Raw genomic sequence first — 51,362 nt, forward strand, 5'->3', positions numbered from 1 at the left:
GACGAACTGATTTCGTCTGGCGAATGCGGCGCGTCAGCGCGGCATGGCGACGACGCGCGTGCGCGCGATCCGGTCGTGCGGAAACTGGCGGCCGGCGTGCAGCCGGGCGGCGCCGGCCCACGCGACGATCCACGCGGCGGTGAGCGCCAGCGTGACGGGCACCGACAGGCCGAGGAGCGGATGCAGCGCGAGCGGCGGCAGGAACCACAGCCAGCCGAGCGCATAGCGCACGAGCGCATGGCCGGCGCTCAGCGGCCGGCCGCTCGACGATTCGAGCCGCAGCCGCCAGGTCTTCATCGGCAGCGTCTGGCCGCCGTGGGTCCAGAACCAGACGAAATACGCGCCGACGACGAGCGCGATCCACGCGGCGAGCAGGTTGTGATGGACGAGGCCGTTGCGCTGCTGCGTCGCGAGACTGAACGCGAGCCCCGCGAAGAACACGACGCCGAACAGCAGCACGCCTTCGTAGAGCAGCGCGGCGAGGCGCCGCCGCACCGACGGCGCGGCGGCCGGAGTCTCGGGTGCGCGGGCGTTCGCCACGGCCGCTCAGGAGCCCCTGAACAGCGAAGGCGCGTCGGCGGGCGACACCGGTGCCACCGCAGCGGGCACCGACGCGGCGCCGGCCGTCGACGACGCGGGCACCGGCGGCACGGAGGCGCTGGCCGAGGCGGGCGCCGGTGCGGGGGCTGCACCGCTTGCCGGGTGCTCGTGCGAATTGACGAGGCGGCGAACGTCACGGTCGGCGACGGTCGGCGGCGCGCTGACGACGCTCGGCCGGCGGCGGCGCTCGGCGGCCGCGAGACGTTCCTTCTGTTCCTCGGGGAGTTGCTGGTAGGCCTTCCACGCGCGCTCGCGCGCCTGCGCGGAAAGCTCCTTCGCGCTCTGGTAGTTCTCGCGCGCGACGCGGCGCTGCTCGGGCGTCATCCGCGCCCATTCGGACATCCGGTCCTGCAGGCGCTTTTGATCATCGGGCGTCAATTTCGCGAAACGTGACGCGATCTTCAGCCATTTGCGCTTGCGGGCGTCGCTGAAGCCGTCCCACTGGTCGGCGAACGGCGCGAGTGCCGCGTGCTGCGCCGGCGTGAGGCGCGCCCACGACAGCGGACCGGTGGCGGCCGGCAGCGGCAGTGGCAGCGGCGGGAGGTCGGCGGTCAGCCCGGTCGCGGCCGATGCGGGCGCGGCAGGGCTGGTGGCCGCGACGGTAGTCGTCGCGGGGAGCGGGTGGAATCGCGAATACGTGGCGACGTAGGAAACGGCGATCGCGATCACGCATCCGAAAAATACGGCCAGGCCGCGCTTCTGACTCACCCGTGCGATCCCCTCGTTTATTGTCTGTTAGCGAGCGTGCGAAAGATACGCGTTGAACCCGTGATCGAGATACGCGTTGAGCGGCAGGTCGTCGCTGAGCATCGCCGCGTCGATGTCGGCGAGTTCGGCGGTGCGCTGCATGTCTTCCCAGTAGGCGATGCCGATGAGCCCCGCGAGCAGCAGTGCGAGCGGCCACGCGCGCAGCAGGCGGCGCGCGAACGACGCGTACGGGCGGCCTGCCTGCGGGAGGTTCGTGGGCGCCGGGCCGTAGGCGCCGGCCGCGCCGGCGAAGGCCGGCACGAACACCGGCGCGGTCGCGGGCTCGGGCTTCTTGCGCGCGAGCGCAGCCCGGCGGGCGACGGCCAGCCGATCGGTGGTCGCGGCAGGCAGTGCGGCCGCGCGCTCGTCCAGCGCGCGGCGCACCTTCAGCGCGAATTCGTGTTCTCGGTTTGCGGGAGCGGAGCTCATAGCGTGATTCCTTTGGCCTTGAGCGCTTGCGCCAGGGTGTGGGTGGCTCGTGAGCAGTGCGTCTTGACGCTGCCTTCGGAGCACCCCATTGCGGCGGCAGTCTCGGCGACATCCATATCTTCCCAATAACGCATCAGGAACGCTTCCCGTTGACGCGCCGGAAGTTTCTGGATTTCTTCGTCGATCAGGGCCAGAACCTGCTCTCTTTCGAGGCGGTGCTCGCTGCTCTCGACGCCCGCGTTGTCGTTCGCGGATTCGAGCGTTTCGAGCGGGTCGAAGTCTTCGTCGTCGGTGTTGTTCAGCGACGAGAAGAGCGTGACCCAGGTGTTGCGGACCTTCTGCCGACGGAACCAGTCGTGGATCGCGTTCTGCAGGATCCGCTGAAAAAGCAGCGGCAGCTCCGCCGCCGGCCGGTCGCCGTATTTTTCGGCCAGCTTGATCATCGCGTCCTGCACGATGTCGAGCGACGCATCGTCGTCACGCACCGCGTACGCAGCCTGCTTGAACGCGCGCCTTTCGACGCCCGCCAGAAAGTCGGCGAGTTCCTTGTCTGATGCCATTCCGTGAAGGTATGCGCTGCGGACCGCTGCGTGGTGTAAAAGGTCGAAAAATTTCGTAAAACCCGCGGATGCTAACAAATTTTCGCTCTGGTTGGCACCGGGTTGGGCGCCGCGCGTTGCGCGCGAGCCGCGACGGTGGGGTGCCGGGCGGCGCGCATGATGCGGTGCGGGATATTTTGCTTGACGACCTAATCACGACCCGCTATCGTCAGCGATTCGCAACATGAAGTGATGGTCTCATTTGAGGCTGGCCCAAGAAGCCCGCCCTTCAAACTGGACGCGCCGCTTGAACCCGAGCCACAAGCCCGGCAGAGAGCACCCGATCAATTTTTTGCCGAAAATTCGAAAGGTCGAAATGAACATGCCCAGCGCGGAATTCTCCACGTCGGAACCCCTTTCCCCTCCCGATAGCGACTCCATCGGCGCCACCGTGCTCATGAAGGCACTGGCCGACGAGAACGTCGAATTCATCTGGGGCTACCCCGGCGGCTCGGTTCTCTATATCTACGACGAGCTTTACAAGCAGGACAAGATTCAGCACGTGCTGGTGCGCCATGAACAGGCGGCCGTGCACGCAGCCGATGCGTATGCGCGTTCTACCGGCAATGTCGGCGTCTGCCTCGTGACGTCGGGCCCGGGCGTCACCAACGCGGTGACCGGCATCGCGACGGCGTACATGGATTCGATCCCGATGGTCGTGATCAGCGGCCAGGTGCCGACTGCCGCGATCGGCCAGGATGCATTCCAGGAGTGCGACACGGTCGGCATCACGCGTCCGTGCGTGAAGCACAACTTCCTCGTGAAGGACGTGCGCGAGCTCGCGGAAACCGTCAAGAAGGCGTTCTATATCGCCCGCACCGGCCGTCCGGGCCCGGTGCTGATCGACATCCCGAAGGACATCTCGAAGACGCCGTGCCAGTACGAGCCGGTCAAGAGCGTGTCGCTGCGTTCGTACAACCCCGTCACGAAAGGCCATTCGGGCCAGATCCGCAAGGCCGTGTCGCTGCTGCTGACGGCGAAGCGTCCCTATATCTACACGGGCGGCGGCATCATCCTCGCCGACGCGTCGCGCGAACTGAACCAGTTCGCGGACCTGCTCGGCTACCCGGTCACGAACACGCTGATGGGCCTGGGCGGCTATCGCGCGTCGGACAAGAAATTCCTCGGCATGCTCGGCATGCACGGCACCTACGAAGCGAACATGGCGATGCAGCACTGCGACGTGCTGATCGCGATCGGTGCCCGCTTCGACGACCGCGTGATCGGCGACCCGGCGCACTTCGCGTCGCGTCCGCGCAAGATCATCCACATCGACATCGACCCGTCGTCGATCTCGAAGCGCGTGAAGGTCGACATCCCGATCGTCGGCGACGTGAAGGAAGTGCTGAAGGAGCTGATCGAGCAACTGCAGACGGCCGAGCATGGCCCCGACACCGAGGCGCTCGCGCAATGGTGGAAGGACATCGAGGGCTGGCGCGCGAAGGACTGCCTGAAGTTCGACCGCGAAAGCGAGATCATCAAGCCGCAGTACGTGGTCGAGAAGGCGTGGGAGCTGACGGACGGCAATGCGTTCGTGTGCTCGGACGTCGGCCAGCACCAGATGTGGGCCGCGCAGTTCTACCGCTTCAACAAGCCGCGTCGCTGGATCAACTCCGGCGGCCTCGGCACGATGGGCTTCGGCCTGCCGGCAGCGATGGGCGTCAAGATGGCGCACCCGGACGACGACGTGTTGTGCATCACGGGCGAAGGCTCGATCCAGATGTGCATCCAGGAACTGTCGACCTGCCTGCAGTACGACACGCCCGTGAAGATCATTTCGCTGAACAACCGCTACCTCGGCATGGTTCGCCAGTGGCAGCAGATCGAATACAGCAAGCGCTATTCGCATTCGTACATGGATGCGCTGCCCGATTTCGTGAAGCTCGCCGAAGCGTACGGCCATGTCGGCATGCGGATCGAAAAGACCTCGGATGTGGAGCCGGCGCTGAAGGAAGCGCTGCGCCTGAAGGATCGCACCGTGTTTCTCGACTTCCAGACCGATCCGACCGAAAACGTCTGGCCGATGGTACAGGCCGGCAAGGGCATCACCGAGATGCTGCTCGGATCGGAAGATCTGTAACGGCGCGACGCGCGCTTGAGCCCGATGCGGCCGCCTTCACGAAGGGCGGTGCGGCACGCGGCGGCGCGCGGCGCGAGTGAATCGACACGGCACATTCTGGAAGAAGCGAACATGAGACACATCATTTCCGTCCTGCTGGAGAACGAACCGGGCGCGCTGTCGCGCGTGGTCGGTCTGTTTTCCGCACGCGGCTACAACATCGAAACCTTGACGGTGGCGCCGACCGAAGACCAATCGCTGTCGCGGCTCACCATCGTTTCCATTGGCTCCGACGACGTGATCGAACAGATCACGAAGCATCTGAACCGCCTGATCGAGGTGGTGAAAGTGGTGGACCTGACCGACGGTGCACACATCGAACGCGAGCTGATGCTGATCAAGGTACGTGCAGTGGGCAAGGAGCGCGAAGAAATGAAGCGGATGTCGGACATTTTCCGCGGCCGCATCATCGACGTGACCGAAAAGACCTACACGATCGAATTGACGGGCGCGAGCGACAAGCTCGACGCATTCATCCAGGGGCTGGACGCGAGCGCGATCCTCGAGACCGTGCGCACCGGCAGCTCCGGCATCGGACGCGGCGAGCGCATCCTGAAGGTTTGATGCCGAAAATGCCGAAGAGGCACGCCGGGTGCGCCGTCATGTCCCGGCCCGCAGTACTCCATCCGAACGAATTGTTGAATTTTTGAATTAGCGAAGGAACCCATCATGAACGTTTTCTACGACAAAGACGCCGACCTCTCCCTCATCAAGGGCAAGCAAGTCACGATCATCGGCTACGGCTCGCAAGGCCATGCACACGCGCTGAACCTGAAGGAAAGCGGCGTGAACGTGACGGTCGGCCTGCGCAAGGGCGGCGCGTCGTGGAGCAAGGCCGAGAACGCCGGCCTGTCGGTCAAGGAAGTCGCGGAAGCGGTGAAGGGCGCGGACGTCGTCATGATGCTGCTGCCGGACGAGCAGATCGCCGACGTGTACGCGAAGGAAGTGCACGCGAACATCAAGCAGGGCGCGGCGCTCGCGTTCGCACACGGCTTCAACGTCCACTACGGCCAGGTGATCCCGCGCGCCGACCTCGACGTGATCATGATCGCGCCGAAGGCACCGGGCCACACCGTGCGCGGCACGTACTCGCAAGGTGGCGGCGTGCCGCACCTGATCGCGGTTGCGCAGAACAAGTCGGGCGCGGCACGCGACATCGCGCTGTCGTACGCGGCAGCGAACGGCGGCGGCCGTGCAGGCATCATCGAGACGAACTTCCGTGAAGAGACCGAAACCGATCTGTTCGGCGAGCAGGCCGTGCTGTGCGGCGGTACCGTCGAACTGATCAAGGCAGGCTTCGAGACGCTGGTCGAAGCAGGCTACGCGCCGGAAATGGCGTACTTCGAGTGCCTGCACGAACTGAAGCTGATCGTCGACCTGATCTACGAAGGCGGCATCGCGAACATGAACTACTCGATCTCGAACAACGCCGAGTACGGCGAGTACGTGACGGGCCCGCGCGTCGTCACGGAAGAGACGAAGAAGGCGATGAAGCAGTGCCTGACCGACATCCAGACGGGCGAGTACGCGAAGAGCTTCATTCTCGAGAACAAGGCAGGCGCTCCGACGCTGCAATCGCGCCGCCGCCTGACGGCCGAGCACCAGATCGAGCAGGTCGGCGCGAAGCTGCGCGCGATGATGCCGTGGATCGCGAAGAACAAGCTCGTCGACCAGACGAAGAACTAAGCACCGCGTGCTGTTCCGGCCCTTCGAGTGGAGGGTCGGCATCAAAAAGCCGTCCGAAGGCAGCAGTGCCCCGGGCGGCTTTTGTTATGCTACGGGCTTTGCAATTCACCGAACACAGAACGAATCCATGAACTATCCTCATCCGATCATCGCGCGCGAAGGCTGGCCGTTCATCGCGATTGCTGCCGTCATCGCGCTGTTGATCCACGCCGTCGGGGGCTTCGGCTTCGCGTGGCCGTTCTGGCTGCTGCTCGCCTTCGTCGTCCAGTTCTTCCGCGATCCGCAGCGTCCGATCCCGGCGCAGCCGAACGCGGTGCTGTGCCCGGCGGACGGCCGCATCGTCGCGGTCGAGACCTCGCAGGATCCGTACGCGAACCGCGAAGCGCTGAAGATCAGCGTGTTCATGAATGTCTTCAACGTCCATTCGCAGCGTTCGCCGGTCGATGGCGCGATCACGAAGGTCGAGTATTTCCCGGGTGCGTTCCTGAACGCGGCGATCGACAAGGCGTCGACCGAGAACGAGCGTAACGCGGTCGTGATCCAGACGGCGAGCGGCAAGACCGTCACCGCCGTGCAGATCGCGGGTCTCGTCGCCCGCCGGATTCTCTGCTACGTGCGCGCCGGCGAACCGCTGTCGCGCGGCCAGCGCTACGGTTTCATCCGCTTCGGTTCGCGCGTCGACGTGTACCTGCCGATCGGCAGCCGCGCGAAGGTGTCGATCGGCGAGAAGGTCTACGCGTCGTCGACGATCCTCGCCGAGCTCGAACAGTAAGCGGCGGGGCGCACGATGGCCGCATTCAAACCGCGCCGGCCGCGCAACGGCACCAGCCAGACGCCACGCCCGTTCCGCCGCAACAAGGGGATGGCGCCCGATCCGGTGCCCATCGAGAGCCGCCGCGCTTCGCGCCAGCGGTTCCTGAAGACGCGCGGCATCTACCTGCTGCCGAATGCGTTCACGACCGCCGCGCTGTTCTGCGGTTTCTTCGCGGTCGTGCAGGCGATGAACGTGCGTTTCGAGATCGCCGCGATCGCGATTTTCGTCGCGATGGTGCTCGACGGGATGGACGGGCGCGTCGCGCGCATGACGCATACGCAGAGCGCGTTCGGCGAGCAGTTCGACAGCCTGTCGGACATGGTGTCGTTCGGCGTCGCGCCCGCGCTCGTGATGTACGAGTGGGTGCTGAAGGATCTCGGTCGTTGGGGCTGGCTCGCCGCGTTCGTCTACTGTTCGGGCGCCGCGTTGCGCCTCGCCCGCTTCAATACGAACATCGGCGTCGTCGACAAACGCTTCTTCCAGGGGCTGCCGAGCCCGGCCGCCGCCGCGCTGATCGCGGGCTTCGTATGGCTCGCGACCGACAACCGCGTGCCGATGAAGCTCGGCTGGCTGCCGTGGGTCGCGTTCGTGCTGACGATCTATGCGGGCGTGACGATGGTGTCGAACGCGCCGTTCTACAGCGGCAAGGCGCTTGACGTGCGGCACCGCGTGCCGTTCGCGGCGATCCTGCTCGTCGTCGTCGCGTTCGTGCTCGTGTCGTCCGACCCGCCGCTGATGCTGTTCTGCCTGTTCGTGCTGTACGGGTTGTCCGGCTACGTGTTCTGGGCCTACATGGCGATCCGCGGGCGCGCGAATCCGGCGCGCTCGTCGCAGCGCGATCATTGACCCGACGCGCGATCTGCCCGGAAACGGCGGCCTCGGGGCCGCCGTTTTCATTTGCCCCTTTTTCGAGCGGGGCCGCCGGACTGCCGGGGTGCCGTCCGATTGCGCGCCCAACGGAATGTCGCTATAGTCTTCGGCATGACTGTATTTACCCGCCTCTCCCTCCTTCTAGCCGGCGCGCCGCTACGCGCGCTAGCGTTGGCGCGCCTGCCGCGCTGACCGTTCTCGCCCTCCGTCAAGCCTCGTCTGTTGTTGAGCGTCGCCAGCGGTGGCGCGATCTCATTACGTTTGACTTCCGTATAAAAAGCCCTGGAGCCCCCCATGACAGACAAGCTGATCATTTTCGATACGACGTTGCGTGACGGCGAGCAATCGCCCGGCGCGTCGATGACGAAGGAAGAGAAAATCCGCATCGCGAAGCATCTCGAGCGGATGAAGGTCGACGTGATCGAGGCCGGCTTCGCGGCCAGCTCGAACGGCGATTTCGACGCGATCCACACGATCGCCGGTCTCGTGAAGGACAGCACGATCTGCTCGTTGGCGCGGGCCAACGACAAGGACATCCAGCGCGCGGCCGACGCGCTGAAGCCGGCCAACAGCTTCCGGATCCACACGTTCATCGCGACGTCGCCGCTGCACATGGAAAAGAAGCTGCGGATGACGCCCGACCAGGTGTTCGAGCAGGCACGCCTCGCGGTGCGTTTCGCACGCAAGTTCACCGACAACGTCGAATTCTCGCCGGAAGACGGCAGCCGCTCCGACCTGGACTTCCTGTGCCGCGTGCTGGAAGCCGTGATCGCCGAGGGCGCGACGACGATCAACATCGCCGACACGGTCGGCTACGGCGTGCCGGAGCTCTACGGCAACCTCGTGAAGACGCTGCGCGAGCGCATTCCGAACTCGGACAAGGCGATCTTCTCGGTGCACTGCCATAACGACCTCGGGATGGCCGTCGCGAACTCGCTCGCGGGCGTGAAGATCGGCGGCGCGCGTCAGGTCGAGTGCACGATCAACGGTCTCGGCGAGCGCGCGGGCAACACGTCGCTCGAAGAGATCGTGATGGCCGTGAAGACGCGCAAGGATTACTTCGGCCTCGACGTCGGCATCGACACCACGCAGATCGTGCCGACGTCGAAGCTCGTGTCGCAGATCACCGGTTTCGTCGTGCAGCCGAACAAGGCGGTGGTCGGCGCGAACGCGTTCGCACACGCGTCGGGCATCCACCAGGACGGCGTGCTGAAGGCGCGCGACACCTACGAGATCATGCGCGCGGAAGACGTGGGCTGGTCCGCGAACAAGATCGTGCTCGGCAAGCTGTCGGGGCGCAACGCGTTCAAGCAGCGCCTGCAGGAGCTCGGCGTGTCGCTCGACAGCGAAGCGGAACTGAACGCCGCGTTCATGCGCTTCAAGGATCTGGCCGACCGCAAGGCCGAGATCTTCGACGAGGACATCATCGCGATCGTGTCCGAGGAATCGGCATTCGCGCACGAGCAGGAACACTTCAAGTTCGTGTCGCTGTCGCAGCGTTCGGAAACGGGCGAGCAGCCGCAGGCGAAGATCGTGTTCGCGGTCGAAGGCAAGGAAGTGACCGGCGAGGCGCGCGGCAACGGTCCGGTCGATGCGACGTTCAACGCGATCGAGGGCGAAGTCGGCAGCGGTTCCGAGCTGCTGCTTTACTCGGTGAACGCAATCACGACCGGCACGCAGGCGCAGGGCGAAGTGACCGTCCGGCTGTCGAAGAGCGGGCGGATCGTCAACGGCGTCGGCACCGATCCAGACATCGTTGCCGCGTCCGCCAAGGCGTACATCTCCGCGCTGAACAAGCTGCATTCGAAGGACGACAAGCTCAACCCGCAGCGCTCGTAAGCGGTCGCGCACAACGCATCGCCGAAACGCCCCGTGCGGCCCTGCGCCGCCGGGGCGTTTTTTCATCTGCCGCTTATTCGGCGGCCGGTGCGCGGAACAGCCAGCGGCGCGCGGCCGGGCGGGGCGCCGGGCTGCGTCGGCGGAACTCGACCGCGATTCCGCGCCGCGGCGCATCGGCGACGAACGCGTCGAGCAGTTCGAGCACGTCGTGATCGATGTAGTCGGCGCGCGTCGCGTCGATGATGATCGCCGCCCGGTCCGGAATGTGCCGCAGGTGGTGCTTGACCTGCACCTTGCCGAGAAACGACACGTCCTTGCGGAACGACAGCAGGAAGTGATCGTCGTGTTGCGCGAGCGTGACGGGGCTCTTCAGGTTCGCGGCGGCGACCGCCAGCACGCTGCATGCGAGGCCGAGCGCGATGCCGAACAGCAGGTCGACCGCGAGCACGCCGGCGATCGTCGCGGCGAACGGCACGAACGCGGCCGGCCCCTGCTTCATCACCGAGCGGAACAACGCCGGTTTCGCGAGCTTGAAGCCCGTGTGGATCAGGATCGCGGCGAGGCTCGCGAGCGGGATCAAGTTGATCAGGCCGGTGAGCGCGAACACGCTTGCGAGCAGCAGCATCCCGTGGACGATTGCCGACATCCGGCTTTGCGCGCCTGCATTGACGTTGACCGAACTGCGCACGATCACCGACGTGATCGGCAGGCCGCCGAACGCGCCCGCGACGAGATTGCCGACGCCCTGGGCCTTCAGTTCGCGGTCGGGCTGGGTCGGCCGGCGCTTCGGGTCGATCTGCTCGACCGCTTCGAGGCTCAGCAGCGTCTCGAGGCTCGCGACGACCGCGAGCGTGATCGCGACGCGCCACACGTCGGGATTGACGAGCTGCGTGAAGTTCGGGCCAAGCTCCGCGTGCTTGAGCGATGCCGCGAAAGCCGCGAACGATCCGAGTTCGGGCAGCGTCACGCGATGGGCGGCGCCCGGCGCGACCGACGGCGCGACGAGGCCCAGCACGAGCGTCGCGCCGATGCCCAGCACGACGACCGCGAGCGGTGCGGGCACCGAACGCACCAGCGCGAAGCGGCGCAGCGCGGGCGTGTCCCACGCGGCCATCAGTGCGAGCGAGGCGAGCGCGATGGCCGTGGCGGCCCACGCGACCGGCAGGCTCGGCCAGTTCGCAAACGATTGCGCGCCCGAGCCGCCGATGCCGAACGCGAACGGAATCTGCTTCACGATCAGCAGCAGGCCGATTGCGGCGAGCATGCCCTTGATGACGGGCGACGGCACGTAGGCGGCGAAGCGGCCGGCGCGCAGCATGCCGAATCCGAACTGCAGCACGCCGGACAGCAGCACCGCGAGCAGGAATGCGGAGAAGCTGCCGAGTTGCGCGATCCCTTCGACGACGATCACGACGAGGCCGGCGGCCGGCCCGCTGACGGACAACGACGAACCGCTCAGCAGCGCGACGACGATGCCGCCGACGATGCCGGATACGAGCCCGGCGAACGGCTCGACGCCGGATGCATTGGCGATGCCGAGACAGAGCGGCAGTGCGACGAGGAAAACGACGATGCCGGCGACGACGTCGCGCGGCAGGGTGGACAGGCGCTCGTTCAGTTTCATGATTGGGGCGATTTCGTTGGCATAGGAGACGGGGGAATCAGCCGAGCGCGGCGGCCGTAGCGGCCAGCGCGGGCTCGACATTGGCGGGCGGCGTCGCGTAGCCGGAATCGAGTTCCTGCAGGCGGCCGTCGGCGAGCGAAAAGATCCAGCCGTGCACGAGCGGCGACCGTTCCCGGCCGCGCACGATCGGCGATGCGCGCAGCAGCCGTACCTGTTCGAGCACGTTCAGCTCGGCGAGGCGGTCGGCGGCGGCTGTGTCGTCGAGCCCGTCGAGCGTGTCGCGATGGCGCCGCGCGAGCGCGCAGAGCGGTGCGATGCGGCGCGCGACGTGCGGCAGCTCGGACGGCGGTGGCAGCAGAGACGCGCGCACGCCGCCGCACCCGTAGTGCCCGCACACGATCACATGGTCGACCTGCAGCACGCGCACCGCATACTCGAGCACGCTGGCGGAATTGTCGTCGTCGGGATGGAACAGGTTCGCGATGTTGCGATGGACGAACAGTTCGCCGGGTGCGCAGTGCGTGATGGTTTCGGCGGGCACGCGGCTGTCCGAGCAGCCGATCCACAGCACGCGCGGATTCTGGCCGCGCGCGAGCGCGTCGAAAAAGCCGGGCGTGTGTTCGTGCGTCTCGCGGGCCCAGGCAATGTTGGCAACCAGCATGCTCTTGGGGCGGTTCATGAGGACTCCTTTATGACAAAGGCAAATAAATATCGGCCGAAATAGCGCAATAAGTTTCTTTCTGAACTGAAAGGTTCAATTTCGACTGATATTAGGGGTATGCCCTAGCACTTCGGGTGTGTTGAAACAAATTGTTTCAAATTGGGTTGGTGTAGTGCATTGCGTGCACCAACCCAACGCATGACATGCGTTGCGCATGCCTGTTTCCGCGTGAAGGCCCGCATGACGGGGATTTCAGCGTGTTGCCATCGGAATGCCATCGATCGGAAAAGATTTCCGTCGTATTTCCTGAATTAATCGGACGGCGGAAAAAAGGAGTGGCCATTCGCGCAATAATTCGTGAATGGCCATTGTGAAAATTGCGCGTAAATGCGCAATCGGTCAGAACAGGTTGCGGCGATCGGGATCGTGCAGCGGGTCCGGCGTTTTCTGCGTGATGCGCAGGATGCCCTGCGGATCGAAGTAGAAGCTGTACATCATGTACCAGACGTTGTCCTCGAGATACCGGTACGTCCACACCTCGCGCTTCATCAGCGGGAAGTAGGACGTCTCGACGGGGCGTCCGAAATTGACGAGGACATCGGTCTTCGTCCACTTGCCGATCTCCGCACGATAGAACTCGCTCGGCTGCAGCACCTGGCGCACGTTGACGATCTTGTGGGACGCGTCGACGTCGGCCGCGATCGTGACCTCGCCCATCGGCTGGGTCGGCCACATCAGGCGCTTGCCGCCGCCGGGCAGGTCGTAGATCTCGCGCGGCGGACCCATGCGCGCGACGATCGCCGACTCGTCCTGGCCCGCCTGGTATTGCTGCCACGGTTGCGCACAACCGGCCAGCAGCGCGGCGGCACAGGCGAGCAGCACCGGCAGGCGCGCGGGAATGCGTATGCGCATGGGGATTCTCCAGAATACGGAAACAGGTTCCGTTTTATCACGGACGGCGCGCGACGGCACATCGCGTCGAAAAAATCGGTACGGATCGCCGGCGCTGTCGCGCTTGCGGCCGGCAGGGGCGCCGGCCTATGATCCGCGCTTCTCGGGCAGATCGAAGGGCAGGTAGCCGATGCAGGGGTGGAAGCGGTGCGCGCTCGCGTTGAGCGCGGGGTGGATGCTGGTGTCGTCCGCGTTTGCCGGCGGCGAGCCGGTGCGGATCGCGCTGATCGAAGGGATGTCGGGCCCGTTCGCGAACGCCGGCGCGGCGGTCGAGCGCAACCTGCGCTTCGGCGTCGAGCAGGTCAACGCGTCGGGCGGCGTGAAGCTGCGCGACGGCGCGCATCCGCTCGAGCTCGTCGTGCTCGACAGCAAGGGCAGCCCGGAGGAGGCGCTCGTGCAGTTGCGCGCGGCCGCGGACCGGCATATCGGTTTCGTCGCGCAGGGCAACAGTTCGGCCGTCGCGGCCGCACTCGTCGCGGCGCTCGACAAGCTGAACGCACGCGACCCGGACAAGCGGATGCTGTTCCTCAACTATTCGGCCGACGATCCGGCGCTGACCGACGCGCGCTGCAGTTTCTGGCATTTCCGCTTCGACGCGCACGCGGGGATGCGGATGGCCGCGCTCGCGGACGTGATGGCGCGCGACCGCGCGCTGCGCAAGGTCTATCTGCTGAACCAGGACTACAGTTTCGGCCGCGACGTCAGCGCGCTCGCGCGGCAGACGCTGGCCGCGCGGCGCCCGGACGTGACGATCGCCGGCGATGAATTCCACCCGATCGGCCGGATCAAGGATTTCTCGCCGTATATCGCGAAGATCCGCGCGAGCGGCGCGGACGCCGTCGTGACCGGTAACTGGGGCAACGACCTCACGTTGCTCGTGAAGGCGGCGCGCGAGCAGGGGCTGAATGCGAAGTTCTATACGTTCTACGGCAACAGCCTCGGCGCGCCGGCCGCGCTCGGCGATGCGGGCGTCGGGCGGGTCGTCGCCGTGGCGGACTGGCACCCGAACGCGGGCGGCGCGAAATCCGACGCGTTCTACCGCGCGTTCCGGGCTCGTTTCCCGGCCGCGCAGGATGACTATCCGGTACGGCGAATGAGCGTGATGATCGAGATGCTGGCCGCCGCGATGAACCGCGCGGGGTCGGCCGACCCCGTCGCGGCCGCGCGTGCGCTCGAGGGCTTGTCGTTCGACGACGGCTTCCACGCGTCGCGGATGCGCGCGCAGGATCACCAGTTGATCCAGCCCCTTTACGTGATGGAGATGGACAAGGCCGGCACGCCGGGCGTGCGCTTCGACAACGAGGGTTCGGGCTACGGTTTCCGGACGGTGCTGGCGGTACCGGCGCAGCGCACGGAAATGCCGTCTGCCTGTTCGATGACGCGCCCGTGACAGGGGCGGTGGGAACGGTGTGGAGTTGTGTTACAATGCCCGCCGGTTGTAAGTCACGGCACGGCCATTCTTCCGTGTCCGCCTGTTCAGTTAGAAAGGAAATCACATGTCTGTTGCAGATATCAAGAAGTCGGAAGTCGTTGCTCAGTTCGCCCGCGGTACCAACGACACGGGGTCGCCCGAAGTCCAGGTCGCACTGCTGACCGCACGTATCGTCGAACTGACGGGTCACTTCAAGACCCACGCGAAGGATCACCACAGCCGCCGCGGCCTGCTGCGCATGGTTAGCCGCCGCCGCAAGCTGCTCGACTACCTCAAGGGCAAGGATGCCGACCGTTACCGCGCACTGATCGAGAAGCTGGGTCTGCGTAAGTAATCGAGGCGATTGCCGCCAGCAAGATGCCTGTGTCAGTCCGCTGATACAGGCATTTTGTTTTTGCGCGGTGCGAGCGTCACACGCACCGCAGGCTGCCAGGCACGTTCGTGCCGGGCTGCCGCAACGGCTGATGCCGGGGTCGGGATTTGTGTCATTCCAGCGCGTCGCTGCCCGAGCGCCGCGCTGGAATGGCATAAAAAACACACCTTGCTCCGGGTGATTCGGTCGGGACGCCGCCGCGCGGGATGGCCGGCGCGGCGAATGAAATGCATGAATTCAAAGGAGCAACCATGTCCATGTTCAACAAGGTCGTGAAGGAATTCCAGTGGGGCCAGCACAAGGTGCGCCTCGAAACCGGTGAAGTCGCTCGCCAGGCAAGCGGCGCCGTGATCGTCGACGTCGAAGACACCGTCGTGCTGGCAACCGTCGTCGGCGCGAAGTCGGCGAAGCCGGGTCAGGATTTCTTCCCGCTGACCGTCGACTACCTCGAAAAGACCTACTCGGCCGGCAAGATCCCGGGCGGCTTCTTCCGCCGCGAAGGCCGTCCGTCGGAGCACGAGACGCTGACGTCGCGCCTGATCGACCGTCCGCTGCGCCCGCTGTTCCCGGAAGGCTTCTACAACGAAGTCCAGGTCGTGATCCACGTGCTGTCCGTGAACCCGGAAATCCCGGCGGACATCCCCGCGCTGATCGGCGCATCGGCTGCGCTCGCCGTGTCGGGCCTGCCGTTCAACGGCCCGGTCGGTGCCGCGCGCGTCGCGTACATCGACAACGCCTACGTGCTGAACCCGACGCGCGACCAGCTCAAGGCGTCGAGCCTCGACCTCGTCGTCGCGGGTACGGAACGCGCGGTGCTGATGGTCGAATCGGAAGCCGACCAGCTGTCGGAAGACGTGATGCTGGGCGCCGTGGTGTTCGGTCACGAGCAGATGCAAGTGGCGATCGACGCGATCCACGAACTGGTGCGCGAAGGCGGCAAGCCCGAGTGGGACTGGCAGCCGGCGCCGAAGAACGAGGCGCTGATCGCGCGCGTGACCGAGCTGGCGCAGAACGACCTGCTCGCCGCTTACCAGCTCCGCGACAAGCAGGCTCGCTCGACGAAGCTGAAGGAAGTCTATTCGGCGACTTCGGCGAAGCTCGAGGAAGACGCGCTGGCGGCCGGCACGGTTGCTGCCGACAAGGCCACCGTCGGCAACGTCCTGTTCGACATCGAGGCAAAGATCGTCCGTTCGCAGATCCTGAACGGCGAGCCGCGCATCGACGGCCGCGACACGCGCACCGTGCGCCCGATCGAGATCCGCACCGGCGTGCTGCCGCGCACCCACGGCTCGGCGCTGTTCACGCGTGGCGAAACGCAGGCGCTGGTCGTCGCGACGCTCGGCACGAAGGGTGACGAGCAGATCATCGACGCGCTCGAAGGCGAGTACCGCGAGCGCTTCATGCTCCACTACAACATGCCCCCGTTCGCGACCGGCGAAACGGGCCGCGTCGGCTCGCCGAAGCGCCGCGAAATCGGCCACGGCCGCCTCGCGAAGCGTGCGCTGGTCAAGTGCCTGCCGAGCGCCGACGAATTCGGCTACTCGATCCGCGTCGTGTCGGAAATCACCGAGTCGAACGGTTCGTCGTCGATGGCATCGGTGTGCGGCGGCTGCCTCGCGCTGATGGACGCCGGCGTGCCGATGAAGGCGCACGTCGCGGGCATCGCGATGGGCCTGATCCTCGAAGGCAACAAGTTCGCGGTGCTGACCGACATCCTCGGCGACGAAGATCACCTCGGCGACATGGACTTCAAGGTGGCCGGCACGGAGCAAGGCGTGACGGCGCTGCAGATGGACATCAAGATCCAGGGCATCACGAAGGAAATCATGCAGGTCGCGCTCGCGCAGGCGAAGGAAGGCCGCATGCACATCCTCGGCAAGATGACGTCGGCGGTCTCGGGCGCGAACACGCAACTGTCGGAATTCGCGCCGCGCATGATCACGATCAAGATCAACCCGGAAAAGATCCGCGACGTGATCGGCAAGGGCGGTTCGGTGATCCGCGCGCTGACGGAAGAAACGGGCACGACCATCGACATCTCGGACGACGGCGTCGTGACGATCGCGAGCACGAACAGCGACGGCATGGCCGAAGCGAAGAAGCGCATCGAGAACATCACGGCAGAGATCGAAGTCGGCCAGGTGTACGAAGGCACGGTGCTGAAGCTGCTCGATTTCGGCGCGATCGTGAACCTGCTGCCGGGCAAGGACGGCCTGCTGCACATCTCGGAAATCGTCAACGAGCGTGTGAAGGACATCAACGACTACCTGAAGGAAGGCCAGCCGGTCAAGGTCAAGGTGATCCAGACGGACGAGAAGGGTCGCGTGCGTCTGTCGGCAAAGGCGCTGCTGAATGAAGCAGCGGCAGCGTCGCAGTCGGACACGCCGCCGCAGCAGTAAGCGGGCAGGCGGACCAACGGCCGGCAGTGCGAAAGCGCGCCGGCCGTTTTTTCTGTAGCATCGTTGTGCGGCGCAACAGCGCCGGCGACGCGCCCGTGCCGCGCGCACGGGCGCGCCATCCGATTCCGATCCTGGAGCCACCGTCACCATGAAAGCCATCGAAATCACCGAATTCGGCGCCCCCGACGTGCTGAAGCTCGCGGAGCGTCCGCGCCCCGAACCGAAGCGCGGCGAGGTGCTGATCAAGGTGGCGGCTTCCGGCGTGAACCGGCCCGACGTATTCCAGCGCAAGGGCGCCTATGCGCCGCCGCCGGGCGCGTCGGATCTGCCGGGCCTCGAGGTCGCGGGCGAGATCGTCGGCGGCGACCTGTCCGATGCCGCGCTGAACCCGTTCGGCCTGAAGCTCGGCGATCGCGTGTGTGCGCTGCTCGCGGGTGGCGGTTATGCCGAGTATGCGGTCGCACCGCTGCCGCAATGCCTGCCGGTGCCCGACGGGCTCACCGATATCGAGGCCGCGTCGCTGCCTGAAACGTTCTTCACCGTATGGAGCAACGTGTTCGACCGTGCGCAGCTCGGCGCAGGCGAGGGCGGCGAGCAGGAAACGCTGCTCGTGCAGGGCGGCTCGAGCGGCATCGGCGTGACGGCGATCCAGATCGCGCATGCGCTCGGTTTTCGCGTGTTCGCGACGGCCGGCACCGCCGACAAGTGCCGTGCGTGCGAGGCGCTCGGCGCCGAGCGCGCAATCAACTACAAGACCGAAGACTTCGTCGAGGTCGTGAAGTCGCTGACGCACGATCGCGGCGTCGACGTGATCCTCGACATGGTGGCGGGCTCGTACGTGCCGCGCGAGCTGTCCGCGCTCGCGGACGGCGGCCGTCTCGTGCTGATCGCGCTGCTCGGCGGCGCGAAGGCCGACGTCAACCTGAGCGAGATCCTGCGGCGTCGGCTGACGGTCACGGGTTCCACGCTGCGGCCGCGCCCGGTCGAGTTCAAGGCGCGCATCGCCGCGCAACTGAAGGCGCGCGTGTGGCCGCTGATCGCAGACGGCCGCATCAAGCCGGTGATCTATCGTGTGCTGCCGGCCGCGGAAGCCGCGCAGGCGCACGCGCTGATGGAAAGCAGCGAGCACACCGGCAAGATCGTGCTCGATTGGGGTACGAACGCCTGACGGCCCGTGCGGCCGGGCTTGACATGCGCGGTTTGACCGGTTCAAGCCGTGCGCAGTAAAATCGCAGGTTTGCTTCGCCAGATCAAACCTGACGGCCGGTTCCCGGCGCGTTAATGACACAAGCGGTGACGAGACATACACGATGTCGAAACAGAGAACTAAGCGGGTGATCGGCAACTGGAAGATGCACGGCCGGCTGGCCGGCAACCAGGCGTTGCTGAACGAAGTGGTGCAGGGCGCGGGCGCGGTGGCGGCCGAAACGTCGGTCGGCGTGTGCGTGCCGTTCCCCTATCTCGCGCAGGTTCAGGCGCAGCTCGACGGCGGCCGTGTCGCCTGGGGCGCGCAGGACGTGTCCGCGCACGAGCAGGGCGCGTTCACCGGCGAAGTGGCGGCCGCGATGGTTGCGGAATTCGGCGCACGCTATGCGATCGTCGGCCATTCGGAGCGTCGCGCGTATCACGGCGAGCGCAACGAGACGGTCGCGGCGAAGACGCAGCGCGCGCTCGCGGCCGGTCTCACGCCGGTCGTGTGCGTCGGCGAGACGCTCGACGAGCGCGAGTCGGGCGCGACCGAGCAGGTCGTCGGTGCGCAGCTCGACGCGGTGCTGGCCGTGCTGACGGCCGACGAGGCTGCGCGCATCGTCGTCGCGTACGAGCCGGTCTGGGCGATCGGCACGGGCAAGAGCGCGACGTCGGCGCAGGCACAGGACGTGCACGCGTTCCTGCGTGCGCGTCTCGCGGCAAAGGGGGCGGCGGACGTGTCCGTGCTGTACGGCGGCAGCGTGAAGCCGGACAACGCGGAAGAGCTGTTCGCGCAGCCGGACATCGACGGCGGCCTGATCGGCGGCGCGTCGCTGAAGGCGGAAGATTTCCTGGCGATCTGCCGGGCCGCGCGTTGAGCGGTCTGCGATCGAATTGAACCATGACGGCGGCCGGTCGATCCGGTCGCCCGATCCAATCGGGTGGGTGTGATGCTGTTATTCAAAACGCTGATTATTGTGGTGCAGGTGCTGTCTGCACTCGGTGTGATTGGTCTCGTGCTGCTGCAGCACGGCAAGGGTGCCGACATGGGCGCTGCATTCGGCAGCGGCGCGTCGGGCAGCCTGTTCGGTGCGACGGGCTCGGCGAACTTCCTGTCGCGCACGACGGGCATTCTCGCGACGATCTTTTTTATCGCGACGCTCGCGCTGACGTACCTTGGTTCGTACAAGTCGACGCCGTCGGCAGGCGTGCTCGGCGCGGCTGCGACCGCACCGGCGTCGGCGCCTGCAGCGTCGGCGCCGGCTGTTGCGGCATCCGCTGCCGCGGGTTCGGCTGCAAGCGCGCCGGGTCAGGATGTTCCGAAATAAAAAGTTAAAATTTTTGCGTCTGTGCGTTGAACAATTCTAGAAGTCAGGTTAGAATTTAAGTCTTGAAGCGATTCGCGGGAAACAAGCAGGACGACCCGAGTTGCATGCAGTGCCGACGTGGTGAAATTGGTAGACACGCTATCTTGAGGGGGTAGTGGCGAAAGCTGTGCGAGTTCGAGTCTCGCCGTCGGCACCAAAGTTACTCAATGCCAGCCGCTTCCAGTGGCTGGCATTTTTCATTTCTGGGGTGTGCTTGCGGTTGTCTTGCGATCGCCTGCACTCCGAAATGATTCCTTCCGCCGGATAGTGGTATTCTCCGGACGCTCAGAACCAACCGATAGAGGATTGCCTTGAACCTCGCAGCCTATTACCCCGTCTTGTTGTTCCTCCTCGTGGGCACTGGTTTAGGTATAGCGCTGGTCAGCATCGGCAAGCTCCTTGGTCCCAACAAGCCGGACGTCGAGAAGAACGCACCGTACGAGTGCGGCTTCGAAGCCTTTGAAGACGCCCGGATGAAATTCGACGTCCGGTATTACCTCGTCGCCATCCTGTTCATCATCTTCGATCTCGAAACCGCATTCCTGTTTCCGTGGGGCGTCGCGCTCCGGGACATCGGCTGGCCGGGTTTCATCGCAATGATGATTTTTCTGCTCGAATTCCTGCTGGGCTTTGCCTATATCTGGAAGAAAGGCGGGCTCGACTGGGAGTGATGGGTTAATCGCCGGTTTGCATGGGCGGCCACGCTCGGTCGCTCGTCTGGAGTGGAAAGCAAATGAGTATCGAAGGGGTCTTGAAGGAAGGGTTTGTCACCACGACGGCTGACAAGCTGATCAACTGGACGCGTACCGGCTCGCTGTGGCCGATGACGTTCGGGCTCGCGTGTTGCGCCGTCGAGATGATGCATGCGGGCGCGGCCCGTTACGATCTGGACCGGTTCGGCGTCGTGTTTCGTCCGAGCCCGCGTCAGTCGGACGTGATGATCGTCGCCGGCACGCTCTGCAACAAGATGGCGCCCGCGTTGCGCCGCGTGTATGACCAGATGGCCGAGCCGCGCTGGGTGATCTCGATGGGGTCGTGCGCGAACGGCGGTGGTTATTACCACTACTCGTACTCGGTGGTCCGCGGCTGCGACCGGATCGTGCCGGTCGACGTCTACGTGCCGGGCTGCCCGCCCACGGCCGAGGCGCTGGTCTACGGCGTGATCCAGCTTCAGGCGAAGATCCGCCGCACCAATACCATCGCCCGTCAATAAAGCCCCGAGCGTCCCCTCAATATGGCAAGCAAAATCGAGACCCTCAAGGCAAACCTCGAAGCCGCGCTCGGCGCGCGCATGGTGAGCCTCACCGAAGCGATCGGTGAACTGACGCTCGTCGTGAAGGCGAGCGATTACCTCGAAGTCGCAAAAACGCTGCGCGACGATCCGAAGCTCCGTTTCGAGCAACTGATCGACCTCTGCGGCGTCGACTACCAGACCTTCGGCGACGGCGCCTACGACGGCCCGCGCTTCGCGGCCGTGTCGCACCTGCTGTCGGTCACGAACAACTGGCGCCTGCGCCTGCGCGCGTTCGCGCCGGACGACGACCTGCCGATCGTGGCGTCGCTGGTCGACATCTGGACCTCCGCGAACTGGTACGAGCGCGAAGCGTTCGACCTGTACGGCATCGTGTTCGAAGGCCACCCCGACCTGCGCCGCATCCTCACCGACTACGGCTTCATCGGCCACCCGTTCCGCAAGGACTTCCCGGTGTCGGGCTACGTCGAAATGCGTTACGACCCGGAAGAAAAGCGGGTCGTGTACCAGCCGGTGACGATCGAGCCGCGCGAAATCACGCCGCGCGTGATCCGCGAGGATCGCTATGGCGGTCTGAAACATTAAGGGGGCGTCATGGCAGAAATCAAGAACTACACGCTCAACTTCGGCCCGCAGCACCCGGCAGCGCACGGCGTGCTGCGCCTCGTGCTCGAGCTCGACGGCGAAGTCATCCAGCGTGCCGATCCGCACATCGGCCTGCTGCACCGCGCGACCGAAAAGCTCGCGGAATCCAAGACCTTTATCCAGTCCGTGCCGTACATGGATCGTCTCGACTACGTGTCGATGATGGTCAACGAGCACGGCTACGTGCTCGCGATCGAAAAGCTGCTCGGCATCGACGTGCCGGAGCGCGCGCAGTACATCCGCGTGCTGTTCGACGAGATCACGCGCGTGCTGAACCACCTGATGTGGATCGGCGCGCACGCACTCGACGTCGGCGCGATGGCCGTGTTCCTGTACGCATTCCGCGAACGCGAAGACCTGATGGACGTGTACGAAGCGGTGTCCGGCGCGCGGATGCACGCGGCGTACTATCGTCCGGGCGGCGTCTACCGCGACCTGCCTGACGCAATGCCGCAATACAAGGCGTCGAAGATTCGCAACGAGAAGGCGCTCGCGAAGATGAACGAAGCGCGCAGCGGCTCGGTGCTCGACTTCATCGACGATTTCTTCACGCGCTTCCCGAAGTGCGTCGACGAATACGAAACGCTGCTCACCGACAACCGGATCTGGAAGCAGCGTCTGGTCGGGATCGGCGTGGTCAGTCCCGAACGTGCGCTGCAGATGGGCATGACGGGCCCGATGCTGCGCGGCTCGGGCATCGCGTGGGACCTGCGCAAGAAGCAGCCGTACGAAGTGTACGATCGCATGGATTTCGACGTGCCGGTCGGCGTGAACGGCGATTGCTACGACCGCTATCTGGTGCGCGTCGAAGAAATGCGCCAGTCGATCCGCATCGCGAAACAGTGTATTGAGTGGCTCCGCAAGAATCCGGGCCCGGTGATGACGGACAATCACAAGGTTGCACCGCCGTCGCGCGTCGGCATGAAGACCAACATGGAAGACTTGATTCACCACTTCAAGCTCTTCACCGAAGGTTTCCATGTGCCGGAAGGCGAAGCGTACGCGGCGGTCGAGCATCCGAAGGGCGAGTTCGGCATCTACCTCGTGTCGGACGGTGCCAACAAGCCGTATCGCCTCAAGATTCGCGCACCGGGTTTCGCGCACCTGGCGTCGCTCGACGAAATGGCGCGCGGTCACATGATCGCCGACGCCGTCACGATCATCGGTACACAGGACATCGTGTTCGGCGAGATCGATCGCTAATGGTTGCGCCGCCCGTTTGCTCCGGGCGGCGAGCGGTAAGTCACACGCGATGCGCGCTGAACCGGCGCGACTTCGCAAGCTGTCAACAGAGTGAGCGCCAGGTCTGCCGTCCATGCACCCCAAGTGTGCGGCAGGTTCTTCGTTCGGTAGGAATTGAAAGAGTCGTGTCTGAAAATGATCTCAGCTGAAGGCCTGAAGGAAATCGATCGAGCGTTGACGAAGTATCCCGCCGATCAGAAACAGTCCGCCGTGATGTCGGCGTTGGCCGTTGCTCAGGAAGAGCACGGCTGGCTGTCGCCCGAACTGATGCAGTTCGTTGCGGACTATCTCGGCATGCCGGCCGTCGCCGTGCAGGAAGTCGCGACGTTCTACACGATGTACGAGCTCAACCCGGTCGGCAAGCACAAGATCACGCTCTGCACGAACCTGCCGTGCCAGCTTGGCCCGCACGGCGGTGCGGAAGCGACTGCCGACTACCTGAAACAGAAGCTGGGCATCGGCTTCGGCGAGACCACGCCCGACGGCAAGTTCACGCTGAAGGAAGGCGAATGCATGGGCTCGTGCGGCGATGCGCCGGTGCTGCTGGTGAACAATCACAGAATGTGCAGCTTCATGAGCCGCGAGAAGATCGACCAGCTGCTTGAGGAGCTCTCGAAATGACGTCCCTCCACGACCGTCACATCAAACCGCTGATCCTCGCTGGTCTGAACGGCGAGAACTGGCATCTCGAAGACTACGTCGCGCGCGGCGGCTACAAGCAGCTGCGCCGCATTCTCGAAGAAAAGATTCCGCCCGAGCAGGTGATCGCCGACGTCAAGGCGTCGGGCCTGCGCGGCCGTGGCGGTGCGGGCTTCCCGACCGGCCTGAAGTGGAGCTTCATGCCGCGCCAGTTCCCGGGGCAGAAGTACCTCGTCTGCAACTCGGACGAAGGCGAGCCGGGCACGTTCAAGGATCGCGACATCCTGCGCTGGAACCCGCACGCGCTGATCGAAGGCATGGCCATCGGTGCATACGCGATGGGCATCACCGTCGGCTACAACTACATCCACGGCGAAATCTTCGAAGTGTATCGACGCTTCGAGGCCGCGCTCGATGAAGCGCGCGCCGCAGGCTTCCTCGGCGACCACATCATGGGCTCCGAATTCTCGTTCCAGCTGCACGCGCACCACGGTTACGGCGCGTACATCTGCGGCGAGGAAACGGCGCTGCTCGAGTCGCTCGAAGGCAAGAAGGGCCAGCCGCGCTTCAAGCCGCCGTTCCCGGCGAGCTTCGGCGTGTACGGCAAGCCGACCACGATCAACAACACCGAGACGTTCGCCGCGGTGCCGTTCCTGCTGTCCATCGGGCCGCAGAATTATCTCGAGATCGGCAAGCCGAACAACGGCGGCACGAAGATTTTCTCGGTGTCGGGCGACGTCGAGCGTCCGGGCAACTACGAAGTGCCGCTCGGCACGCCGTTCGCGACGCTGATGGAGCTCGCCGGCGGGATGCGCGGCGGCAAGAAGATCAAGGCCGTGATTCCGGGCGGTTCGTCGGCGCCGGTGATCCCGGGCGACATCATGATGCAGACCGATCTCGACTACGATTCGATCGCGAAGGCGGGCTCGATGCTCGGCTCCGGCGCGGTGATCGTGATGGACGAGACGCGTTGCATGGTGCGCTCGCTGCTGCGCCTGTCGTACTTCTACTACGAGGAATCGTGCGGCCAGTGCACGCCGTGCCGTGAAGGCACCGGCTGGCTGTATCGCGTCGTGAACCGTATCGAGCACGGCGAAGGCCGCCAGGAAGATCTGGACCTGCTGAACTCGGTTGCCGAGAACATCATGGGCCGCACGATCTGTGCGCTCGGCGATGCGGCGGCGATGCCGGTACGCGGGATGCTCAAGCACTACTGGGACGAATTCGCGTACCACGTCGAGCACAAGCACTGCATGGTCGGCGGCCACGCGCACGCGGCTGCGGCCTGAAGCGAACCCGGTTGCGGAATTTGAGCGCACGGTCGGGCGAAGGCGCGAACGGGCGGAAATAGGTTAAGGACCATTCACCATCATGGTTGAACTTGAAATAGACGGCAAGAAGGTCGAGGTGCCCGAAGGCAGCATGGTGATCCAGGCTGCGCACAAGGCGGATACGTACATTCCTCACTTCTGCTATCACAAGAAGCTGTCGGTTGCGGCCAACTGCCGGATGTGTCTCGTCGAAGTCGAGAAGATGCCGAAGGCCGTGCCTGCCTGCGCGACTCCCGTGTCGGCCGGCATGATCGTCCACACGCAGTCCGACAAGGCCGTGAAGGCGCAGCAGTCGGTGATGGAATTCCTCCTCATCAATCACCCGCTCGATTGCCCGATCTGCGATCAGGGCGGCGAATGCCAGCTGCAGGATCTGGCGGTCGGCTACGGCAAGTCGTCGTCGCGCTACTCGGAAGAAAAGCGCGTGGTGTTCCACAAGAACGTGGGCCCGCTGATCTCGATGGAAGAAATGTCGCGCTGCATCCACTGCACGCGCTGCGTCCGCTTCGGCCAGGAAATCGCCGGCGTGATGGAGTTCGGCATGCTGGGCCGCGGCGAGCACTCGGAAATCACGACGTTCGTCGGCAAGACGGTCGACTCCGAGCTGTCGGGCAACATGATCGACCTGTGCCCGGTCGGCGCGCTGACCAGCAAGCCGTTCCGCTACAGCGCCCGGACGTGGGAACTGTCGCGCCGCAAGTCGGTGAGCCCGCACGATTCCGTCGGCGCGAACCTCGTCGTGCAGGTGAAGAACAACCGCGTGATGCGCGTGCTGCCGTTCGAGAACGAAGCGATCAACGAATGCTGGATCTCGGACAAGGACCGCTTCTCGTACGAAGGCCTCAACAGCGAAGAGCGCCTGACGAAGCCGATGCTGAAGCAGGGCGGCCAGTGGATCGAAACCGACTGGCAGACCGCGCTCGAATATGTCGCGAAGGGCCTGAAGGGCATCGCCGCGGATCACGGCGCGAACGCGCTGGCGATGCTCGCGAGCGCGCACAGCACCGCTGAAGAGCTGTTCCTCGTGAAGCAGCTCGCACACGAACTGAAGACGCCGAACGTCGATTTCCGTCTGCGTCAGCAGGATTTCTCGGCGCCGGTCCAGGGCGCGCCGTGGCTCGGCATGCCGATCGCCGACCTGTCGAACGTGGACGCCGCGTTCGTCGTCGGTTCGTTCCTGCGCCGCGACCACCCGCTGTTCGCCGCGCGCCTGCGCCAGGCCGCGAAGAACGGCGCGAAGCTGCACTTCCTGCACGCAACCGGTGACGACGCACTGATCCCGACCGCGCAGCGCATCGTCGCCGCGCCGTCGGCATGGCTCGACGAGCTGGCCGGCATCGCCGCGGCCGTCGCGCAACTGCGCGGCGTCGCGCTGCCTGATACGCTCGCCGGCGTCACCGCATCGCCGGCCGCTCAGGCGGTCGCGCAGTCGCTCGCGAACGGCGAGCGCCGCGCGGTGCTGCTCGGCAACGTCGCGGTCCGCCATCCGGAATTCGCGAAGCTGCACGCGGTCGCCCAGTGGATCGCCGACAACACCGGCGCGACGTTCGGCTTCCTGACGGAAGCGGCGAACACGGTCGGCGCACACGTCGTCGGCGCGCTGCCGGGCGAAGGCGGCCTGAATGCACGCGAAGCGTTCGCGCAGCCCCGCAAGGGCTACGTGTTGCTGAACGTCGAACCGGAATTCGACACCGCCGATCCGGCGCAGGCGCTTGCCGCGCTGAACCAGGCGGAGATGGTCGTCGTGATGTCGCCGTTCAAGCACGGCCTCGACTACGCCGACGTACTGCTGCCGGTTGCGCCGTTCACGGAAACGTCCGGCACGTTCGTCAACGCGGAAGGCACCGTGCAGAGCTTCAACGGCGTCGTGCGCCCGCTCGGCGACACGCGTCCGGCCTGGAAGGTGCTGCGCGTGCTCGGCAGCCTGCTCAGCCTGCCGAACTTCGAATACGAGACGGCGGAAGAAGTGCGCCTCGCGGCGCTCGGCGATGAAGGCGTCGCGGGCCGTCTGTCGAACCAGACGTCGGTCGCGCCGACGCGCGTCGCGGCGAATGCCGCGAACGGCGGCTTCGAGCGCCTGGCCGATGTGCCGATCTATCACGCCGACGCGCTCGTGCGCCGCGCAGGTGCACTGCACCTGACGGCCGCCGCGAAGGCGGCGAATGCCGCAGCCCTGCCGGCCGCGCTGTTCGACAAGCTGGGCTTGAAGGAAGGCGACGCCGTGCGCGTGCGCCAGGGCGAGCGTGCGGTGCAGTTGCCGGCCGTGCGCGACGCGAATCTTGCGGAGACGGTCGTTCGCGTGTCGGCGGCGACGCCTGCCGGCGCAGCGCTCGGCAGCCTGTCCGGTGAACTGGTGGTGGAGAAGGCGTAAATGAGCTTGTTCGATACGATCAACGCGGGCGGAGCCCAGCTTCTCGGCTTCGCGTGGCCGACGGTGTGGGCAATCGTGCGCATCCTCGTCGTCTCCGTCGTCATCCTGCTGTGCGTCGCGTACCTGATTCTGTGGGAACGCAAGCTGATCGGCTGGATGCACGTGCGTCTCGGCCCGAACCGCGTCGGCCCCGGCGGCCTGCTGCAGCCGATCGCCGACGTGCTGAAGCTGCTGCTGAAGGAAGTCATTCAGCCGAGCGCCGCCAGCCGCTGGCTGTACCTGATCGCGCCGGTCATGACCGTCGTGCCGGCATTCGCCGTGTGGGCCGTGATCCCGTTCCAGGCTCAGGCCGTGCTCGCGAACATCAATGCGGGCCTGCTGTACGCGATGGCGATCTCGTCGATCGGCGTGTACGCGGTGATTCTCGCGGGCTGGGCGTCGAACTCCAAGTACGCGTTCCTCGGCGCGATGCGCGCCGCGGCGCAGATGGTCTCGTACGAAATCTCGATGGGCTTCGCGCTGGTGCTCGTGCTGATGACGGCCGGCAGCCTGAACATGTCGGAAATCGTCGGTTCGCAACAGCACGGCTTCTTCGCGGGCCACGGCGTGAACTTCCTGTCGTGGAACTGGCTGCCGCTCCTGCCGGCGTTCGTCGTCTACTTCATCTCGGGCATCGCCGAAACGAACCGTCACCCGTTCGACGTGGTGGAAGGGGAGTCGGAAATCGTTGCCGGTCACATGATCGATTACTCGGGCATGGCGTTCGCGCTGTTCTTCCTCGCCGAGTACATCAACATGATCGTGATCTCGGCGCTGGCTGCGACGCTGTTCCTCGGCGGCTGGGATGCACCGTTCGAGTTCCTGTCGTTCATTCCGGGCATCTTCTGGCTGGTGCTGAAGGTCTTCGCACTGCTGTCGGTGTTCATCTGGGTTCGCGCGACGTTCCCGCGCTACCGTTACGACCAGATCATGCGTCTGGGCTGGAAGGTGTTCCTGCCCGTCACGGTGATCTGGGTGGTCGTGGTCGGCTTCTGGATGATGTCGCCGCTCAACATCTGGGTGAAGTAATCGGACGAAATCATGACGGCAATCCAACACTTCTTTAAGACCTTCTTCCTGACCGAGCTGCTGAAGGGGCTCGCGCTGACCGGTCGTTACACGTTCAAGCGCAAGTTCACCGTGCAGTTCCCGGAAGAGAAGACCCCGATCTCGCCGCGTTTTCGCGGGCTGCATGCACTGCGCCGCTACGAGAACGGCGAAGAGCGCTGCATCGCGTGCAAGCTGTGCGAGGCCGTGTGCCCCGCCTTGGCGATCACGATCGAATCGGAAACGCGCGCGGACAACACGCGCCGCACGACGCGCTACGACATCGACCTGACGAAGTGCATCTTCTGCGGTTTCTGCGAAGAGAGCTGCCCGGTCGATTCGATCGTCGAGACGCAGATTCTCGAGTACCACGGCGAGAAGCGCGGCGACCTGTATTTCACGAAGGAAATGCTGCTCGCGGTGGGCGATCGCTACGAGAAGGACATCGCCGCGGCGAAGGCTGCCGACGCGCCGTATCGTTGATTGTGTTTGCAGTGCCGGCCCGCAGCACGGGCCGAGCCGCCGCGACGGGTGCGGGCGTCCCGCAAGCCGCGCCTGACTATGGCCTAACGATGAACCGGTAATCATGGAATTCACGACCGTACTGTTCTACATCTTCGCGCTGCTCCTGGTGGTATCAGGGCTGAAGGTGATCACTTCGCGCAACCCGGTGGCGTCTGCGCTTTTCCTTGTGCTGGCGTTCTTCAACGCCGCCGCGATCTGGATGCTGCTGGAAGCGGAGTTCCTCGCGATCCTGCTGGTGCTGGTGTACGTGGGCGCCGTGATGGTGCTGTTCCTGTTCGTCGTGATGATGCTGGACATCAACATCGACTACCTGCGCCGCGACTTCAAGCGCTTCGTACCGATGGCGACCGTGGTCGGCGCGATCATCGTGATCGAGACCGCGCTGATCCTGTGGCGCGGCTACGGCGACACGCATACGGTACACGCGATGGCGACGGGCGAGATGGCCAACTGGTCGAACACGCGACTGATCGGCAAGGTGATCTACACCGACTACATCTTCGCGTTTGAAATCGCCGGCCTCGTGCTGCTGGTCGCGATCATTGCCGCGATCGGGCTGACCGAGCGCAAGGGCAAGGACAGCAAGCGCCAGCGCGTGTCGGATCAGGTCAAGGTGCGTCGCAACGACCGCGTGCGCCTCGTGAAGATGGAAGCGGACAAGCCGGAGCCGGAAACGGCGCAGAGCGAAGCCGGTACGAGCACCAACGGCTAAGCGGAGGAAAGAAAACCATGTTGACTCTTGCTCACTACCTCGTGCTCGGCGCGATCCTGTTTGCGATCGCGATCGTCGGGATCTTCCTGAACCGCCGCAACATCATCATCATCCTGATGGCGATCGAACTGATGCTGCTGGCGGTGAATACCAACTTCGTCGCGTTCTCGCACTACCTCGGCGATGTGCACGGCCAGATCTTCGTGTTCTTCGTGCTGACGGTCGCCGCAGCGGAAGCCGCGATCGGCCTCGCGATTCTGGTGACCCTGTTCCGTAAGCTCGACACGATCAATGTCGAGGATCTCGATCAGCTCAAAGGTTAATTTCAGGCAACGCTGTTATGTCAACGACACTCAATGAAAACCTGCTGCTGGCGATTCCGCTCGCTCCGCTGGCCGGCTCGCTGATTGCGGGGCTGTTCGGGAACGCAGTCGGGCGCAAGGGCGCACACCGGATCACGATCCTCGGCGTGATGATCGCGTTCCTCCTGTCGGCGAAAGTCTTCGTCGACGTGATGGGCGGCGCGAGCTTCAACGCGACCATCTACGAATGGATGCGGGTCGGCTCGCTGAAGCTCGAGGTCGGCTTCCTGGTCGATTCGATGACCGCGATGATGATGGTCGTCGTGACCTTCGTGTCGCTGATGGTGCACATCTACACGATCGGCTACATGTCGGAAGAAGACGGCTACCAGCGCTTCTTCTCGTACATCTCGCTGTTCACGTTCTCGATGCTGATGCTCGTGATGAGCAACAACTTCCTGCAGCTGTTCTTCGGCTGGGAAGCGGTGGGTCTGGTGTCGTACCTGCTGATCGGCTTCTACTTCACGCGTGAGAGCGCGATCTACGCGAACATGAAGGCGTTCCTCGTGAACCGCGTGGGCGACTTCGGCTTCCTGCTCGGCATCGGCCTGCTGCTCGCGTTCGCCGGCTCGATGAACTACGGCGAAGTGTTCGCGAAGCGCGCGGAACTCGCGAGCCTGCACTTCCCGGGCACCGACTGGGGCCTGCTGACCGTCGCCTGTATCTGCCTGTTCATCGGCGCGATGGGTAAATCGGCGCAGTTCCCGCTGCACGTGTGGCTGCCGGACTCGATGGAAGGCCCGACCCCGATCTCGGCGCTGATTCACGCGGCGACGATGGTGACGGCCGGCATCTTCATGGTGTCGCGCATGTCGCCGCTGTTCGAGCTGTCGGACACCGCGCTGTCGTTCGTGACGGTGATCGGCGCGATCACGGCGCTGTTCATGGGCTTCCTCGGCATCATCCAGAACGACATCAAGCGCGTGGTCGCGTATTCGACGCTGTCGCAGCTCGGCTACATGACGGTCGCGCTCGGCGTGTCCGCGTACCCGGTCGCGTTGTTCCACCTGATGACGCACGCGTTCTTCAAGGCGCTGCTGTTCCTCGGCGCGGGCTCGGTGATCATCGGCATGCATCACGACCAGGACATCCGCAACATGGGCGGCCTGCGCAAGTACATGCCGATCACGTGGATCACGTCGCTGATCGGCTCGCTCGCACTGATCGGCACGCCGTTCTTCTCGGGCTTCTACTCGAAGGATTCGATCATCGAGGCCGTGAAGGAATCGCATCTCGCGGGTTCGGGCTTCGCGTACTTCGCAGTGGTCGCAAGCGTATTCGTGACGGCGCTGTACTCGTTCCGCATGTACTTCCTCGTGTTCCACGGCGAAGAGCGCTTCCGCAACCCGAAGCATCCTGAATCGCCGATGGGCATGGCGGCCGCGCACGGTCACGACGATCACGGCCACGGCCATGGTCATGGTCATGACGACCACGCGCACGAACCGCACGAGACCCCGTGGGTCGTGTGGCTGCCGCTCGTGCTGCTCGCGATTCCGTCGGTGATCGTCGGTGCGATCGCGATCGGCCCGATGCTGTACGGCAGCTTCTTCGAACATGGCGTGGCATTCGACAAGGTGATCTTCATCGGCGAAAACCACCCGGGCCTCGAAGAGCTGGGCAAGGAATTCCACGGCTGGGCCGCGATGGGCCTGCACTCGCTGACGACGCTGCCGTTGTGGCTCGCGATCGCCGGCGTCGTGGTCGCATGGTTCCTGTACCTGAAGCGTCCTGAGCTGCCTGCCGTGATCCGCCGCGCGTTCGGCCCGATCTACACGCTGCTCGACAACAAGTACTACATGGACAAGATCAACGAGGTGGTGTTTGCCAAGGGCTCGGTCGCGATCGGCCGCGGCCTGTGGAAAGAGGGCGATGTCGTGGTGATCGACGGCCTCGTCAACGGCAGCGCCCGGTTCATCGGCTGGTTCGCCGGCGTGATCCGCTTCCTCCAATCCGGTTACATCTATCACTACGCGTTCGCCATGATCATCGGCATGCTGGGGCTCCTGACCCTGTTTGTAACGCTCGGCGGCAAATAAGGCGAGGGGACAAGAACAATGCACGCTTTTCCGATTCTCAGTACCGCGATCTGGCTGCCGATCGTTTTCGGCCTCCTCGTGCTCGCGGTGGGTAACGACAAAAATCCGGGGCTGGCGCGCTGGCTCGCGCTGATCGGCTCGCTGCTCGGCCTTGCGGTCACGATTCCGCTGATCACGGGCTTCGACGCGAGCACGGCCGCGCTGCAGTTCGTCGAGCAGTCGACGTGGATCGAGCGCTTCAACATCTCGTATCACCTCGGCGTCGACGGCATCTCGATGTGGTTCGTCGTGCTGACCGCGCTCATCACCGTGATCGTCGTGATCGCGGGCTGGGAAGTGATCACCGAGCACGTGTCGCAGTACCTCGCGGCCTTCCTGATCCTGTCCGGGATCATGATCGGCGTATTCTCGGCGGCCGACGGCCTGCTGTTCTACGTGTTCTTCGAGGCGACCCTGATCCCGATGTACATCATCATCGGCGTGTGGGGCGGCCCGAACCGCGTGTATGCGGCGTTCAAGTTCTTCCTGTACACGCTGGCCGGCTCGCTGCTGATGCTGGTCGCGCTGATCTACCTGTACACGGAAACGCATTCGTTCGACCTCGCGACGTGGCAGAACGCGAAGATCGCGATGACGCCACAGATCCTGCTGTTCATCGCGTTCTTCCTTGCGTTCGCGGTGAAGGTGCCGATGTGGCCGGTGCACACCTGGCTGCCGGACGCGCACGTGGAAGCGCCGACGGGCGGTTCGGTCGTGCTGGCGGCGATCATGCTGAAGCTCGGCGCATACGGTTTCCTGCGCTTCTCGCTGCCGATCACGCCTGACGCGAGCCACTTCCTGGCACCCGTCGTGATCACGCTGTCGCTGATCGCGGTGATCTACATCGGCCTCGTCGCGATGGTGCAGGCCGACATGAAGAAGCTGGTCGCGTATTCGTCGATCGCACACATGGGCTTCGTCACGCTCGGCTTCTTCATCTTCAACCAGCTCGGCGTCGAAGGTGCGATCATCCAGATGATCTCGCACGGCTTCGTGTCGGGCGCGATGTTCCTCTGCATCGGCGTGCTGTACGACCGCGTGCACTCGCGCGAGATCGCCGATTACGGCGGCGTCGTCAACGTGATGCCGAAGTTCGCGGCATTCGCGATGCTGTTCTCGATGGCCAACTGCGGCCTGCCGGGTACGTCGGGTTTCGTCGGCGAGTTCATGGTGATTCTCGCGGCCGTCCAGTACAACTTCTGGATCGCATTCGGCGCGGCGTTCACGCTGATCCTCGGCGCTGCATACACGCTGTGGATGTACAAGCGCGTGTACTTCGGCGCGGTGGCGAACGATCACGTCGCCAAGCTGAAGGACATCGGCCGTCGCGAATTCCTGATGCTGGCCGTACTCGCCGCGTTCACGATGCTGATGGGCCTGTATCCGAAGCCCTTTACCGACGTGATGCACGTTTCCGTCGAAAACCTCCTCTCCCACGTCGCGCAGTCCAAGCTGCCGCTGGCCCAGTAATCGCGAGCGGAGGAAATCAAGATCATGCAAAACGCTCCTATGAATGTCCTGTTGCCTGACGCGCTGGTGATGGCCGCCATCGTCGTCGCATGGCTGAACGACACCTTTACCGGTGCTTCCGGCCGCCGGCTGACCTATCTGATCGCAGTCGTATCGTCGGTCGTCGCCGGCGTGTGGTTTGCGGTGCAGGCGCTCGACCCGCAGCAGTACTACTTCTTCTCGAAGATGGTCGTCGTCGACTCGTTCGCGAGCATGATGAAGGCCGTCGTGTCGTTCGGTTTCGCGGTCTCGCTCGTCTATGCGCGCAAGTACCTCGAAGATCGCGACATGTTCCGCGGCGACGTGTTCCTGCTCGGCATGTTCTCGCTGCTCGGCCAGCTGGTCATGGTGTCGGGCAACAACTTCCTGACGCTGTACCTCGGTCTCGAACTGATGTCGCTGTCGCTGTACGCGGTCATCGCGCTGCGCCGCGATGCCCCGCAGTCGAGCGAAGCCGCGATGAAGTACTACGTGCTGGGCGCGCTTGCGTCGGGCTTCGTGCTGTACGGCATCTCGATGCTCTACGGTGCGACCGGCTCGCTCGAGCTGGGCGAGGTGTACAAGGCGGTCGGCGGCAACACCGACGCAGCCGTGCTGATGTTCGGCGTGGTCTTCATCGTCGCCGGTATCGCGTTCAAGCTCGGCGCCGTGCCGTTCCACATGTGGGTGCCGGACGTCTACCAGGGCGCACCGACCGCGATGACGCTGTTCGTCGGCGGCGGCCCGAAGGTTGCCGCGTTCGCGTGGGGCCTGCGGTTCCTGGTGATGGGCCTGCTGCCGCTCGCGCAGAACTGGCAGACCGCGCTCGTGATCCTCGCCGCGCTGTCGCTGATCGTCGGCAACATCACGGGTATCGTCCAGCGCAACATCAAGCGGATGCTCGCCTACTCGGCGATCTCGAACATGGGCTTCGTGCTGCTCGGCCTGCTCGCGGGCATCGTGAAGGGTGACGCGGCGGCACCGGCGAATGCATACAGCTCGGCGATGTTCTACGCGATCGTCTATCTGATCACGACGCTCGGCTCGTTCGGTGTGGTGATGCTGCTCGCGCGCCGCGATTTCGAAGCGGAAACGATCGACGACTTCAAGGGCCTCAACAAGCGCAGCCCGGTGTTCGCGTTCGTGATGATGGTCATGATGTTCTCGCTGGCAGGCATCCCGCCGACCGTCGGTTTCTACGCGAAGCTCGCCGTGCTCGAGGCAACCGTCAACGCGGGCCTCACGTGGCTGGCCGTGCTGGCCGTGATCACGTCGCTGTTCGGCGCGTTCTACTACCTGCGCATCGTGAAGCTGATGTACTTCGATGCACCGCAGGATTCGACGCCGATCTCGGGCGATATCTGCAAGCGCACGATCCTCGTGCTGAACGGCCTGGCGGTCGTCGTGCTCGGCCTGATCCCGAGCCCGCTGCTGACGGCGTGCCTGCAGGCGATCCGTCACACGCTGCCGCTGTAATGTCGGCAGCCGGCTGGTTTATCGTGTTGTTGGCGCTCGTGTGCGCCAACCTGCCGTTCCTTAACCAACGCCTCTTCGCCGTCGTGCCGTTCGGCGCGACGAAGAAGAGTGCGTGGGTGCGGATCGGCGAGCTGATCGTGCTGTATTTCGTGGTCGGCGCGCTCGGCTTCTGGCTCGAGTCGCGCGCCGGCAACCGCTTCGAACAGGGCTGGCAGTTTTACGCGATCACGTTCAGTCTTTTCATCGTGTTCGCGTTTCCCGGCTTCACGTTCCAGTATCTCGTCAAACGACGCTGACGGCTCCGGCCGTCCGTCGCGCTCAATCTTGGAGCCGCCGATGGCCGAACTACCCAATCACGACGCCGCACTGACCGAAACCTGCCTCGAAAGCGAGGCGATCTTCGATGGCTCGTTCCTCAAGCTCAAGCGCGATACCGTTCGTTTGCCGGACGGCAAGAAGGCCACGCGCGAATACGTCCAGCACCCGGGCGCGGTGATGGTGATCCCGCTGTTCGACGACGGCCGTGTGCTGATGGAAAGCCAGTATCGCTACCCGATCGGCAAGGTAATGGCCGAATTCCCGGCCGGCAAGCTCGATCCGGACGAAGGCGCGCTTGCGTGCGCGGTGCGCGAACTGCGCGAGGAAACGGGGTATACGGCGCGCGAATACGTGTTCCTGGCCCGCATTCACCCGATCATTTCCTATTCGACCGAATTCATCGACCTGTATCTCGCGCGCGGGCTGACGGCCGGCGAGCGCAAGCTCGACGAAGGCGAATTCCTTGAAACCTTCACCGCCACGCAAGCCGACCTGCAGGAATGGGTGCGCACCGGGCAGATCACCGACGTGAAGACGATCATCGGCACGATGTGGCTCGACAAGGTGCTGTCCGGCACCTGGCCGCTCGGGCCGGTCCTGACGCCCTGAGCGCGGCGTCGGCGGCGAGTGGGGCGCCGCGTTACAATCCGATTACGCGGCGTTTTCGCGTCGCGCGATCGGGATTTAGCACGATCGTTCACAAAACCGCTTTTTACGCTACACTCGTCACACGCCCTGATTCAGCATGAAGGTCCTCGATTTACAGTGCCCGCACGGTCATCGGTTCGAAGGCTGGTTCGCTTCCGCCGATGAATTCGAAGCGCAGTTGTCCCGCAAGCTGGTCGAATGTCCGGTATGCGGGACGACCGAGGTCAATCGTCTGCCGTCGGCGCCGCGCCTGAATCTGTCAGGCGCGACGCAGGCCCAGCCGGCCGATCCGCGTGCGCTGCAGGCGCAGGTGATGCGCGCGCTGCGCGAGGTGCTGGAGAAGACCGAGAACGTGGGCGAACGCTTCGCCGAGGAAGCGCGGCGCATCCATTACAACGAGGCGCCGGCACGCAGCATCCGTGGCGTCACGACGCTGGAAGATGCGCAATCCCTGGCCGAAGAAGGCATCGACGTGATGCCGCTACCGATTCCTGCCGCGCTGAAAGAACCGCTGCAATGACGTACGCAGTGGGTCCTTGCCGGGCCGGACGGGCGCGGCGAGCCTTGCATGGAGCCTGAGTAAGCGCTAAAGCGCTAACTCTGGTCGACAGGAGACACTGCGCATGGATCTGGATTATTCCCCCGCCGACGACGCGTTCCGCGTCTACGTCCGCACCTGGCTCGAGGCCAATCTGCCTCACGCATTGCGCGCCAAAGTACTCGATCACAAACGACTCGACCGCGAGGATTTCGCGAGCTGGCACCGGATTCTCGGTCAGCGCGGCTGGTCCGCGCCTGCGTGGCCGGCCGAATACGGCGGCCCGGGCTGGAACGCGACGCAACGGCACATCTGGGACGAGGAATGCGCGCGGATCGGCGCGCCGATCGTGCTGCCGTTCGGCGTGTCGATGGTTGCGCCGGTGCTGATGAAATACGGCAGCGAAGCGCAGAAACGCCATTATCTGCCGCGCATTCTCGACGGCTCCGACTGGTGGTGCCAGGGCTACTCGGAGCCGGGTTCCGGGTCCGACCTCGCGTCGTTGCGCACGCGCGCCGAGCGTCAGGGCGACCACTACGTCGTCAACGGCCAGAAGACCTGGACGACGCTCGGCCAGTACGCGGACATGATGTTCTGCCTCGTGCGCACCGATCCGGCCGCGAAGAAGCAGGAGGGCATCTCGTTCCTGCTGATCGACATGAAGACGCCCGGCATTACGGTGCGTCCGATCATCACGCTCGACGAAGACCACGAGGTCAACGAGGTGTTCTTCGAGGACGTGAAGGTGCCGGTCGAGAATCTCGTCGGCGACGAAAACCGCGGCTGGACCTACGCGAAATACCTGCTTGGCCATGAGCGCACCAGCATCGCGCGTGTCGGCGCGTCGAAGCGCGAACTCGCGTTCCTGAAGCGCGTGGCGTCGAACCAGCGCAAGAACGGCAAGCCCTTGCTCGCCGACCCCGTGTTCGCCGCGAAGGTCGCGGCGCTCGAAGTCGAGCTGATGGCGCTCGAGGTGACGGTGCTGCGCGTCGTCAGCCGCGAGACGAGCGGCAAGGGGCCGGGCCCCGAGGCGTCGATGCTGAAGATCAAGGGTACCGAAGTGCAGCAGGCGCTCACCGAGCTGATGTTCGACGCGATCGGCCCGCTCGCCGCACCGTTCGACGTGTCGTTCCTCAATGGCGAACGCGAGCACAGCGTCGCGGGCGACGACGATGCGGCGCCGCTCGCCGCGTACTACTTCAATTACCGGAAGACGTCGATCTACGGCGGTTCGAACGAGATCCAGAAAAACATCATCGCGCAGATGATTCTGGGTCTGTGAACAGGGACGGGAGCGGAGACAACCATGGATTTCAGCTTTACCGATGAGCAGCAGCAGTTCGCCGACGCGCTGCGCCGTTATCTCGGCGAGCAATACGGCTTCGATGCGCGCCAGGCGATCGTGCGCAGCGACACGGGCGTGTCGGATACGCAATGGAGCGCGTTCGCCGAACTGGGGCTGACCGCGCTGCCCGTGCCGGACGCGCAGGGCGGTTTCGGCGGCAGCCCGGTCGACATGCTGGTTGCGATGCAGGAGCTCGGCCGCGCGCTCGTGATCGAGCCGTACTGGGCAACGGCGGTCGGCGTCGAGGCATTGCGCATCGCCGGCTCCGGCGTAGGCGACGATGCCGCACTGCTGGAGGCGGTTGCTCAGGGGCAGAAGCGGCTGGCGGTCGCATTCCACGAACCGCATGCGCGTTATGACCTATTCGAGCTCGACACGCACGCACGCGAGCAGGGCGGCACGCATCGGCTGACCGGCGCCAAGTCGGTCGTTCAGCACGGCGCACAGGCGCACGCGTGGATCGTGCCTGCGCGCGTCGACGGCGGCGGCATCGGCCTCTTTGTCGTCGAACGCGATGCGGCGAACGCGACGGTGGTCGACTACCGGACCATCGACGGTCAGCGTGCGGCAACGATCGAGTTCAACGAAACGCCGGGCCGACTGCTGACGGGCGGCGCGCGCGACGCGGCGGCGCTCGAGCAGATTGCCGATTACGCGACGTTCCTGCTGTGCGCGGAAGCGGTCGGCGCGCTTGACGAACTGAATCGCGCGACGGTCGAATACACGAAAACGCGCGAGCAGTTCGGCGTGCCGATTGCGCGTTTCCAGGCGCTGCAGCACCGGATGGTCGACATGCTGATCCATGCCGAGCAGGCGCGTTCGCTGACCTACCTGGCCGCGGTGCGCTATGCGGGCGGCGATGCCGATGCGCGACGCAAGGCCGTGTCGGCCGCGAAGGCGCGCGTCGGCGCGGCCGCGCGCTTCGTTGGCCAGCAGGCCATCCAGTTGCACGGCGGCATGGGCGTGACCAACGAGGTTGCCGCCGCGCACCTGTTCAAGCGGCTGTCGATCATCGAGACGACGCTCGGCGACACCGATCATCATCTTGCCCGCATCGCGGCGCTGCCCGATTTCGCGCAGGCCGACGCGGCATGACGGCGACGCGCGAGCGCGTCAGACAAGGGGGCACACAGTGGGTATCAGTTACGAAGATCTGGTGGTCGGCAGCACCATCGAAGTGGGCAGCTACACGTTCGAGCCCGACGACATCAAGGCGTTCGCGCAGCGCTACGACCCGCAGCCGTTCCACCTCGACGAGGAGGCCGCGAAGGCGTCGCCGTTCGGCGGACTGGTCGCGAGCGGCTGGCACACGTGCTCGGTGTTCATGAGCCTGCTCATCAAGAAGCTCGGGCCGGACTCGACCAGCATGGGCTCGCCCGGCATCGACTCGATCCGCTGGCTCAAGCCGGTGCGCGCCGGCGACACGATCACGATGCACCAGAAGATCCACGACAAGCGCGTCTCGGAGAGCAAGCCCGATCGCGGCATCGTGTCGACGGAGTGGATCGGCATCAACGGTAGCGGCGAGACGGTGATCACCGTGCATAGCAAGGTGATTTTCGGGTTGCGCGATCCGCGAGGCACGAACGCATGACCGACGTGACATTGCCGTTGATCGCGTCGGCGCAGGCGTTACAGGCACGTGTCGGCGTGGAGCCGCTCGCGAGCGGCTGGGTCGCGATCGACCAGCATCGCGTCGACGGTTTCGCCGACGCGACCGGCGATCATCAATGGATTCACGTCGATCCCGAACGCGCGCGGCGCGAGTCGCCGTTCGGCGGGCCGATCGCGCACGGGTTCCTGACGCTGTCGCTGATTCCCGCGTTGATGACCGATGCGATGCGCTTCGAGCAGAAGATGGGCGTGAACTACGGACTGAACCGCGTGCGGTTCCTGAAGCCGGTGCCGGTCGGTGTGCGCGTGCGCGCGCTGTTCGCGGTGAAGGAAACCGCCGAGGTCGCGCGGGGCGGCGTGCAGGTGACATGGTCGGTGTCGATCCAGGCCGAGCGTCCCGACGCTCCGTTGCTTGTTTGCGCGGCGGAATTCATCACGCGGCATTACTTCTGACGCGCGGGGCGGCAGGCACGGATGCCGCTCCGCCCGTCACGCACGGGTCAGTGCTTCGCGTATTGCGTCGCGCCGAACAGCACCTCGCGTGCCTTGTCGTCCTGCAGCGCCTTGCGCATCGACGCGAGTACTTCGACGCCGCGCTGCACGGCCGGTCGCGCGGCGATTGCCTCGTGCCAGCGCTTCACGTTCGGCAACTCGTCGAGCACGATGCCCTGGTTCTGCCACGAGCGCGTCCACGGGAACGCCGCAATGTCCGCGATCGTGTACGCGTCGCCCGCGAGATATTCGGATTCGCCGAGGCGCTTTTCCATCACGTTGTACAGGCGCTTCGCTTCGTTCGTATAGCGGTTGACTGCGTATTCGATCTTTTCCGGCGCGTACAGCCGGAAATGGTGCGCCTGCCCCAGCATCGGGCCGATACCGCCCATCTGGAACATCAGCCACTCGAGCGTCGCATAGCGGGCGGCCGGATCGGTCGGCAGGAACTTGCCGGTCTTCTCCGCGAGGTAGATCAGGATCGCACCCGATTCGAACAGAGAGATCGGCTTGCCGCCGGGGCCGTCAGGATCGACGATCGCCGGAATCTTGTTGTTCGGGCTGATCTTGAGGAACTCGGGCTTGAACTGGTCGCCTGCGCCGATATCGACCGGAAGTGCACGGTAGGCGAGGCCCGTTTCCTCGAGCATGATGTGTACCTTGTGGCCGTTCGGGGTCGCCCAGCTGTAGACGTCGATCATCGTCAACTCCTTGGTTGCATGCGCGAAAACGGCGCCGGCAGCGCGCCGCGACAGGCGGTCATTAGAGCATGGTTCGACGCGGGCTGCTGGCGACGGAAACGTGCCCACCGATGCGTACGCGCAGGCGAACGGGAGATCGTCGCCGACGTGCCGACAGTTCCCGGTCGAGCACGGCGGGCGTGCACGGTTCGTGCGGACGGAAGATCCGGTTGTCGAGCCGGTAGTCGCCGTGCACGATCGTCGTCAGCCGACGCGGATCAGCGCTTGTAGCGGGGCTGGCGTTTCTCGAGAAAGGCGGTGATGCCCTCGAGCCCATCCGCGTGATGCAGCGAGGCGACGAAATGATCCCGCTCGGTACCGAGATGCGGTTCTAGCGGCTGAGTCGTCGCAACATCGAGGAGCGACTTGATGCGCGTGAGTGCGTTCGGCGAGATGCCGGCGAGTGCGTCTGCCCATGCAAGCGCGTCGTTCAGCGCTGCTCCGGGAACGGCGAGCCGGTTGACCACGCCGAGCGCATGCAGGCGTTCGGCCGCGACCGGCTTGCCTTCGAACAGGATCTCGGCCGCGATCGCACGCGGCAGCGCGCGCGCGAGGAACCACGAGCCGCCGCCGTCGGGCGTCAGGCCCACGCGCGCGTACGACATCACGAACTTCGCATCGTGCGCGGCGACGATCAGGTCGCACGCAAGCGCGAGCGAGAAGCCCGCGCCGGCCGCCGCGCCTTCGACCGCCGCGATCACCGGCTTCGTCGACTCTCGAATCGCCGTCACCCATGCCCCGAGCTGATCGATGCTGTCGGCCTGGCAGGACGGATCTTTCGAGCGGTTGTCGAGCAGCCGGTTCAGGTTGCCGCCTGCGCAGAAGAAGCGGTCGGCCCCCGTCAGCACGACCGCGCGAATCCCGGGGTCGCGTTCGGCAGTGGCGAGCGCTTCGACGCCGGCCGCGTACATGTCGGGATGCAGCGCGTTGCGCGCACCGGGGTTGGATAGCGTGAGGACGAGAGTCGAATCGCTCTCGGGCGGACGCGAGGCCAGCAGTTCAGCACTCATGCGAGCGTGTCTCCATCGGATGGCGAGGCTGCGGCGCCGCGCGCGTTGCGTGGACGGGGCGGCGCTGCCGCCGCAGCAGATGTAATGTTGTCGTGACGGACAGTGAAACTGTTTTAGACTAGCACGAACGTGCTTTTCAGCGCGATGAATCCCGATGCGGCCGGCATCGTTGCGGCCGCGCTCCCGCAAGGAAGGAGACTCCGATGCTACAGCTGTGCGGTATTCCGTTGTCCAACTATTACAACAAGGTGAAGTTCGTCCTGCTCGAGCACGACATTCCGTTCGAGGAGTCGGTGTGCGGTTTGCCGATCAGCGATCCGGCCCAGCTCGCCGATTCGCCGCTCGGCAAGATCCCGTTCCTGAAGACCGAAGAGGGCGCGCTGTTCGAGTCGCAGGTGATCATCGAGTACCTGGCGGCGCGCTATCCCGAGAAAGCCATTTTCCCGGCGAGGCCGTTCGCGGCTGCGAAGGTGCGCGAGCTGGTCGAGACGCTCGAGCTGTATCTCGAGTGGATGGCGCGCGAGGTCTATACGGAAGCGTTTTTCGGCGGCAAGGTCAGCGACGGGATGAAGGCGCACGTCGAGAAGCGCCTGCCGCGCGCGATCGATGCGTTCAAGCAGATGACGCAGTTTTCGCCGTATGTGCTCGGCGAGTCGTTCAGTCTCGCGGACATCGCGGCATCGATCCATCTGCCGGTGATCGGGATGGCGACGAAGGCCGTGTTCGGACACGACTTCCTGCTCGATGCGGGCATCGACTGGAAGGCTCACGCGAAGAAGGTCGGTGAGCGTGCCGCCGCGCAGCGCGTGGCAGCCGATCGCAAGGCGTATGTCGACGCGACGAGCGGCGCGCGTTCGTAGGCGCGATTCTCCGGCGGGCGGCGGGCGGCCGCCCGCGTGGGACTACAGTCGGACGAGCCGTTCGAGTGCGGATGCGAGCGTGCTTTCCTGCTTCGCGAAACAGAAACGCACGACACCCGATTCATGCGGCTCGTGATAGAACGCCGACACCGGAATGGCGGCCACGCCGATCTCCGACGTGAGCCACTTCGAGAATTCCGCTTCGGGCAGGTCGCTGATCGCCGAGTAATCGACGCACTGGAAGTACGTGCCCGTGCATGGCAGCAGCTTGAAGCGCGTGCGCTCGAGGCCTGCGCGGAAGAAGTCGCGCTTCTTCTGGTAGAAGCCGGCGAGTGTCAGGTACGGTGCCGGGTCGCGCAGGTAATCGGCGAGCCCGATCTGCATCGGCGTATTCACCGTGAATACGTTGAACTGGTGGACCTTGCGGAATTCCGCGGTCAGCGCGGCAGGCGCCGCGACATAGCCGACCTTCCAGCCCGTCACGTGATAGGTCTTGCCGAAGCTCGACACGATGAAGCTGCGTGCGGCGAGTTCCGGATAGCGCGCGACGCTCTCGTGGCGCGCGCCGTCGTAGACCATGTGCTCGTAGACCTCGTCCGACAGGATCAGCACGTTGGTGCCGCGTACGATCTCCTCGAGCTTGCGCATGTCCGCCTCGCGCCACACGGTACCCGTCGGGTTATGCGGCGTGTTGATCAGGATCATGCGCGTTTTCGGCGTGATCGCGGCCGCGAGACGGTCGAACGGGATCGCGTAGTCGGGCGCTTCCAGCGTGACGAATACCGGCTTGCCTCCTGCGAGTTCGATCGACGGCAGGTAGCTGTCATAGGTCGGTTCGACGACGATCACTTCGTCGCCCGGATGCACCGCGCACAGGATTGCCGTCAGCAGTGCCTGCGTCGCGCCGGCCGTCACCGTGATCTCGGTGGCCGGATCGTAGCGCCGGCCGTAGACGTGCGCGATCTTGTCGGCGATCGCGTCGCGCAGCGGTGCGACGCCGGCCATCGGCGGATACTGGTTGTGCCCGTTGCGCATCGCGGTCGCGACCGCATCGACGATGCGCGGATCGCAATCGAAATCCGGGAAGCCCTGGCCGAGGTTCACGGCGCCTTTTTCGGCTGCAAGCGCGCTCATGACCGTGAAGATCGTCGTGCCGACGTTCGGCAGGCGCGAGGGGAAAACGGGAGTCGTTGGCATGTCTGAAGGAGCGTTCATCGATACGGTCGAAATCGGGTGCCGCCGCGTGCGTCAGGCCGGCGTGGCAGAAGTGATCGGTGCGGCGTCGAGCGCGCAGGCTTCGGCAAACGGCGCGGGTTGCGCGATCCGGAAACCGAAGTCGCGTGCAGTGCGCTTCGCGAGCTTCAGCAGCGCACGGTCTTTCGACACGAGCCACTCGGCCTGCGCGGCGCGGGCGAGTTCGAGAAACTTCTGGTCGTCGCGATCCTTGCACTTCGGCAGCGGCGGCGCGTCGGCGTCGACGGGCGGCGGCTCGACGAGGCTCGCGAGGCGGGCGACGGTCGCGAGCGCGGCGGCCTTGTCGATCGCACGCGCCTGGAACTGCGGATAATCGAGCACGTACTCGAGTTCGGTCAGGCAGCGGCCGTCGATCACGGCGGCAAGCGCGCCGCGTTCCAGTGCGGCCCGGATCGGGCGCGTAGCGGGGTCGTCGAATACGAGGATGTCGATCCAGACGTTCGAGTCGAGCACGACGCGGTGCGCGACGTGCGGGGCGAGGGAGCTGGTCATTCGTTACAATCGGTGGTTTTCGTCTGACCGCAAGGCACGGCGTGCCAGCGAGCCTCTATGATAATCGTTCTCTCTCCCGCCAAATCCCTCGACTACGATACGCCCGCGCACGTCCAGTCTTACACGAAGCCTGCATTCGTCGACGACGCGTCCGAACTGATCGACGGCCTGCGCAAGCTTTCGCCGCAGGACATCGCGACGCTGATGGATATCTCCGATCCGCTCGCGCGCCTGAACTTCCAGCGCTACGCGGACTGGTCGCCGACCTTTACACCGGCCAATGCGAAGCAGGCCGTGCTGGCGTTCAACGGCGACGTCTACGAAGGATTCGATGCGAAATCGCTGTCGTCCGCCGATCTCGACTATGCGCAGCAACACGTGCGCGTGCTGTCGGGCCTGTACGGGCTGCTGCGCCCGCTCGACCTGCTGCAGCCGTACCGGCTCGAAATGGGCACGCGCTTCGCGAACGCGCGCGGCAAGGATCTGTACGCGTTCTGGGGCGACCGCATCACGCGGGCGCTGAACGAGCAGCTCGAGACGCGCAGCGGCTCGGCGCGCGTGCTGGTCAACTGCGCGTCGACCGAATACTTCAAGTCGGTCAAGCCGAAACTGCTGGCCGCGCCTGTCATCACGCCGGTGTTCGAGGACTGGAAGGGCGGCCGCTACAAGATCATCAGCTTCCATGCGAAGCGCGCGCGCGGCCTGATGGCGCGTTTTATCGTCGAGAACCGTATTACCGAGCCGAAGGCGCTGAAGGCGTTCGCGACGGAAGGCTATGCGTTCGACGCGGCTGCGTCGAACGATTCGACTTACGTATATCGCCGGCGAGTCGGCGAGTGACCATGCCGGCCGTTCACGAGATGGCCGGCGCATGCATGAGGCCGGGCAAGCGGTACACCGCCCGTTCCGGACGACCGCTTTGCATGGGACCGGAGCAAGTGCTGAAGCATTAACTCAGGTCGACACTGGAGAAACAGATGACCCTTTCGATCACCAGCAATTTCGACGCAGGCGCAATCGACGTCGTGTCGTGCGACAGCCCCGCTGCGATTCGGCTGCGCGTGCGCGGCGACAGCCGCTCGGAATTCGCGCAATGGTTTTACTACCGTTTGACGGGCGCGCGCGGCGAGCGGTGCGTGATGACGTTCGAGAATGCCGCCGAATGCGCCTATCCGTCCGGCTGGCGCAACTACAGCGCGGTGGCGAGCTACGACCGGGTCGACTGGTTCCGCGTGCCGACGACGTTCGACGGCAAGACGATGACCATCGACCATACGCCGGAGTTCGACAGCATCTACTACGCGTATTTCGAACCGTACTCGGAAGAGCGTCACGCGGCATTTCTCGGCGCCGTCCAGCAGTTGCCGCAGGCGAGCGTCGTCGAACTCGGCCGCACGGTCGAAGGCCGCCCGATGTCGCTGCTGACGCTCGGCACGCCGGAAACCGACGGCGCGCCGAAGAAGAAAGTGTGGATCATCGCGCGTCAGCATCCGGGCGAGACGATGGCCGAGTGGTTCGTCGAAGGCCTCGTCAAGCGGCTGGCCGGATGGGGCGACTGGGCCGGCGATCCGGTCGCGCGCAAGCTCTACGATCGCGCGACGTTCTACGTCGTCCCGAACATGAATCCGGATGGCAGCGTGCATGGCAACCTGCGCACCAATGCGGCAGGTGCGAACCTGAACCGCGAATGGATGATGCCCGATGCCGAGCGCAGCCCCGAGGTGCTGGCCGTGCGCGACGCGATCCACGCGATCGGCTGCGACATGTTCTTCGACATTCACGGCGACGAGGATCTGCCATACGTGTTCGTCGCCGGTTCGGAGATGCTGCCGAGCTTTACCGAGCAGCAGGGCAAGGAGCAGACCGCGTTCATCGACGCGTTCAAGGTCGCGAGCCCCGACTTCCAGACCGAGTATGGTTATGCGGCGAGCAAGTACAAGGAGGACGCGCTCAAGCTCGCGTCGAAGTACATCGGCCATCGGTTCGGCTGCCTGTCGCTGACGCTCGAGATGCCGTTCAAGGACAACGCGAACCTGCCCGACGAGCGTGTCGGCTGGAACGGTGAGCGCAGCGCGGCGCTTGGCGCAGCGATGCTGGCCGCGATCCTGGTGCACGTCGACACGTTCGCGTAAGCGTATCGTCGTCGCAGCAAAAAAGCCGGGGCATCCTGAGATGCCCCGGCTTTTTTGCTGCTGTCGTTGCCGCTCCGTCGTATCAGGACTTCTTCGCGGTTTTCTTCTTCACGGCTTTCTTCTGGCCGCCTGATTTCTTCGTTGCGACGGCCTTCTTGCCGGTGCGGGCCGATGCCTTCGCCTTTGCATTACCCCGGTGCGATTTGCCCTTGAACTTCTTCGTCGAGGACGTGGAGCGCTCGACGCGCGGCTTCAGCGGCGGAACAGGGTCGTTCCAGCTGAACGCGAGCATTTGCTGGCCGACGTAGCCGCAACGGAATTTCAGCGGCGTCGGGTCGCTGCCGTCGCTGTGGACGCCGAGTCCGTCGACCGTGACCATGTTGTCGACCTTCACGCGCTGCTTGCCCTGGTCGAACGAGTCGTTCCACGGCGTGATCGTCGCGTTGCCGCTATCGAATGCGTTCGGCGCGAAGTCGACGCGATCGAAGGCCGACGACGTGCTGGCGATGAAGCTGCCGTGCGCCGCACAATCGGCCGCGAGCGGATCGGCATGCATTTCGTTGACGAATTTGTTGATCAGTTCGGAGCGCTGATCGAGCAGGTCGGCGAATACCGGTGTCGGAAGCGCAAGCGACAGGCCCGCGACACAGGCTGCCAGCTTGCCGAGCGCCCGGAGAATCCGGAGCGAGGCAGGTGAGCTGTCCATCTGGTTATTGGTGAGGAGCGAAGGAGACATCGGGCACGTATAGATGCCCGATGGAGAACAGGAGTTCAATCTTAGCGTAAAAAAGTTGTGCGGCAGTAGACGGCCTATTCTCCCGCGCTGCGGAAAATGCCGCCGGCACGTGCTGACGGTGCCCCGATCCGAAGGAGTTTCAGGCGCGCGGGCCGCCGAGGCGATAGCGCCGGACGTCGAAGGTCGTGACCCACGCAGGGCGATAGACGGCGATGAGCGCAGTCGCCATGCCGGTGAACCACGCTTCGCCGAGCGCGAGCAGTGCAGTGTTCAACAGATAGCCGGCAGGAATCACGACAGGCACGCCGTCCGCGAGGGCGAGCTGAACGCCGGCTGCTGCTGCGGCGACCGCGATGATCGCGATGGCCGGCGACAGGAATCCCTGGCCGGTGATGAACGACGCGAGGTTGTGCGGCAGCCATGCGAGCGCGGCGCGCTGCAGCAACGCCGACACGGCGACAGGCAGCGCGCCGTAGATCAGATAGGTCAGGCCAATGCCCTGCCACGGCGCGTCGAAGATGATCGCGGCCACCGCCGTGACGGCGCCCATTGCAATCAGCGCGAGCGTCCAGTCGAACAGCGTGACGAGCAGCGTTGCGCCCAGCAGATGCATGACGATGCCATCATCGAGCCACGCATTCGAGGCCCAGAGGACCGCGATTGCGGTGACGAGCGCAAGCCACACGTGCTGGAGCGTGGCGTCCTGAAGGCGCACGAAGGGGCGATTCCAGATCGCGAGCGTGAGCAGGGCCACGGCGGCGATCCAGCCACCGATGCCAACCCAGAGCGGAAGCGGTGTGAAAAGAAAACCCATGCGTTCATATTACTCGTTGAGCATCAAAGGTGGGAATCCGCACATGTCGACCGTCGCAATATCGAGACTGTCTGCTAGCGCTCGCGCCGGAACCGTGCCCGCGGCTCGGCGGCGAGCGGCAGGTCCTGCGTGCCGGCATGCGCGGCTGGCAACGGGTACCGATGATCGTTCCGTGGCGTGCGTAGTGGAACGGTGCCGCGTTCGCCGATGGCCGGCTTGCGCGTGCGGTTGCGATTCGCCAGCAGCACTTCGAGGTGCGGCGACAGCCAGCCGTTGTAGATCGCGACCGCGGCGGCGCGGTTGACGGCGCCAAGCTGCTGGAAGATGCTGGCAAGGTGGATTTTCACGGTGCCTTCGCTGATACCGAGCGTGCGGGCAATCATCTTGTTCGTGCTGCCCATGTGGACGAAGCGCATGATCTGCGCTTGCCTGGGCGACAACAGGCCGCTCGGCGGGCGGCGGGGCAGCGATCCGGCGAGCGTCTGGAAATGGGCCTCGTGGCGCGCTCCGGCGGCGGAGGGCAGCAGGCGGAGCGCGATCGGCGGGATGTAGTGTCCGCCCAGCAGCACCATCTCGAGCGCACGCACGATCAGGTGCGGCCGCGTGGAATGCGGGATCACGCCTGCTACGCCATAGTTGAAGAAGCGCTGGATGGCCTCCGGCGAGGCTTCGTCGATCATTACGGCCGCGGGCGTCGGCGAGCAGGCGCTGCAGAGTGCCTGCAGCTCGCTTAGCCGGCCGACGTCCAGCCAGTCGATCGCGACGAGGTCGAAACGCTGGGTGCGCAGCAGCCGGCGCGCCTGGAAGCTGTCGGGTGCATCGTTGATACTGGCGTGGCGGTCGATCTGTCGCAACAGGGCCTTCAGTCCGTCACGCCGTTCGGCGTCTGAGTAAAGCACCAGGAACCGCATATTCAACCTCCGTAAGGGTGGGTCATTGATCTGCTGTCGGGCATGCGTTGGCCCCGATAATGACAAAGACCTTACACGATGTCTGCTTGGCTGAAAGGCTTAGGAAAAGTCTGAAATTTTGAGCGACGGAATATAGGACAAGAAAAAAGCCGCTCCGGCGGGAACCGGGAGCGGCTTCGGGAGGGCAGGCCGTTCGGGCCTGCTGCGAGAGGTTAGTGGAAGTGTGGCTGGGCGGGTGAGGCGTCTTCCGGCATTTCCGCGTGGACGATTTCGCCGAGCGGATCTGCGTAAAGCGGCACGCCGCAGTCGTCGCAGTATTCGGGTTCGAAGCGGCCCGCGTGCCGTCGGACGTCGGTTACACCGCATTCCTTCAACAGGCTCACGATTTCCTCGAGCGGCCCTTCGATCGGCGCCTCGCCTTCGAGCGTCGCGCTGTCGATCGACACGTCGCCGTTTTCACGGCCGTAGAGCGGCCACACGACGCCGTAGATTACGTCGTTGCTCGCACGCCGAGTGAAGCCGACACGATATTCGTCGATACGGCGTTCGCCGAAGCCGGCGACCACCGCGCGCAGCTCCTGCGGTGCCGTACCAAGTGTGTCGAAAAGATAACGAATGGCGGTTCGCACCGTGTGTGGACGAATGCGTTCGTCCGCGTCGCGGCAGGCCGAGTAGTACGCGTCCGGAAGCAGGCACTCGAACTCGCATCCGGGCAGTGCGATCGACAGATTCGGGCCGCCTTGGGCCGTCCATTGTTCGAGGCACTGACCGCGCTCGATCCGGCTACCGCCTTCTTCTTCCTGCCAGCGGAACAGCGGCGCCCCGGCGGGCGCAGCGACGACGGCGAGCAGGAAGCGCGGGTCGGCCAGGATCGGCGAGGTTTCGGGCAGGTCGCCGAAGCTGAGCTTGGGTGTGTGCTGGCCGATCGCCGCATGCGCGAGCTGCTGGGCAAGACGGTAGGTCTCGACGTGATGCCGCGGCAACTGGTCGATGCTGTAGAGGAACGGGGCAAGCCCGACGAGCGTGCCGTTCGCAAGGACATGAGCCTGCAGGTGCGTTCGCAGCGCGTCGGCCACGTCGCCCTTGAGCGGGCCCGACGGAATCATGTAGCGCGTCCATGCGAGAACGGGGACGGCGACCAGCAGCGCATCGTACGGCTGGCCGTCGTGCTCGATCACCATCGACTCGCTGTGGGTCTCGGCCATGTCGGCGAGCGCGCCGTAGGCGTCGGGATGATTCTGCTGCAGATGGTCGAGGGCTGCGTCGAGCGTGGTCTGGTTGCCGTTGCGGACTATCTTGGCGAGCAGCGCGTCGAGCTTCGCTTCCCAGAAGCGATCCTCGATGCGGCTACCCGAGGCGAAGAGCGCAAGCGACAGACCGACCAGTTTGTCGGCATCGGGGGGGAGGCGTTTGGCGATTCGCTGGCGCATATTAAAGACGTATATAGAAAGAGGCGAAGAACCTCATATTCTAGTCCGTTCTTTGCACCATAAGCGGTCTTGTGCCCTGGCATGGCCGGACGGCCGAATTGCGGGTTTTGTAAAAAAGTTGTATCGAACCCCTTGCGCGATCGAAGCGAGCTGCATAGAATCACGCCTCTTTCGCGCTAACGGAAACGCGGCGCGGGAGAGGGGAAGCGAAGTCGGCGGTGTGCAGCGGGTTGGGCGCACGGCTGGCGCAGGAAGATGGACCCCCGCAGTCGCAACGAAGTGGTTAAAAAGTTGTTGACGAGCTGCGAAACACGGTTCATAATCTCGCTTCTCTGCTGCTGAAAACGCAGCGCTGCTGAGAAGCGCGAAGTTTCTCGCAGAAATGCTCTTTAAAAATTAACAGCCGATAAGTGTGGGCGCTTGATGGAAGCGAGCTGATCTTCGGGTCAGATAGCGAAAGTATCAAGAGTCTCACACTAAAGTAAGTCAGGTTTATGAAGTGATTCATATTCCTGTCAGCTTTGAGTGAGCGACCGGTTCGAAAGAACCGAAAACAGTAACAGGTTTAAACTGAAGAGTTTGATCCTGGCTCAGATTGAACGCTGGCGGCATGCCTTACACATGCAAGTCGAACGGCAGCACGGGTGCTTGCACCTGGTGGCGAGTGGCGAACGGGTGAGTAATACATCGGAACATGTCCTGTAGTGGGGGATAGCCCGGCGAAAGCCGGATTAATACCGCATACGATCCATGGATGAAAGCGGGGGACCTTCGGGCCTCGCGCTATAGGGTTGGCCGATGGCTGATTAGCTAGTTGGTGGGGTAAAGGCCTACCAAGGCGACGATCAGTAGCTGGTCTGAGAGGACGACCAGCCACACTGGGACTGAGACACGGCCCAGACTCCTACGGGAGGCAGCAGTGGGGAATTTTGGACAATGGGCGAAAGCCTGATCCAGCAATGCCGCGTGTGTGAAGAAGGCCTTCGGGTTGTAAAGCACTTTTGTCCGGAAAGAAATCCTTGGTTCTAATATAGCCGGGGGATGACGGTACCGGAAGAATAAGCACCGGCTAACTACGTGCCAGCAGCCGCGGTAATACGTAGGGTGCGAGCGTTAATCGGAA

51 protein-coding genes, 1 tRNA gene and 1 rRNA gene are annotated in these 51,362 nt (G+C 64.6%); 38 read left to right on the forward strand and 15 right to left on the reverse strand.

The window, feature by feature from the left end:
- Positions 1-33 precede the first annotated feature (33 nt).
- Genes ACPUER_RS11020 through ACPUER_RS11035 form a run of 4 tightly spaced genes read right to left on the reverse strand, consistent with a single transcriptional unit; the run spans position 34 to position 2,336 of the window.
- Complete coding sequence (locus tag ACPUER_RS11020; RefSeq protein ID WP_204423945.1) at positions 34-540, reverse strand: RDD family protein; 507 nt, start codon at positions 538-540, stop codon at positions 34-36.
- Between the two features lie 6 nt (positions 541-546).
- Positions 547-1,308 (reverse strand): DUF3106 domain-containing protein, encoded by a 762-nt coding sequence (locus ACPUER_RS11025; protein WP_425131084.1) that lies wholly within the window; start codon positions 1,306-1,308, stop codon positions 547-549.
- A gap of 27 nt (positions 1,309-1,335) precedes the next feature.
- Complete coding sequence (locus ACPUER_RS11030) at positions 1,336-1,776, reverse strand: DUF3619 family protein (RefSeq protein WP_425131085.1); 441 nt, start codon at positions 1,774-1,776, stop codon at positions 1,336-1,338.
- The gene (locus ACPUER_RS11035) at positions 1,773-2,336 is read right to left on the reverse strand and encodes an RNA polymerase sigma factor (RefSeq protein WP_175962883.1); all 564 of its coding nucleotides are present in this window, start codon (positions 2,334-2,336) and stop codon (positions 1,773-1,775) included. Before ACPUER_RS11035 ends, ACPUER_RS11030 begins: the two co-directional genes overlap by 4 nt.
- A 355-nt stretch (positions 2,337-2,691) precedes the next feature.
- On the opposite strand from ACPUER_RS11035, the gene ACPUER_RS11040 reads away from it, so the two are divergent.
- The 6 genes from ACPUER_RS11040 (at position 2,692) to ACPUER_RS11065 (ending at position 9,703) form a co-directional block, all read left to right on the forward strand.
- Positions 2,692-4,455, forward strand: coding sequence for an acetolactate synthase 3 catalytic subunit (locus tag ACPUER_RS11040; RefSeq protein ID WP_175962884.1), 1,764 nt, complete (start codon positions 2,692-2,694; stop codon positions 4,453-4,455).
- Positions 4,456-4,566: 111 nt separating this feature from the next.
- Positions 4,567-5,058, forward strand: coding sequence for an acetolactate synthase small subunit (gene ilvN, locus ACPUER_RS11045; RefSeq protein ID WP_006750445.1), 492 nt, complete (start codon positions 4,567-4,569; stop codon positions 5,056-5,058).
- A gap of 105 nt (positions 5,059-5,163) precedes the next feature.
- Positions 5,164-6,180, forward strand: coding sequence for a ketol-acid reductoisomerase (gene ilvC / locus ACPUER_RS11050; RefSeq protein ID WP_047898620.1), 1,017 nt, complete (start codon positions 5,164-5,166; stop codon positions 6,178-6,180).
- Positions 6,181-6,307: 127 nt separating this feature from the next.
- Positions 6,308-6,952 carry a phosphatidylserine decarboxylase gene (locus tag ACPUER_RS11055; protein ID WP_034184876.1) on the forward strand — a complete coding sequence of 215 codons (645 nt, stop codon included), beginning with the start codon at positions 6,308-6,310 and terminating at the stop codon, positions 6,950-6,952.
- Between the two features lie 15 nt (positions 6,953-6,967).
- Positions 6,968-7,840 carry a CDP-diacylglycerol--serine O-phosphatidyltransferase gene (gene pssA / locus ACPUER_RS11060; protein ID WP_072440710.1) on the forward strand — a complete coding sequence of 291 codons (873 nt, stop codon included), beginning with the start codon at positions 6,968-6,970 and terminating at the stop codon, positions 7,838-7,840.
- Between the two features lie 318 nt (positions 7,841-8,158).
- Entirely contained in the window at positions 8,159-9,703 is a 1,545-nt protein-coding gene (locus ACPUER_RS11065) for a 2-isopropylmalate synthase (RefSeq protein WP_047898617.1), read from the forward strand.
- 73 nt (positions 9,704-9,776) lie between these two features.
- Here the strand turns inward: ACPUER_RS11065 and ACPUER_RS11070 are convergent, their stop codons facing one another.
- The 3 genes from ACPUER_RS11070 to ACPUER_RS11080 form a co-directional block, all read right to left on the reverse strand.
- The gene (locus ACPUER_RS11070; protein ID WP_425131086.1) at positions 9,777-11,327 is read right to left on the reverse strand and encodes a SulP family inorganic anion transporter; all 1,551 of its coding nucleotides are present in this window, start codon (positions 11,325-11,327) and stop codon (positions 9,777-9,779) included.
- 37 nt (positions 11,328-11,364) lie between these two features.
- A complete protein-coding gene (locus ACPUER_RS11075) occupies positions 11,365-12,006 on the reverse strand; it encodes a carbonic anhydrase (protein WP_425131087.1) in 642 nt (213 codons plus the stop codon).
- A 381-nt stretch (positions 12,007-12,387) separates the two neighbouring features.
- Positions 12,388-12,900 carry a hypothetical protein gene (locus ACPUER_RS11080; protein WP_175962887.1) on the reverse strand — a complete coding sequence of 171 codons (513 nt, stop codon included), beginning with the start codon at positions 12,898-12,900 and terminating at the stop codon, positions 12,388-12,390.
- 169 nt (positions 12,901-13,069) lie between these two features.
- Between ACPUER_RS11080 and ACPUER_RS11085 the strand changes: the two genes are divergently transcribed.
- The 28 genes from ACPUER_RS11085 (at position 13,070) to ACPUER_RS11220 (ending at position 39,821) form a co-directional block, all read left to right on the forward strand.
- A complete protein-coding gene (locus ACPUER_RS11085; RefSeq protein ID WP_310138585.1) occupies positions 13,070-14,329 on the forward strand; it encodes a branched-chain amino acid ABC transporter substrate-binding protein in 1,260 nt (419 codons plus the stop codon).
- A 106-nt stretch (positions 14,330-14,435) separates the two neighbouring features.
- Positions 14,436-14,705 (forward strand): 30S ribosomal protein S15, encoded by a 270-nt coding sequence (rpsO, locus tag ACPUER_RS11090; RefSeq protein WP_006398792.1) that lies wholly within the window; start codon positions 14,436-14,438, stop codon positions 14,703-14,705.
- A 290-nt stretch (positions 14,706-14,995) separates the two neighbouring features.
- Complete coding sequence (gene pnp, locus ACPUER_RS11095) at positions 14,996-17,143, forward strand: polyribonucleotide nucleotidyltransferase (protein ID WP_175962889.1); 2,148 nt, start codon at positions 14,996-14,998, stop codon at positions 17,141-17,143.
- A gap of 148 nt (positions 17,144-17,291) precedes the next feature.
- A complete protein-coding gene (locus tag ACPUER_RS11100) occupies positions 17,292-18,311 on the forward strand; it encodes an NAD(P)H-quinone oxidoreductase (protein ID WP_047898612.1) in 1,020 nt (339 codons plus the stop codon).
- 142 nt (positions 18,312-18,453) lie between these two features.
- Positions 18,454-19,209 carry a triose-phosphate isomerase gene (gene tpiA / locus ACPUER_RS11105; protein WP_034184885.1) on the forward strand — a complete coding sequence of 252 codons (756 nt, stop codon included), beginning with the start codon at positions 18,454-18,456 and terminating at the stop codon, positions 19,207-19,209.
- A 72-nt stretch (positions 19,210-19,281) separates the two neighbouring features.
- Positions 19,282-19,659 carry a preprotein translocase subunit SecG gene (secG, locus tag ACPUER_RS11110; RefSeq protein ID WP_034184886.1) on the forward strand — a complete coding sequence of 126 codons (378 nt, stop codon included), beginning with the start codon at positions 19,282-19,284 and terminating at the stop codon, positions 19,657-19,659.
- A gap of 111 nt (positions 19,660-19,770) precedes the next feature.
- Positions 19,771-19,855, forward strand: a tRNA-Leu gene (locus ACPUER_RS11115).
- 154 nt (positions 19,856-20,009) lie between these two features.
- Entirely contained in the window at positions 20,010-20,369 is a 360-nt protein-coding gene (locus ACPUER_RS11120) for an NADH-quinone oxidoreductase subunit A (protein ID WP_006398798.1), read from the forward strand.
- Between the two features lie 62 nt (positions 20,370-20,431).
- Positions 20,432-20,911, forward strand: a complete 480-nt coding sequence (locus tag ACPUER_RS11125) for a NuoB/complex I 20 kDa subunit family protein (protein WP_006398799.1) — start codon at positions 20,432-20,434, stop codon at positions 20,909-20,911.
- A gap of 21 nt (positions 20,912-20,932) precedes the next feature.
- Positions 20,933-21,535 carry an NADH-quinone oxidoreductase subunit C gene (locus tag ACPUER_RS11130; RefSeq protein ID WP_425131088.1) on the forward strand — a complete coding sequence of 201 codons (603 nt, stop codon included), beginning with the start codon at positions 20,933-20,935 and terminating at the stop codon, positions 21,533-21,535.
- A gap of 9 nt (positions 21,536-21,544) precedes the next feature.
- Positions 21,545-22,798, forward strand: coding sequence for an NADH-quinone oxidoreductase subunit D (locus ACPUER_RS11135; RefSeq protein ID WP_111016514.1), 1,254 nt, complete (start codon positions 21,545-21,547; stop codon positions 22,796-22,798).
- 174 nt (positions 22,799-22,972) lie between these two features.
- Entirely contained in the window at positions 22,973-23,458 is a 486-nt protein-coding gene (gene nuoE, locus ACPUER_RS11140) for an NADH-quinone oxidoreductase subunit NuoE (RefSeq protein WP_006756903.1), read from the forward strand.
- The gene (nuoF, locus tag ACPUER_RS11145) at positions 23,455-24,765 is read left to right on the forward strand and encodes an NADH-quinone oxidoreductase subunit NuoF (RefSeq protein WP_034184889.1); all 1,311 of its coding nucleotides are present in this window, start codon (positions 23,455-23,457) and stop codon (positions 24,763-24,765) included. The genes nuoE and nuoF overlap by 4 nt, the downstream gene beginning before the upstream one ends.
- 82 nt (positions 24,766-24,847) lie before the next feature.
- Positions 24,848-27,178: an NADH-quinone oxidoreductase subunit NuoG gene (gene nuoG / locus ACPUER_RS11150; RefSeq protein WP_175962893.1), complete on the forward strand. Its 2,331-nt coding sequence runs from the start codon at positions 24,848-24,850 to the stop codon at positions 27,176-27,178.
- Entirely contained in the window at positions 27,179-28,246 is a 1,068-nt protein-coding gene (gene nuoH / locus ACPUER_RS11155) for an NADH-quinone oxidoreductase subunit NuoH (protein WP_072440695.1), read from the forward strand.
- A 12-nt stretch (positions 28,247-28,258) separates the two neighbouring features.
- Positions 28,259-28,747: an NADH-quinone oxidoreductase subunit NuoI gene (gene nuoI, locus ACPUER_RS11160; RefSeq protein ID WP_006478270.1), complete on the forward strand. Its 489-nt coding sequence runs from the start codon at positions 28,259-28,261 to the stop codon at positions 28,745-28,747.
- A 103-nt stretch (positions 28,748-28,850) separates the two neighbouring features.
- The gene (locus ACPUER_RS11165) at positions 28,851-29,501 is read left to right on the forward strand and encodes an NADH-quinone oxidoreductase subunit J (protein WP_034184892.1); all 651 of its coding nucleotides are present in this window, start codon (positions 28,851-28,853) and stop codon (positions 29,499-29,501) included.
- Positions 29,502-29,518: 17 nt separating this feature from the next.
- Positions 29,519-29,824 carry an NADH-quinone oxidoreductase subunit NuoK gene (gene nuoK, locus ACPUER_RS11170; RefSeq protein WP_004185739.1) on the forward strand — a complete coding sequence of 102 codons (306 nt, stop codon included), beginning with the start codon at positions 29,519-29,521 and terminating at the stop codon, positions 29,822-29,824.
- A 17-nt stretch (positions 29,825-29,841) separates the two neighbouring features.
- The gene (gene nuoL / locus ACPUER_RS11175; protein ID WP_175962894.1) at positions 29,842-31,902 is read left to right on the forward strand and encodes an NADH-quinone oxidoreductase subunit L; all 2,061 of its coding nucleotides are present in this window, start codon (positions 29,842-29,844) and stop codon (positions 31,900-31,902) included.
- An 18-nt stretch (positions 31,903-31,920) separates the two neighbouring features.
- On the forward strand, positions 31,921-33,411 hold the full coding sequence (locus tag ACPUER_RS11180) for an NADH-quinone oxidoreductase subunit M (RefSeq protein ID WP_175962895.1): 1,491 nt from the start codon (positions 31,921-31,923) through the stop codon (positions 33,409-33,411).
- A 39-nt stretch (positions 33,412-33,450) separates the two neighbouring features.
- A complete protein-coding gene (nuoN, locus tag ACPUER_RS11185) occupies positions 33,451-34,905 on the forward strand; it encodes an NADH-quinone oxidoreductase subunit NuoN (RefSeq protein WP_175962920.1) in 1,455 nt (484 codons plus the stop codon).
- Positions 34,905-35,201 (forward strand): DUF2818 family protein, encoded by a 297-nt coding sequence (locus tag ACPUER_RS11190; protein WP_175962896.1) that lies wholly within the window; start codon positions 34,905-34,907, stop codon positions 35,199-35,201. The genes nuoN and ACPUER_RS11190 overlap by 1 nt, the downstream gene beginning before the upstream one ends.
- Positions 35,202-35,241: 40 nt before the next feature.
- A complete protein-coding gene (locus tag ACPUER_RS11195) occupies positions 35,242-35,832 on the forward strand; it encodes an NUDIX domain-containing protein (RefSeq protein WP_175749713.1) in 591 nt (196 codons plus the stop codon).
- 136 nt (positions 35,833-35,968) lie between these two features.
- Positions 35,969-36,391 (forward strand): DUF1178 family protein, encoded by a 423-nt coding sequence (locus tag ACPUER_RS11200; protein WP_175962897.1) that lies wholly within the window; start codon positions 35,969-35,971, stop codon positions 36,389-36,391.
- A 103-nt stretch (positions 36,392-36,494) separates the two neighbouring features.
- Complete coding sequence (locus ACPUER_RS11205) at positions 36,495-37,691, forward strand: acyl-CoA dehydrogenase family protein (protein ID WP_425131089.1); 1,197 nt, start codon at positions 36,495-36,497, stop codon at positions 37,689-37,691.
- Between the two features lie 24 nt (positions 37,692-37,715).
- The gene (locus ACPUER_RS11210; protein WP_425131090.1) at positions 37,716-38,849 is read left to right on the forward strand and encodes an acyl-CoA dehydrogenase family protein; all 1,134 of its coding nucleotides are present in this window, start codon (positions 37,716-37,718) and stop codon (positions 38,847-38,849) included.
- Between the two features lie 37 nt (positions 38,850-38,886).
- Positions 38,887-39,348 carry a MaoC family dehydratase gene (locus tag ACPUER_RS11215; RefSeq protein WP_034184920.1) on the forward strand — a complete coding sequence of 154 codons (462 nt, stop codon included), beginning with the start codon at positions 38,887-38,889 and terminating at the stop codon, positions 39,346-39,348.
- Positions 39,345-39,821 (forward strand): MaoC family dehydratase, encoded by a 477-nt coding sequence (locus ACPUER_RS11220; RefSeq protein WP_425131091.1) that lies wholly within the window; start codon positions 39,345-39,347, stop codon positions 39,819-39,821. Before ACPUER_RS11215 ends, ACPUER_RS11220 begins: the two co-directional genes overlap by 4 nt.
- A gap of 47 nt (positions 39,822-39,868) precedes the next feature.
- On the opposite strand, the gene ACPUER_RS11225 is transcribed toward ACPUER_RS11220, so the two are convergent.
- Complete coding sequence (locus tag ACPUER_RS11225; protein ID WP_425131092.1) at positions 39,869-40,561, reverse strand: glutathione binding-like protein; 693 nt, start codon at positions 40,559-40,561, stop codon at positions 39,869-39,871.
- 257 nt (positions 40,562-40,818) lie between these two features.
- On the reverse strand, positions 40,819-41,610 hold the full coding sequence (locus tag ACPUER_RS11230; RefSeq protein WP_072440682.1) for an oxepin-CoA hydrolase, alternative type: 792 nt from the start codon (positions 41,608-41,610) through the stop codon (positions 40,819-40,821).
- A 203-nt stretch (positions 41,611-41,813) separates the two neighbouring features.
- Here ACPUER_RS11230 and ACPUER_RS11235 point away from each other — a divergent pair, with 203 nt between their 5' ends.
- Positions 41,814-42,470, forward strand: a complete 657-nt coding sequence (locus tag ACPUER_RS11235) for a glutathione S-transferase (protein ID WP_425131093.1) — start codon at positions 41,814-41,816, stop codon at positions 42,468-42,470.
- 42 nt (positions 42,471-42,512) lie between these two features.
- Here ACPUER_RS11235 and ACPUER_RS11240 read toward each other — a convergent pair whose 3' ends face one another.
- On the reverse strand, positions 42,513-43,685 hold the full coding sequence (locus ACPUER_RS11240; protein ID WP_347065354.1) for a pyridoxal phosphate-dependent aminotransferase: 1,173 nt from the start codon (positions 43,683-43,685) through the stop codon (positions 42,513-42,515).
- Positions 43,686-43,718: 33 nt separating this feature from the next.
- Positions 43,719-44,216: a putative toxin-antitoxin system toxin component, PIN family gene (locus tag ACPUER_RS11245; RefSeq protein ID WP_175962905.1), complete on the reverse strand. Its 498-nt coding sequence runs from the start codon at positions 44,214-44,216 to the stop codon at positions 43,719-43,721.
- A 57-nt stretch (positions 44,217-44,273) separates the two neighbouring features.
- Here ACPUER_RS11245 and yaaA point away from each other — a divergent pair, with 57 nt between their 5' ends.
- Together yaaA and ACPUER_RS11255 are read left to right on the forward strand one after the other, a co-directional pair.
- Positions 44,274-45,056, forward strand: coding sequence for a peroxide stress protein YaaA (gene yaaA / locus ACPUER_RS11250; RefSeq protein ID WP_105393868.1), 783 nt, complete (start codon positions 44,274-44,276; stop codon positions 45,054-45,056).
- 137 nt (positions 45,057-45,193) lie between these two features.
- Entirely contained in the window at positions 45,194-46,348 is a 1,155-nt protein-coding gene (locus tag ACPUER_RS11255; RefSeq protein WP_425131094.1) for a M14 family metallopeptidase, read from the forward strand.
- An 82-nt stretch (positions 46,349-46,430) separates the two neighbouring features.
- On the opposite strand, the gene ACPUER_RS11260 is transcribed toward ACPUER_RS11255, so the two are convergent.
- The 4 genes from ACPUER_RS11260 to ACPUER_RS11275 all read right to left on the reverse strand — a co-directional run bounded on the left by ACPUER_RS11260 (position 46,431) and on the right by ACPUER_RS11275 (position 50,239).
- Entirely contained in the window at positions 46,431-47,084 is a 654-nt protein-coding gene (locus ACPUER_RS11260) for a BspC domain-containing protein (protein ID WP_425131095.1), read from the reverse strand.
- A gap of 139 nt (positions 47,085-47,223) precedes the next feature.
- A complete protein-coding gene (locus ACPUER_RS11265) occupies positions 47,224-47,898 on the reverse strand; it encodes an energy-coupling factor ABC transporter permease (protein ID WP_310138523.1) in 675 nt (224 codons plus the stop codon).
- Positions 47,899-47,972: 74 nt separating this feature from the next.
- Entirely contained in the window at positions 47,973-48,809 is an 837-nt protein-coding gene (locus tag ACPUER_RS11270) for a response regulator transcription factor (protein WP_175962909.1), read from the reverse strand.
- A gap of 212 nt (positions 48,810-49,021) precedes the next feature.
- On the reverse strand, positions 49,022-50,239 hold the full coding sequence (locus ACPUER_RS11275) for a DUF2863 family protein (protein WP_072440672.1): 1,218 nt from the start codon (positions 50,237-50,239) through the stop codon (positions 49,022-49,024).
- Positions 50,240-50,806: 567 nt separating this feature from the next.
- Between ACPUER_RS11275 and ACPUER_RS11280 the strand changes: the two genes are divergently transcribed.
- Positions 50,807-51,362, forward strand: a 16S ribosomal RNA gene (locus ACPUER_RS11280); the annotation flags it as partial.

Origin of the sequence: Burkholderia sp. DN3021 (genome assembly GCF_049805555.1) — a bacterium.
GTDB classification, from domain to species: domain Bacteria; phylum Pseudomonadota; class Gammaproteobacteria; order Burkholderiales; family Burkholderiaceae; genus Burkholderia; species Burkholderia pyrrocinia_C.

Bases quoted from the DNA above. Each gene is read 5' to 3' on its own strand.
- ACPUER_RS11165 (WP_034184892.1), top strand. From the start codon at position 28,851: ATGGAATTCACGACCGTACTGTTCTACATCTTCGCGCTGCTCCTGGTG.
- ACPUER_RS11205 (WP_425131089.1), top strand. From the start codon at position 36,495: ATGGATCTGGATTATTCCCCCGCCGACGACGCGTTCCGCGTCTACGTC.
- yaaA (WP_105393868.1), top strand. From the start codon at position 44,274: ATGATAATCGTTCTCTCTCCCGCCAAATCCCTCGACTACGATACGCCC.
- pssA (WP_072440710.1), top strand. From the start codon at position 6,968: ATGGCCGCATTCAAACCGCGCCGGCCGCGCAACGGCACCAGCCAGACG.
- nuoI (WP_006478270.1), top strand. From the start codon at position 28,259: ATGACGGCAATCCAACACTTCTTTAAGACCTTCTTCCTGACCGAGCTG.
- ACPUER_RS11130 (WP_425131088.1), top strand. From the start codon at position 20,933: ATGGCAAGCAAAATCGAGACCCTCAAGGCAAACCTCGAAGCCGCGCTC.
- ACPUER_RS11065 (WP_047898617.1), top strand. From the start codon at position 8,159: ATGACAGACAAGCTGATCATTTTCGATACGACGTTGCGTGACGGCGAG.
- nuoK (WP_004185739.1), top strand. From the start codon at position 29,519: ATGTTGACTCTTGCTCACTACCTCGTGCTCGGCGCGATCCTGTTTGCG.
- ACPUER_RS11070 (WP_425131086.1), bottom strand. From the start codon at position 11,327: ATGAAACTGAACGAGCGCCTGTCCACCCTGCCGCGCGACGTCGTCGCC.
- ilvC (WP_047898620.1), top strand. From the start codon at position 5,164: ATGAACGTTTTCTACGACAAAGACGCCGACCTCTCCCTCATCAAGGGC.
- ACPUER_RS11100 (WP_047898612.1), top strand. From the start codon at position 17,292: ATGAAAGCCATCGAAATCACCGAATTCGGCGCCCCCGACGTGCTGAAG.
- nuoN (WP_175962920.1), top strand. From the start codon at position 33,451: ATGAATGTCCTGTTGCCTGACGCGCTGGTGATGGCCGCCATCGTCGTC.
- ACPUER_RS11080 (WP_175962887.1), bottom strand. From the start codon at position 12,900: ATGCGCATACGCATTCCCGCGCGCCTGCCGGTGCTGCTCGCCTGTGCC.
- ilvN (WP_006750445.1), top strand. From the start codon at position 4,567: ATGAGACACATCATTTCCGTCCTGCTGGAGAACGAACCGGGCGCGCTG.
- nuoE (WP_006756903.1), top strand. From the start codon at position 22,973: ATGATCTCAGCTGAAGGCCTGAAGGAAATCGATCGAGCGTTGACGAAG.
- ACPUER_RS11085 (WP_310138585.1), top strand. From the start codon at position 13,070: ATGCAGGGGTGGAAGCGGTGCGCGCTCGCGTTGAGCGCGGGGTGGATG.
- ACPUER_RS11055 (WP_034184876.1), top strand. From the start codon at position 6,308: ATGAACTATCCTCATCCGATCATCGCGCGCGAAGGCTGGCCGTTCATC.
- ACPUER_RS11190 (WP_175962896.1), top strand. From the start codon at position 34,905: ATGTCGGCAGCCGGCTGGTTTATCGTGTTGTTGGCGCTCGTGTGCGCC.
- ACPUER_RS11225 (WP_425131092.1), bottom strand. From the start codon at position 40,561: ATGATCGACGTCTACAGCTGGGCGACCCCGAACGGCCACAAGGTACAC.
- ACPUER_RS11210 (WP_425131090.1), top strand. From the start codon at position 37,716: ATGGATTTCAGCTTTACCGATGAGCAGCAGCAGTTCGCCGACGCGCTG.
- ACPUER_RS11200 (WP_175962897.1), top strand. From the start codon at position 35,969: ATGAAGGTCCTCGATTTACAGTGCCCGCACGGTCATCGGTTCGAAGGC.
- rpsO (WP_006398792.1), top strand. From the start codon at position 14,436: ATGTCTGTTGCAGATATCAAGAAGTCGGAAGTCGTTGCTCAGTTCGCC.
- ACPUER_RS11195 (WP_175749713.1), top strand. From the start codon at position 35,242: ATGGCCGAACTACCCAATCACGACGCCGCACTGACCGAAACCTGCCTC.
- ACPUER_RS11135 (WP_111016514.1), top strand. From the start codon at position 21,545: ATGGCAGAAATCAAGAACTACACGCTCAACTTCGGCCCGCAGCACCCG.
- tpiA (WP_034184885.1), top strand. From the start codon at position 18,454: ATGTCGAAACAGAGAACTAAGCGGGTGATCGGCAACTGGAAGATGCAC.
- nuoF (WP_034184889.1), top strand. From the start codon at position 23,455: ATGACGTCCCTCCACGACCGTCACATCAAACCGCTGATCCTCGCTGGT.
- ACPUER_RS11220 (WP_425131091.1), top strand. From the start codon at position 39,345: ATGACCGACGTGACATTGCCGTTGATCGCGTCGGCGCAGGCGTTACAG.
- ACPUER_RS11265 (WP_310138523.1), bottom strand. From the start codon at position 47,898: ATGGGTTTTCTTTTCACACCGCTTCCGCTCTGGGTTGGCATCGGTGGC.
- ACPUER_RS11180 (WP_175962895.1), top strand. From the start codon at position 31,921: ATGCACGCTTTTCCGATTCTCAGTACCGCGATCTGGCTGCCGATCGTT.
- ACPUER_RS11075 (WP_425131087.1), bottom strand. From the start codon at position 12,006: ATGAACCGCCCCAAGAGCATGCTGGTTGCCAACATTGCCTGGGCCCGC.
- ACPUER_RS11240 (WP_347065354.1), bottom strand. From the start codon at position 43,685: ATGAACGCTCCTTCAGACATGCCAACGACTCCCGTTTTCCCCTCGCGC.
- pnp (WP_175962889.1), top strand. From the start codon at position 14,996: ATGTCCATGTTCAACAAGGTCGTGAAGGAATTCCAGTGGGGCCAGCAC.
- ACPUER_RS11260 (WP_425131095.1), bottom strand. From the start codon at position 47,084: ATGTCTCCTTCGCTCCTCACCAATAACCAGATGGACAGCTCACCTGCC.
- ACPUER_RS11255 (WP_425131094.1), top strand. From the start codon at position 45,194: ATGACCCTTTCGATCACCAGCAATTTCGACGCAGGCGCAATCGACGTC.
- ACPUER_RS11030 (WP_425131085.1), bottom strand. From the start codon at position 1,776: ATGAGCTCCGCTCCCGCAAACCGAGAACACGAATTCGCGCTGAAGGTG.
- ACPUER_RS11245 (WP_175962905.1), bottom strand. From the start codon at position 44,216: ATGACCAGCTCCCTCGCCCCGCACGTCGCGCACCGCGTCGTGCTCGAC.
- ACPUER_RS11035 (WP_175962883.1), bottom strand. From the start codon at position 2,336: ATGGCATCAGACAAGGAACTCGCCGACTTTCTGGCGGGCGTCGAAAGG.
- nuoH (WP_072440695.1), top strand. From the start codon at position 27,179: ATGAGCTTGTTCGATACGATCAACGCGGGCGGAGCCCAGCTTCTCGGC.
- ACPUER_RS11040 (WP_175962884.1), top strand. From the start codon at position 2,692: ATGAACATGCCCAGCGCGGAATTCTCCACGTCGGAACCCCTTTCCCCT.
- ACPUER_RS11275 (WP_072440672.1), bottom strand. From the start codon at position 50,239: ATGCGCCAGCGAATCGCCAAACGCCTCCCCCCCGATGCCGACAAACTG.
- nuoL (WP_175962894.1), top strand. From the start codon at position 29,842: ATGTCAACGACACTCAATGAAAACCTGCTGCTGGCGATTCCGCTCGCT.
- ACPUER_RS11230 (WP_072440682.1), bottom strand. From the start codon at position 41,610: ATGAGTGCTGAACTGCTGGCCTCGCGTCCGCCCGAGAGCGATTCGACT.
- ACPUER_RS11125 (WP_006398799.1), top strand. From the start codon at position 20,432: ATGAGTATCGAAGGGGTCTTGAAGGAAGGGTTTGTCACCACGACGGCT.
- ACPUER_RS11235 (WP_425131093.1), top strand. From the start codon at position 41,814: ATGCTACAGCTGTGCGGTATTCCGTTGTCCAACTATTACAACAAGGTG.
- secG (WP_034184886.1), top strand. From the start codon at position 19,282: ATGCTGTTATTCAAAACGCTGATTATTGTGGTGCAGGTGCTGTCTGCA.
- ACPUER_RS11270 (WP_175962909.1), bottom strand. From the start codon at position 48,809: ATGCGGTTCCTGGTGCTTTACTCAGACGCCGAACGGCGTGACGGACTG.
- nuoG (WP_175962893.1), top strand. From the start codon at position 24,848: ATGGTTGAACTTGAAATAGACGGCAAGAAGGTCGAGGTGCCCGAAGGC.